Source organism: Mycobacterium sp. UM_Kg27 (assembly GCF_000972905.1).
Classification (GTDB): domain Bacteria; phylum Actinomycetota; class Actinomycetes; order Mycobacteriales; family Mycobacteriaceae; genus Mycobacterium.
In genome coordinates this window covers 1-48,807 of the sequence record NZ_JRMM01000015.1, presented here as the reverse complement: position 1 = coordinate 48,807, position 48,807 = coordinate 1, and the positions used below count along the sequence as shown (strand labels likewise).

Here is a 48,807-nt window from a genome sequence, read left to right as displayed (position 1 = left end):
CAGATGTGTATAAGAGACAGGGAGCCGGATCTCAGGTCGACGACCAGCTCGGCTGCGGCGATCTCGGCCAGCACCGGTTCCAGCACCGGCCGCCAGCGTTTTGCCAATCCCGGTTGTCCCGGCAGCTTGGAGGAGGCCGAGAGGCGGTATGCCGGCACCGGATCCGTTGCCCGCAGCAGCCCGAACAAGGCGGAGCCGACGGCGAGGCGGGCGCCGGCCCGGGCGGCCGCGGCACCGCGCAGCGAGTCGACGTCCAGCGCCTCGTACAACACACCGGTGTAGCGGTTGATCGCCGGCGCGGTGGGAGCGGTACGCAGTGCGGCGTTGCGCTCGATCTCAGCATCCTGCGACGCCGACAGCCCCAGTGCGCCGCGGCTGGCCTCCCGATCAGCCGCCAAAGCCACCAGATCGTCGACCAGCTCCGTCCTCAGACCGGTCAGTTGTGGGCACGACAATGCATCCAGGCGCAGTGGTGGTCCGTCGCCGCCGGCGCGTTTGGTCTCCGACGGGGGCAGCAGCACGATCACAGCGCAGACGTTAACCGAGCCGTTCCACACACCAGCGCGGTGGCGAGCATCGCCGCACCGACGGTGTCGGTGGCGTAGTGGTAGCCGCAGGCCACCAACCCGAGCATGCCCAGCAGGCTTACCAGCGTGGCTGTGGTCAGGGCCCAGCCCCGAGCCAGTTTCGAACCGGCTACCACGACCATCATTCCCAGCACCGCGACCAGCAGCGCGGTATGGCCGCTGGGGTACTCCAGGTAGGGCCCGTTACGCCGGTCGAAGAGGTGCTTGAGCGCCATGGTGATGGCGGTGACGGCGAACGGGCAGGCCAGCACCGCGGCTGCCAGCGCCCACTGCCTGCGAGATACGGCCACCAGCAGGCAGGCCACGGTGACCGCCAGCACCAGCCAGCCGCTGGTGAAGATCAACAGCCACCGGGGTTGCGCGCCGATCAGGGTGCGGGCGGCGTCACCGAACCAGTTGTCGATCGGTGTCGAGCCGCGGCCCACCGCCCAACCAAGAACCAATGTCGCCAGCACACCGACCAGCGGCCACCAGCGCAGGAAGGTGGCGAGGCCTCGACCTATCTCAGGCCGACTTCTTGAACAACGGCAGCAGCATCTGGCGGCGCTGGTCGTTGCCGTCGGCGAGAGCGTGCAGGGCCTGGTCCACCGAGCGCGACGTGGGGAACATAGCGTCCTCGTCGAAGTCGCCGAGAAGTTCGTGCACCGACGAGCTCTCGATAAGGGTCCACTCCACGCCTGCGGCACGGCAGTCACCGTCGAGGACGCACAGCAACCAGATTCCGGCGGCGGCGAACGACGTGACCCCGCTCAGGTCGAGCAGCAGCGGTTCCTTGGCAAGGACGAAGCGCCGGGCATGTTCGCTGAGCTGGTCCACGTTGGTGGCATCGATCCGGCCCCGGATGGCGACCACCGTCGCGAGGTGACGGTAGTGCGCCCGAATCTGCGCCCCGCCGCACTCGATGACCGGGTTGATCCGAGCAGTGCCTCGTGTGGTGATCTCGATTGCCATGCCAGCCCCCGCCTTCCATGTCGATCGCTGTCGGCAGCTGTGCCAACCTCGATGTTTCCCGACGTTATGCGGCGAAGTTAAGGCCTCTTGGGCGTCCGATTAACGCTTTGGTGAGATATCGAACGGCTCGGTCGCTCCGGTGAACGCGCTGATCCGGCCGTCGCGGTCGCGGGCATCGCCGTCATAGCGAAGCCGGTATCGCCCGGCAGCGGTGTTTTCCGGAATCGCCCAGGTCACGGTGATGGTCGATCCGCGCCGGCCGGCGCGTCGCCAGCGGAACATCGTCGACCAGTCGCTGTCGTCGGCCACGGTGCGCCACTGGCCACCGGTTTGGTGCTCCACCCGCACATAGGTGCCGCCGCGGTGCAGGTCATTGTTCGGGTACGCGCCGGCGAACACCGCCGACACCGTGGCGCCCGGCTGGTACGCCGGCAGGGGGGCTTGTAAGACATCGCCGAACTGCTGGCCGCCGACCGGCGCATCCGGCTTCGCCCGGCGCCGCGAGCGTCGCCGACGGGACGGCTCAGCGGGACGCGTGCCCGGGGGCGCCGGCCGTCGATCGCGCATCGCGGAGGCCAGCTCAGCCACCACCTGCTGCAGTGCCGGCAGCTCCCAGCGGCCGAACAGGGTGCTGCCACCCTCGTAGCGCTGTTCGTCGTATTCCTCCGGCGTCGTCACGTAGTGCAGGTAGCCGTTGCTGTAGCCGGCCACCAGCACATCGCGCAGTTCGGCCCCGACGATCTGCGCCACCGTGCGGCGCAACCGCAGGCCCGCCACGATGGTCACTTCGGCCGGAATGCCGATCAGGTACAGCTGCCCGATGCGCAGCAGCTGCACCGGGCCGCCCTCGGGCATCAGCATCGACAGCGCCTTGTTCAGCCGGATGCCGGGACCCACCGCTCCCTTGGGCGCCTGCGCGTCACGCAGGCGCGGGGAGAGCCGGTACACCGTATTGGCGATCAAACTGTCGAATAACCGGTTGCGGCCCTGCTTGAACACCGGGTATGCCGGACCGAAACCTTCGTCGGTGCCGGCCAGGCAGGAGGCACCCGCGATTGCGGGGCCGGTGCGATGGGCCCGGCCGTCGCCGGTGAACTCGGGCCGCACCTCGAAATCGGTCAGGTCGACGTAGGTGGCGCGGGCGTCGAGACCCCCGGTGACCTCGGTGCCGTGTCCCAGGGTCAGTTCGGTGGCCGCAACGGCTTGGCGGGATCCGATGATCCGGGTGTTCTCGAATTCGTCGTCGGTGGGTCCGCTGCCGGGCCGCTGCCCGATATTGGGTGACATGTCCCCGGAGTTGGTCTGGGCGAAGGCCGCGATGAAGTCCGGTGGCGTGGCGGCCAGGTAGTCGACACCGTGGTCCAGGCGCTCGCACTGATAGGCGGCGTAACCCTTGTTATCCCCGCTGATCAACGTGTTGCGGTTGGTCATGGACGTGCCGTGGGTGGCGAACCAGTTCACCGCGCCGACCAGCCGGCCGTCGCGTTCGATGCGCAGCAAGGTGGTCTGCGGGTCGATCTTGTCGGGGAAGTGGGCGCGCTCGGCTTCGGGGTTGCGGGCGAACGACGACGGGGAACGGTTGCTGCTGGCGTCGTGCAACCGGCCCACGGCAAGGCTCAGGCTGGCGGGAGCCAGGTCGGCATGCGCTCTATCGACGGCTTCGCAGATCCCGTCGACGATCGCGTTGAACGTCTGGTGCCGGAACCCGTTGGTGTTGGAGTTGTAGAGCCGGTGGTCGGAGTAGCCACCGGGGCCGCAATGGGTGTGCGTCGCCGTCAACATCACGTTGTGGAACGTGTACAGCTCGCCATAGGTGGCGGCCAGGCGTCCGAGCACCTCATGGTGCACGCTTTCCAGCAGCAGCGGTATCTCGCAGACCACCAGCAGCAGCCGGGTTCCGGTGGCCGGATCGGCGATGACGAATGCCCGCGCGCGCAGCCGGTTGTGCAGTCCATCGGTCTGCTGTTTGGCCACGCCGTAGCCGAGCATTCCGCACTCGGCCGGCTCGCCGGTGATGTCGGCGATTCCGCGCCCAACCTGATAGTCGTCTGGCATCGCTACAGTATTCACAACGGCCCCGTCGGTATCGCCGCCGACGTGCCCGGCTGGTTACTTCACCGGGGACAGGCCCGCTGCTAGTCTTCGATGGCTGCCGGCAACCGGGTTGCGGCTGTCGATCGCCGTGGCGTCGCGGCGGGCCCGCACCCGAGGCAGCCGTGACATGCGATGCCCACCGGCGAAAGAGTGTTGTGCGCAGCGGAGAGATCAAGGCCCTGACCGGGCTTCGCATCATCGCCGCAGTATGGGTGGTGCTGTTTCATTTCCGGCCCCTGTTGCGACTGGCGTCCCCGGAGCTCAGCGATGCGCTCGCCCCGGTGCTCGACCGAGGCGCCCAGGGTGTCGATCTGTTCTTCATCCTCAGCGGTTTTGTGCTGACCTGGAACTACCTGGAGCGCATGGGGGAGACGTTCTCCCTGCGTGCCACGGTGCACTTTCTGTGGTTGCGTCTGGCCCGGGTCTGGCCGATCTACCTGGTCACCATGCACCTGGCGCTGCTGTGGGTGATCTTCACGTTGCATGTCGGGCACGTCCCGACCGAGGACCTGAGCCGGATCACCGCGATCAGCTATGTGCGGCAGGTCCTGCTGGTGCAGTTGTGGTTCGAGCCGTTCTTCGACGGGTCGAGTTGGGACGGGCCGGCCTGGTCGATCAGTGCCGAGTGGCTGGCCTACCTGTTGTTCGGGGTGCTGGTGCTGGCGGTCTATCGGATCATGCGGGTGACCTCGGCGCGCGGGCTGGCGGTGCTGGCGATCATCGCCTCACTCCCGCCGCTGCTGCTGTTGCTGGCGACCGGTCAGTTCTACAGCCCATGGAGCTGGCTGCCGCGCATCGTCATGCAGTTCACCGCGGGCGCACTGGCCTGCGCCGCGGTCCGCAAGATCAGTCCCGCCGACTCGGCCCGTCGCGCCGCAGGGTATTGCGCCGCGCTGCTCATCGCCGCGATGATCGGTGTCCTCTACTACTTCGACAGCCATCCGATCTCGGGGCTCTACGACAGCGGCGGCCTGGTCGATGTGCTGTTCGTGCCGTTGGTGATGGCCCTGGCGATCGGTATCGGCAGCCTTCCCGCGCTGCTGTCCACCCGCGTGATGGTCTATGGCGGGCAGATCTCGTTCTGCCTGTACATGGTCCACGAGCTGGTGCACACGTCCTGGAATTGGGCGGCCAAGCAGTTCGAGATCGTGCTCGAGGAGGGGGCGACCGCGGCCAAGTGGACGGTGTGCGGCCTCGTGGTGGCGGCGACCCTGCTGTCAATGTTGCTGTTCCACGCTGTTGAAGAGCCCGGGCGGCACTGGATGCGCAAGATGATCGGCGCCCGGCCCGACTCGGCCCAGGTGACGCCGACCGAAGATCCTTTGGCGGTCGAACCGGCAGAGCCGGACAACTCGGATCCTGCCAACCATTCGACCGCCTCGGACGACGGTGTCCTCAACGAACCCAAGGTCGCGGTTCCGGCTAGTCTTCGCTGAAGTTGATTGGGGGGAGGTAGCCGTGAGTCGGGTGATGACGTTCGCCGTCGTGATGGTGGCCGGGGTCGTCGCGGTGGTCGCGGGAACCGGTTACTTGGCGCGCGAGCACGAATCGCCGCGCCACTACGAGACGGTGCCGCTGAGTTCCTCGCCTAATCGGATCGCGGTGATCGGTGACTCCTACACCGCCGGCTACGAGGACACCGGCCGCGGCGCGGCGAACTGGACCGAGCGGGCCTGGCAGAACCTGGCCGGACGCGGTGTCTACGTCAGCGCCGACGTGGCGGCCGAGGGCGGTGCGGGTTACGGGGTGCGAGGCAACCGTGGCGGCCTGTTCGGCGACCTGACCCGCCGCGTGGTGCAGCCCGATGACGCCCTGGTGGTGTTCTTCGGTTCGCGCAACGACCAGGACGTCGAGCCGGGCGAACTGGGCCGACTGATCGCCGACACCCTGGGCTTGGCCCGCCGTACCGCGCCGGGGGCGCGGATGCTGGTGGTCGGCCCGCCATGGCCCACCGCCGATGTCCCGGGCAGCGTGTGGCGGATCCGCGATGTCCTCAGCATCCAGGCGCGCGTCGTCGGCGCCGAGTTCGTCGACCCGCTCGCGGAGCGGTGGTTCGTCGGCCTGCCCGACCTCATCGGACCGGACGGGGTACACCCCACCGACGCCGGTCACGCCTACATGGCAGACAAGATCGCACCGCTGATCGCGGGACAGCTTCCCAAACGGACTTAGCGCAAAACCGGACGAAACCGGGCTAGCCTCAGCAGTATTGGCGCATGGACACCATGCGCGTACTGATCACCGGTGGAACCGGATTCGTTGGCGGCTGGACCGCCAAAGCGATCGCCGATGCCGGGCACCGGCCGCGGTTTCTGGTCCGCAACCCGGCGGGCCTGCACAGCAGCGTGGAGCGGCTGGGTGTCGATGTGTCCGACTACGTCGTCGGTGACATCACCGACGCGGAGTCGGTGCGCGAGGCTCTGCGCGGCTGCGACGCGGTTGTGCACGCCGCCGCGGTGGTGGCCACCGATCCACGCCAGACGGAGCAGATGCTGGCCACCAACTCGGCCGGCGCCCATAACGTGCTCGGGACAGCGGTTGAACTGGGCCTGGACCCGATCATTCACGTCTCCAGCTTCACCGCGCTGTTTCATCCGGGCCTGACGACGTTGCGTGCGGACCTGCCGGTGGCCGGCGGCGCCGACGGCTACGGCCGGTCGAAAGCCCGGGAAGATCTCTACGCGCGCGGGCTGCAGGACGCCGGCGCCCCCGTCAACATCACCTATCCGGGCATGGTGCTGGGGCCTCCAGTCGGAGACCGGCTCGGGGAGGCCGGCGAAGGAGTACGGACGGCGCTGCAAATGCATGTCATTCCCGGGCGTGGCAGTGCGTGGCTGGTGATCGACGTTCGCGACCTCGCGGCAATGCACCTGGCGCTGCTGGAGCCGGGCCGTGGCCCACGCCGCTACATGGCCGGTGGTCGGCGGGTACCACCGGGAGAGTTGGCGAGCCTGCTGCAAGAGCTGTCGGGTTCGCCCATGCTCGCGCTGCCGGTACCGGATATCGCCCTGCGGTGGGCGGGCCGCGTCCTGGATCAGGTCGAGCGCGCGCTTCCGATCTCGACTCCGTTCACCGAGGCCGGGATGCAGTACTACACCCAGATGCCCGAATCCGATGACACTCCCGCCGAGCGCGACCTCGGCATCGTGTTCCGGACCCCCCGGGAAACGCTGGCCGACACCATTGCCGGCATCCGCGGCTAGCCGCCCACCCGGCCCGCTCCGGCCAGGAGTTTGTTGAGGATCGGTGCAGCAGTCGCGACATAATGGCAGCGTGACTGACGCCGGCGCCGGGGCACGGTTGGTGGTGATCGTCGTCTTCGACGAGGTGACGATGCTCGATGTCGCAGGGGCAGCCGAAGTATTCGTCGAAGCCACGCGGTTCGGCGCGAACTACGTGGTCAAGATCGCCTCGGTGGACGGCCGTGACGTGACGAGCTCGATCGGTGCACGGCTGGGTGTCACCGACAGCCTTGCCGCCATCGAGTCCGCCGACACCGTCTTGGTCGCCGGCGGCGACTATCTGCCCCGGCAGCCCATCGATCCCGCACTTGTTGAGGCCGTCAGGTCGCTGGCCGGCCGCACACGGCGGCTGGCGTCCATCTGCACCGGGTCGTTCATCCTGGCGCAGGCCGGCATGCTCAGCGGCCGTCGTGCCACCACGCACTGGCACGACGCCCGGTTGCTCGCGCGGGCATTCCCCGACATCTCGGTCGAGCCGGACGCCATCTTCATCCGGGACGGCGACGTCTACACCTCGGCCGGCGTGTCAGCCGGTATCGATCTTGCGCTGGCGCTGGTCGAAATGGATCACGGCAGCAAGCTGGTTCGCGAGGTCGCGCGATGGCTGGTGGTCTATCTGAAACGCGCAGGCGGACAGTCGCAATTCTCGGCGCTGGTCGAGGCCGATCCGCCTCCGGAGTCTGCGCTGCGCAAGGTCACCGATGCGATCGCGGCTGACCCGGCCGCCGACCACAGCGTGACCGCTCTCGCCCGGCGCGCCGCCTTGAGCAGCCGTCAACTGACGAGGCTGTTTCAGGCCGAGCTCGGGACCACCCCGGCACGTTACGTCGAAACGGTACGTATCGATGCCGCCCGTGCCGCGCTCGATGCCGGCCACAGCGTCACCGAGTCCGCGCATCGAGCAGGTTTCGGCAGTCCCGAAACTCTGCGTCGGGTATTCACCGACCACTTAGGTGTGTCGCCGAAGGCCTACCGGGATCGGTTCCGCACGACGGTCCGTTGAGGCCGTTGCCACGGTTCTACACCGCCGGAAACCGCCTGCTCAGCTTCGCCAGGGTCAGCATTTCGCGACCCTTGTCGTCCAGGTAGGGGATACCGATCCCATACTCTGCCCACCGGGCTGCGATTCGGGCCTCCAGTTCGGGAGCAAGCCGGTCGGTCGGCGGGAACCGGCGCCCACCCCACACTTCCCGGGGCTCGATCTCCCAGCTGCGGGTGGCGTCGACGAGCACCCGGGTCCATTCGCCCGCGCCGTACTTGTTGGCGTCGTTGCGTTCCGGTGGAGTCGACGGATCCAAGGAGGACCCGAATCCTGGTCCGAAGAACGCGATATCGCCCAGACCGGCATTGACCCGGTATGACATGGCCCAGTCCAGCGCCACCGGGTCATGCAGATCGATGTCCTCCTCGACGACCACGACGTTCTTGTGGAACCACACCGCACCGCCGGTTCCCCACAACGCGGCGGCGATCTGTTGCGGATGGCCCCGGTAGCGCTTTTGGATCTGCACCAGGGTGTTCTGACCGTTAGTGACCTCTGTCATCCATAGGTCGGTGATGCCGCCGATCCCGATGTCGTCGAGCGCGTTCCAGGTGATTGCCGATCGTGCGAAGTTGAGGATGCTGTCCTCGTTCAGCATTCCGGGCCGGATGCCCTCGAGGGTTCCGCGTAGCAGCGGATCGTTGCGGTGAGTGATGCGGGTGACCCGCAAGACCGGTGCGGGTGCGGCATCGCCGATGAAGCCCGGGTACTCGGCGAACGGTCCCTCCATGGCGAAGTTCGCCGGGTCGGGATCGATATACCCTTCGACCACGATCTCCGCCGATGCCGGTACGTGCAGGGGAACCGACTCGCAGGCGACCAGATCGACCGGGCGACCGAGTAAGGCGCCCATCATGTCCCATTCGCAGATGCTCTTCGGGAACGGGCTGCCGGCGCAGAACGGCAGCACGTCATGCCAACCGTAGACGACGGCAACCGGCATCGGCTCGGGCTTGTACTCCGCCATATGGCCGCCCCAACCCTGGCTCGGCACCAGGAGTTTGGCGATCTTGTCGCGGTCGATGATCATGCCCCGGTACAGGCCGATGTTGTCGCGGCCCGTGACCTTGTCTTGGGTGACCACACCGCAGTAGGTGTCGATGTAGCGGCCACCGTCTTCGCCATGCCACTTCGGTACCGGGAGCTCATTCAGATCTATGGCGGCTCCCTCAACGATGTTCTCCTTGACTGGACCCGTCTGAACCACGCGCGGTGGAATGGGGTTCTTGAAGGCATCTCGAAGATGCGCCACGATCTGCGAATCACTGGTGCCCTCGGGCAGCCCCAACATCAGCAGGATCTGGCGCCGGCTGCCGAGCGCCGACGTCACGAGCTTGGTGCATCGGGTGTTGTTGTGTCCGATGATGTTTTCGAACAGCAACGCGGGCCCGCCCAGGGAGAGGTTGGCACGGGTGATCGCTCCGATCTCCTCGTTCCAGTCGACCGGAGCGGTGATGCGACGTAATTGGTCCGCAGCCTCCAGGGTGGCGAGCCAGCTGCGCATATCCGGACCGCTATCGCCCGGTGCAGCGATGTCGGTTCGACTGGGAAGCCCTGTGGCGGATGTCATTTCGCTCTCCTCACTATCGTCAGCCGAGCTGCCGCCTCGTCGGATTCACCGCTCGCAGCGTCGCCGTTCGCGGTCGGGTGCGGTCCGTCCTTCCAGCGGTTTATCAGCGAGTGTTCTATTCCGAGCTGATCGATGACGCGACCGACCACGTAGTCGGTCACCTCGTCGACGGAGCTGGGCCGGCTGTAATAGGCGACGGTCGGCGGGAAGATCACCGCGCCCGAACGCGCCAGGTAATGCATGTTCTCCAGGTGAATCTCGCTCAGTGGCGCTTCCCGCGCGACCAGAACCAGCTTGCGTCGCTCCTTGAGCGTGACATCGGCGGCACGGGTGATCAGGTTGTCGCTGAAGCCGATTCGGATGGCGCTCAATGTCTTCATGCTGCACGGGCACACGACCATGCCGTCGGTGCGGAAGGACCCGCTGGAAATGGCTGCCGCCAGATCCCTGGCGCTGTAGCTGTGGGTCGCCAGTGCGCGGACCTCGGCCACGGTGGCATCGGTCTCGATTTTGATCGTCGCGCGTGCCCACTCGCTGAGGATCAGGTGCGTCTCCACCCCCAACTCGCCCAGCGTTTCCAGAAGTCGGATGCCCAAGGCGGCGCCGGTTGCTCCGGTCAGAGCGACTACTAGGCGCATCGCTGTCCTCCTCCCACTCGATCGCCCGGCCCCAACGCGGCGGGGAACCACCTGGGCGAACTGCCGCCAGTCTGGTGCGGTCGCCAAGCTGTCGCGACGGCCAAATCCGCCGTGAATCCCACAGATTCAGCCACGTGTTCCGAGCCGACGTTTGTCTGAATCTGTGGGATCTGCGGCAGATCAGCCACGGCTGGTTCACCTGCTCACCACCCAGAATGGATGGCGAGTGGCGAGCGGAGAGGAACCCCGATGCCTGAGACCAGACGGCGAATGTTGATCACCGGTGCATCCCGGGGCATCGGGCGGGCAGTGGCCGACCGCCTGGCGGCCACCGGCGTCGAACCGATCGGTATCGCCCGCACGGCACCCCGCGACTTCTCGGGAGCGTTCTATTCGGTAGACCTGGCTGACCGCTCGGCCACCGCGAGCGCCCTGGAGACGATCCTCGCCGACGGCACGGTCGATGCGGTCGTGAACAACGTGGGCTTCGCGCGCTTCGGCCGGATCGGCTCGGTGGACCTCGATCACCTGTTTGAGACCTACGACCTGAATGTTCGCAGTGCCGTACAGGTGGTTCAGGCGGTGTTGCCCGGCATGCTCGACCGCGGCTGGGGCCGCATCGTCAATGTCACCAGCCTGACCACGCGGGGCACTCCGGAACGTACGCCGTATGCGGCGGCCAAGGCGGCGCTGGAAACCTGTACGCGGATATGGGCGCGGGAAATCGCCCAGACCGGAATCACGGTGAACGCGGTGGCGCCCGGCCCCACGGAGACCGAGATGTACCGCGAGCGCAGCCCGGTCGGGTCAGAGCGGGAAAGTGCACTCCTGCAGAACATTCCGATGCGTCGCGTCGGAAAGCCGGCCGAGATCGCCCATGCGATCTGCTTTTTTGTTGGACGAAGACGCCGGATACATCACCGGGCAGACCATCGGAGTAGACGGCGGCGGAAGTCTCGCCGGATAAGCACCTGTCGTGAAATGAAAGGAACCAGATCAATGACCAGAGCAGTTGACACCATCGCCGGCGTTGCGATTCCCGACACTGCGCTGGTGCGGGAGACCACCGAGTACATCCGCGACGTCGAAAGCGACCTGCTGTTTCATCATTCCCGCCGGGTTTTCCTCTTTGGGGCGCTGCACGGCCGCCTACGCGGTCTGACACCCGACTTGGAACTGCTGTACGTGGGGGCGATGTTTCACGATTTGGGCTTGACCGAGCGCTATCGCGATTCGCAACTGCGCTTCGAGGTGGACAGTGCCAACGCCGCCCGCGGCTTCCTGCTGGAGCGCGGCATCGACGAGTCCGATGCTCGCAAAGTCTGGTTGGGTATCGCGTTGCACACCACCCCGGGTGTGCCCGAGTTTTTGGATCCAGAGATCGCACTGGTCACCGCCGGCGTCGAAACCGATGTGCTCGGCATCGGCCGCGCCGAGCTGCCGGCGCATCTGCGCGACGCGGTGACCGATGCGCACCCGCGGCCGGACTTCAAACGCCGGATCCTGCAGGCCTTCACCGAAGGTGTCCGGCACCGCCCGGACAGCACTTTCGGCACGGTGAACGCCGACTTGCTCGCGCACTTCGACCCGTCTTTCGTCCGCGGCGATTTCGTGGAGACCATCCTGGGCAACGGTTGGCCGGAGTAGTGCGGGCAACCGCATTACCGAGGGGCGGGCGCTAGCCCTTTTTGCTGATCAACTTGCCCAGTGCCGCCCGGTCGGATGCCAGCAGCTCGTCGATGCGTGGCTGGTTCACATCCGCGACGATGATCTCGCCGACCTCCTGATTGACGCTGCTGAAGATGCCGTGCTCCTTCATCTTCTCGGTCTGATACAGGTTGTCCTGAGTGGGCGTGACGTAGTGCACCGCCGCAGCCTTGAACCGGTGAATCAGCCACACGTGCGTCAGATCCATCAACCGCTTCTGGCGCAGCTTCTCGGAGAAGGTGTTCTGGTCGCGGACCGTCAAGATGCTACGACCGTGCCGGTCCTTGATCGGGTCGACGATCACGTTGGCGAGCTTCTCTTCGCCCTCGCCGTAGATACCCAGTTCCAGCACATCGGATCCGGGACGGGTGGGGCGCAGGTGAACACGCAGCTTCTCGCCGAGCTGATAGTGCTCGGCCCACAGCGCCAGCCAATCCTCCAGCAGCTTCTTGGGCACCTCGGTCTGCACCAAATGCTGATGCTGGGTGGACCCGGCGCCCATCGCCTTGGTGGTGGCGGTACGGCCCGACGACGCGGCCAGCGCGGCATCGCTGCGCGGCCCGCCGACCAGGGTCTGCGGTGTGCGGTAGGGCGACTCCACCAGTCGCATCTTGCGCTGCAGGCGGGCCAGCGCCAGCATGCCGTCCTGCAACAGGGTGGCCGCGAACTCCTCGGAGGCCACCCCGTCGACCTGGTGGCCGCCGTAGGTGATGAAGTTGAAGACGAAGCCCATCTTGCCGAGCTCGGCGGGGAAGGCCCGCATCTGCTCGTCCGTCATGCCGGTGGTGTCCCAGTTGAACGAGGGGGACAGGTTGTAGGCCAGCATCTGGTCGGGGTATTGGGCGTGGATCGCCTCGGCGAATTCGCGGGCGTCGGCGAGGTCGGCGGTCTTGGTCTCCATCCACAACAGGTCGGCGAAGGGGGCGGCGGCCAGCGACTTGGCGATCGCGTAGGGAATGCCGCCGCGCACCTGGAAGTAACCTTCGGGAGTCTTGGCCCGTTCGCAGTCCCAGCCGGGGTCGGCGTTGAGCTCCGCGGCCCGCTGCCGGGCGGTGTAAAGCGGTGCCCGGGCGGCGAATTCCCGCCACTGCGCCGCGCTCATCTCTTTGGGCTCGCCTTCACGCTCAGCGAACTCGAGCATCTCGGCGACGGCGTCGCCGAACGTCATCAACCCGGCGTCGTTCTGCCACGCTTCGACGAACTTCGATTCGATGTCGTCGAAGAGGCCGTCCACCGAGGTGCGCCCATCACCGCGCCACCCTTCGGCGGCCGTGGTGATCAACGCCGTGATGCCGTTACGTTCCAGCCAGGCGTCCGCGGCGGCGTACTCGCCCTCGGGCAGGGCGTAGAGCAGGTGACCGTTGATCTCGGTGATGCCGGAGTTGTAGAACTGCCGCGTCATCGCCAGGAAACAGGACTTGTAGGACGGGATCGTCAGGTTCGTGGTGCCCAGGATGAACGGCTGATCACGTTCGTCGGCCCGGCTCTCGACCAGGTTCGCCGCCTCCGCGTCGGTGCGCGCGACGATGATGCCGGGCACGCCCATCAGGTCCAACTGGAATCGGGCGGTGTTCAGCCGCTTGATCTGCTCGTCAGACGGCACCAGCACTTTGCCGCCCTGGTGGCCGCACTTCTTGGTGCCGGGACGCTGATCCTCGATGTGGTAACCCGGGACACCGGCCTCGACGAAGCGCCGGATCAGGTTGCGCACGTGCGGATCACCGCCGTGCCCGGTGTCGGCGTCGGCAATGATGAACGGCCGGTAGTCCACGGCCGGAGTGGCGGCGCGCTGCTCGTCGGTCATTTTCAGGCGCAGGTACTGTTGGTTGCGGTCGGCGGTGAGCAGGGCACGTACCAGTCCGGCCGCCTCGTCGGGAACCTGACTGAGGGGGTAGCTGGCCAGGTCTGGACCCGGGTCTTCGGTGATGGAGCCCTTCGCCGAGGTGGCCCAGCCGCCGAGGTAGATGCCCTCGATGCCGACTCGCTTCATCACCACGGCCTGGCCGGGCGAGTAGGGGCCGAAGGTGGTGATGCTCTTCTTCGCGGCGAACAGCTCACGTAACCGCGCGTAGAACGCGGTCGCTGCTTCGCGCGCCACTATGTAGTCGGAGGGGATGGTGCCGCGTTGTTCGACGACTTGTCGGGCGCTGTAGAGACGGGTGATGCCTTCGAATCGGGGGCTGTCGAAGTATTTCTGCACCGCTGCGACGTCGGCGTCGACATCGCGTTCGACCGGTGTGCTCGCCGTCGGGTTCGTCTCGATCGTCGTCATGGAAATTCGCTCCCTTTCACCCGATTAGACGCGGCGGTCCCAGCTTCGCCTTTCCTTCGTTGAGGCTTGCTGAACCACCGGTTGATGCGCGTGCTTCCTCCTCGTATTGTGCCGCCGCACGCTGAGCGATAGTTCGGTTTTGTCTACATCTTCAGCACTGCGCCGCTGATGCCGCTGAACTCGCCCGAAGGCAGCGGATCAGACGGCCGAAGTGGCTAAACTCAGGGTTCATGACGTACCGGTCGGACCGGTGGGCAGAACACTGGGAGCAGGCGCCGCGGCCCGCGGTGGTCGGCCGCTGGGCGGCCCGTCGGATGAGCCGGCGCTTCGCCGGGGTGGGCGTCCGCATTCCGCCCGCTCGGCTTCGTCAGATGGCGGTCGGCGCGCCGCTGGCGTCCGCGGAATCGGTCGACTACGCGTTCGCGCTCGCTGCCACCGAGATCAAGCACGAGCTGCGACTGGCCCGGGCGCGGCGCAACCGGCGACGCCTGATGAACGCGCTCATCGTGGCCGGCCTGATGATCGCTTCACTGAATCTGCTGATCTGCATGGGCTACCTGTTCATCAGCCTGGCGCTGCGCGAACCCGCTATGTGACCCATCACCGCACCAACTCCATTGTGGTGGAGTTCCTTTGACGTCCAAGCGCTTCGCCGAACGACTCGGAGACTTAGACTGCGGGCATGACGCGGTCGCAGCGCTCGACGGCCCCTAAGGGACTGGTTCAGATCGAGGAGTGCCTGGACTCCGATGGCGGCATCGTGCTCCCTCCGGGCGACACTTTGATCTCGCTGATCGACCGCAATATCGCCAACGTGGGCGACGCGGTGGCGTTCCGCTACCTCGACTACGCCGGTCCGGTGGAGGGCCAGGAGCTGGAGCTGACCTGGACGCAACTCGGCGAGCGACTGCGCGCCATCGGTGCCCGCCTGCAAGATCGCACGGTTCCCGGCGACCGGGTGGCGATCCTGGCGCCGCAGGGACTCGATTACGTCACCGGGTTCTATGCGGCCGTCAAATGCGGAACCGTCGCGGTGCCGCTGTTCGCTCCCGAACTTCCCGGGCACGCCGAGCGGCTCGACACCGCCTTGCGCGACTCCGCTCCGACGGTGGTGCTGACCACGACCGCGGTGCGCGCGGTGGTCGAGCAGTTCCTGGGCCGGTTGCCACGGTCGTTGCGGCCCGGCGTCGTGGTGATCGACGAGATCCCCAACTCGGCCGGGGAGGCTTTCCTAGACGTCGACATCGACGTCGACGGGGTGTCACACCTGCAGTACACCTCGGGCACCACGCGGCCACCGATCGGTGTGCAGGTAACGCACCGCTCGGTGGGCACCAACCTGCTGCAGATGATCTTGTCGATCGACATGCTGGACCGAAACACGCACGGCCTCAGCTGGTTACCGCTCTATCACGACATGGGGCTGTCGATGATCGGATTTCCGGCGGTCTACGGGGGACACTCCACGCTGATCTCGCCGACGGCATTCATCCGCCGGCCGCAGCGCTGGATCCAGGCGCTGTCGGACGCTTCGCGGCGCGGCCGGGTGGTCACCGCTGCACCGAACTTCGCCTATGAGCTGACCGCGGCGCGGGGCCTGCCGGCGCCGGGCGCCGACATCGACCTGTCGAACGTCGTGATGATCATCGGATCCGAACCGGTGAACATGGCGGCGATCACCACGTTCAACGAGGCGTTCGCGCCCTACGGGTTGCCGGCCACGGCCATCAAGCCGTCCTACGGGATCGCCGAGGCCACCCTGTTCGTGGCCACCATCGCTCCCGATGCGGAGCCGAGCGTGCTGTACCTGGACCGCGATCACCTCGGTGCCGGCCGCGCGGTGCCGGTGGCCGCCGATGCCCCGGGCGCGGTGGCCCAGGTGTCGTGCGGGCAGGTGGCCCGCAGTCTGTCGGCGGTGATCGTCGACGCCGAGGCCGGTGCCGAATTGCCGGACGCCCAGATCGGCGAGATCTGGCTGCATGGCGGCAACGTGACCGCCGGCTACTGGGGCCGGCCCGAGGAGACCCGGCACACATTCGGCGCCCGCCTGCGGTCTCGGCTGGACCGCGGCAGCCACGCCGGGGCGACCCCGGCCGACGGCAGGTGGCTGCGCACCGGTGACCTGGGCTTCTATTTCGACGGTGAGCTCTACGTGACCGGCCGCACGGTGGATCTGATGACTTTTGCAGGTCGCGGTCACTATCCGCAGGACATCGAGGCCACGGTGGCGGCGGCCTCCCCGATGGTTCGTGACGGTTATGCGGTCGCGTTCGCGGTGCCGGCCGAGACCGCCGACCAGTTGGTGATCGTCGCCGAGCGCGCGACCGGCACCGGCCGCAAGGATCCCGCGCCGGCGATCGCGGCCATCCGCGCGGAGGTGCAGCGCGTGCACGGGGTGAGCGCCGCCGAGGTTCGTTTCGTCCCTGCCGGGGCCATCCCACGCACCACCAGCGGCAAGCTTGGCCGCACCGCGTGCCGCGAACAGTATGTGGCGGGCACGCTCGGTGTGCACTGAAACCGCAGTGTGGGGACCGGCGTCTTGGTTGGGTGCCGGCGGCTCGGCCACCCAGTACGACTTTCGGCCTACGGTGATCCCACGGTCACCGGCAGCGGGGTAGTAGCCGAATCGGTTTCGACGGGCGCGGGCCGGGTCGGCGCCGACCGCGCCCGCCGGATGTTTTGCGGCCACCAGAACCATGGGCCCAGCAGCGCCGCGATCGAGGGCGTCAAGAACGAGCGCACGATCAGGGTGTCGAACAGCAGGCCGAGCCCGATCGTACTGCCGGCCTGACCGATCGAATACAGGTCGCTGGCCGCCATCGACATCATCGTGAAGGCGAACACCAGGCCCGCGGCGGTGACCACCGAGCCGGTGCCGCCGATCGAGCGAATGATCCCGGTCTTGATCCCCGCGCCGATCTCCTCCTGGAACCGGGAGACCAGCAACAAATTGTAGTCCGAGCCGACCGCCAGCAGGATGATCACCCCGAACACCGGGGCGATCCAGTTCAACGGGAGTCCCAGGATGTGCTGCCAGACCACCACGGTCAGGCCGAATGCCGCGCTCAGCGACAGCAGCACCGTCCCGACGATCACCGCGGAGGCCACCAGTGCCCGGGTGATCAGCAGCATCACGATGAAGATCAGCGTCACCGCCGCCGCGCCGACGATCAGGATGTCGTAGGTCGAGCCGACCTGGATGTCCTTGTACACCGCCGCGGTTCCGGTGAGGTAGAACTTGGCGCCGGTCAGCGGCGTGCCCTTCACCGCGTCGTGCGCGGCGGCCAGCATCGGTTCGACGAAGGCGATGCCCTTCGGCGTGGCCGGGTCGGCGTCGTAGGTGACGATGAACCGCGCCGCCTTACCGTCGGGGGACAGGAACAGCTTGAGGCCCTTCTGGAAATCGGCATTGTCGAAGGCCTCCGGCGGCAGATAGAAGTAGTCGTCGGACTTGGAGGCGTCGAAGGCCCGGCCCATCTCGGTGGCCGTGTCGGTCATCCGCGACATCTGGTTCACCAGGCCGGCGAAGCTCGAATGCATGGTGAGCAGGCTGCCCTGCATGGATTTCGCCACCGCGATCATCGGGTCGAACTGCCCGACCATCTGCGGCATCACCGTGTTCACCTCGGCCATGTCGGCCAGCAGCGGCCGCATGTCCTCGCTGAACTTGTCCATGCCGTCGTAGGCGTCGAAGACCGAGCGGATCGCGTCGCACGCGGGAATGTTCAGGCAGTGCTGCTCCCAATAGAAGTAGTTGCGGATCGGGCGCACGACATCGTCGAAGTCTGCGATGTGGTCCCGGATCTCGTCGACCGTCGCGGTCACCGTCGCCATGTCGACGCTCATCTTGTCGGTGGCGCTGCTCATCTGGTTGACCAGGTCGCGCAGCCGCACCATGGAGTCGACGGTGGCGCCCAGGTCGTCGCTCATCCTGACCATGTCGGACAGCCGGTCGTTCATGAACTGCAGGTTCTCCTGGACCGGGACGGCCTGCATGCTGATCTGGAACGGTATCGAGGTGTGGTCGATCGGGCTGCCAAGTGGCCGCGTGATGCTTTGCACGCGTTCCACTCCGCGGGTCGCAAAGATGTTCTTGGCGATCCGGTCCAAGATGATCATGTCAGCAGGATTGCGCAGGTCGTGGTCGCTTTCGACCATCAGGACATCGGGGTTCATCCGGGCCGCGCTGAAATGACGTTCGGCGGCGTCGTAGCCGACATTCGCGGGCAGGCTTGCGGGGATGTAGTAACGGTCGTTGAAGCTGATCTTCATGCCGGGGACCGCCAGCATGCCGGCCAGGGTGACCAACAGCGCCGCCACGAAAACCGCACCGGGCCAACGAACATTGGCGGTTCCGATCCGTCGCCAGCCACGGCCCTCGGCCCGCCTGGGCTCGAGCAGGCCATGCCGGGTGGCGATCGCGACGATGGCCGGGGCCACGGTGAGCGCACCGGCGATGACCACCAGCAGGCCCAGCGCCGAGGGGACACCCAGGGCTTTGAAGTAGGACAGCCGGGCGAAATGCAGACACAGTGACGCGCCGGCGATCGTCAGTCCCGAGCCCAAGATGACATGCCAGGTACCGCGAAACATCGTGTACCAGGCGGTCTCGGGGTCTTCGCCGGCATTGCGGGCTTCGTGGTAGCGCCCGATCAGGAAGATCGCATAATCGGTGCCGGCCGCGATCGCCAGCGACGACAGCATCGCAACCACGAACGTCGAAAAGCCTAGTAGGCCATGGTGTCCGAGCAACGCGACCAGGCCGCGTGCGCTGCCCATTTCGAAGCCCACCATCACCAGTGCGAGTGCCACGGTGGCGGCGGAACGGTAGACGATGGCCAGCATGACGATGATGACCACACCGGTCACGGCCATCATCTTGAGCATGCTCTTGTCGGCTGCTTCGGTCATATCAGTGGTCAGTGCCGCTTGTCCCGTGACGTAGGCCTTGACCCCGGCCGGTGCGGGCACCGAGGCGACGATCGCGCGGACCGCGGCCACCGATTGGTTGCCCAACGTGCTGCCCTGATCGCCCGCGGTGTTGATCTGCGCGTAGGCGGCTTTGCCGTCGGTGCTTTGCACGCCCGCGGCGGTGATCGGGTCGCCCCACAGGTCCGCGATGTGCTGGACATGCTCGTGATCGGCGGCCAGTTTGGCGATCACGGTGTCGTAGTAGTGGTGCGCCTCGGGGCCCAGCTCGGTCTCGCCCTCGAGCACCAGCATGACCATGGCGTCGGCGTCGAATTCGTCGAACGTGGCGCCGATGTGCTTGGCGGCGATCATCGACGGCGCGTCCTGCGGCGACATGGTCACCGCGTTCTCGCGGGCCACCGACTCGATCGGCGGAACCAGCACGTTGAGCCCCACGGTCAACAGCAGCCAGAAGATCACCAACGGCCAGGCCAGCCGGCGAACCGCCCGCATATACCCCGGGCGAAGGGTGCCGTGGCCGCTCATGCGCCTTTGACCAGACAGAACACCTGGGCGTGATGCCCGGTGGCCACCTGCTCGTCTTTGACGGCGCCGTTGACCGTGATCCGGCAGCCGATCGCCTCGCCGTCGCCTTGAGCGACCAGGTTGCCGATGACCGACGGACTCGTGGTGGTGATGGTGTGGCTCCAGGGCAGGCCGCTGAACGTCGCCTGCGCGGGCTGGACTTCCCGGTCCAGGTAACTCACCGAACCCGCGACGGTGCCGGCGCCGAAAACCTCATAACGGACTTGCTTTTCGTTGATCGAGTTGATCACCTGCGAGCCGCTGCCGTCCCAGCGGAAGATCTCGTCGGCGCCGAAGACGCTGCGCAGGTTCACGACCGCAAGCGCTCCGACGATCGCCGCCGACGCGACCACGGCCGGCACCCAGGCTCGGCTGACAAACGCGCGCATGCCCATCACCTCTCGATTCCCTGCACTGGCAACTCTTCGTGAATACTATACCCCGTAGGGTATACGAATATTCCTGAAGTACCCGAGGGGGTATGGGGAAGGTGGTCAGTTCACGGCGTGCCGCGCCTGCGCGGCGACGGCTTCGCCGAGCCACCGACGCAGGAAACGGCGCAGCTCGTCGGGGGATCGATCTGGGTCGTTGGGCGCCACGACGAACGAGAGCATGATCCGCAGGGTGAACTCCACGAGTTCGCGCAGCGCGGCTTGGTCGTAGCCGTACTGCTTCCAGTCGACGTCGAACCGCTCGATCATTCGCATCCCGAAGACGCGGGCCTCCTCGGAGGCCATCTCCCGGTTGTGTGCCGAAGACGACGACAACATGGCGCCCAGGTGCGGGGAGCGGGCCACCGCATCCAGGGTGTAGACGGCGCCTTCGGTCAGCGCGTCGGCGGGGTCGCCGATGCCGTGCACGTGGTCGGTGAGCCGGTCGAGGAAGTCATCGACGGATGCGATGGCCACCGCGCGCATCAATGCATCGGCGGTGGGGAAGTAGCGATACACCGTCTGGCGGATCACCCCGAGTGAGGCGGCGACGTCGGCCAGCGACACCGCCGAACCGGTCTTGGCGACCAGCTCAACGGCCGCGGCGATGATCCGTCCTCCGGCTTCCTCGTCGGTGTGCGGCGGGTTGCCGCCCCAGCCGCGGCGGCGTGCCATCAGTGACCTGCTTGACAAGCTTGGGGCATCGAACAATCATACGCGAAGACGTCCAGTTGTATGTTTTGAGTTTGAGGTGGCGATGACCGACCTGATCGTGCGCAAACTGCGGTTCGCGTTCGCCGAGTACCCCGTCCCGTTCTTGTGGAACGAAGCGAACCCGGCGTTCTCGTCGATGGCCAACGCTGTCTCGCTGCTGGCGATCGGCTTCGAGAAGATGATCGGCGGCATGATCGCCGAGGCGATGCCACTGATCACCGACCCCGTTGTCGCCGAAGAGGCCGACGCGTTCGTGCGCCAGGAGGGTCAGCACTCGATGGCCCACCGCGGCCATGCCAAGGCGCTGGTCAGGGCCTACCCGGGACTCAAGGAAACCGTCGACGAATGCAACGCCATGTTCGACAAGATGGCCGCCGAGAAATCACTGGACTACCGGCTGGCCTACACCGCCGACCTCGAGGCCACCTTCACGCCGGTCTTCAAGCTGATGCTCGACCACGACAACACCCTCTTCGCTCCGGGCGACGACCGGGTGGCGTCACTGTTCTTGTGGCACTTCGTGGAGGAGGTCGAGCACCGCAGCTCTGCGCTGATCATCTACGACCACGTCATCAACGACCCCTGGTACCGGATGCGGATGGCGCCGTCGATCTTCAAACACGTGATGAGTGTGATCAAGGTGGCGTGCGAGGGCTTCAATCGCCACGTTCCCTTGGAAGACCGCAAGGTTGACGCGCTGTCACTGTTCAGCACCTACCGCGCCAAGCAGGCCTGGCGGCGGCGGGTTCCGTTCGGCTGGCCCGCGAAGGAGGGCCCGGTCGCCGATGCCTTCAAACATCTGCCGAAGCGCGAAATGGTCACCGCCGTAACCGGTATCATCCGCAGCCAGCTGCCCAATCACAAACCGGCTCACGAAAAGATCCCGGTCCTGGCCAACGAGTGGTTCGCCCGTTATGACGACGGCTACGACGTGACCAAGTGGTACACCGCTGAGGAGAAGAGCGCCTGATGCCCGACTTGTGTACCCCGACATTCGAGCGCCTCGCCGAGTCGCTGGGCTTCTCCTGCGGTGAGGCCGGCGGATTGCTGGAATTCCGCAACCCCTTGCAGCTGGAGAATTGGACGCTGCCGGTTCTGGAGATCACCGTGATCACCGGGGCCGTGCTGGCGCTGATCTACGCAATCATCCGGTACCGCCGCGGCGATGCCACCAACTTGGCGCTGTGGTTCGGGGCGATCGCCTACCTGCTGATCATCGAACCGCCGCTGTATTTCCCGGGCGCGTTCGGCATCGCCGATCATGTCGACACGATGTTCGCGCACAACCTGTTCACCGTCGAGTTCATGTGGGGCCGGCTCCCGCTGTACATCGTCGCGATCTATCCGATGATGGCCACCATCTCTTTCGAGATCGTCCGGATCCTGGGCGTGTTCCGCCGCTACGGAACGATCGTCGGGGCCATCTGCGTGGGCTTCGTCCACCACGCGTTCTACGAGATCTTCGACCACCTCGGCCCGCAGCTGCGCTGGTGGGAATGGTCGGTGGACAACCCGCTGAACCAACCCATGTTCACCTCGGTGCCGATGGGCAGCGTCGTGGTGTTCGCGGCGCTCTGGCCGGCCTCGCTGGCCTTCTGTGTCCAACTGCTGGTCGGTCGCCAGGTCGATCACGGCCGGAGATTCGCCTGCCTGCAGGTGTTGTGGCGAACGATCGTCATCGGCGTCCTGGCCTCGCTCGGTACCGGCATCCTGCCGCTGCCGGCGACCCTGCTTGGTGCCGCTACCGGCGGCAGGCTGATCGGGATCGCTTACGCCGTAGAGCTTCTCGTCATCGCCGCGGTGGCCATTCCGGTGTTGATCATTCAGTGGCGGCGCTTGCGGCTGAATTCTTCTGCCGCCGGCCGCTACGACAACCCGCTGATGGTCCGCTACGCCGCGGCGTATCTGTCCGTCATGACGGTGCTGTGGTTGACGGCCCTGCCGGCCTACCTGGATGCCTCGGGCGGGGTGACCGCTAACGGCGACCCGGTGGGATGCCTGTGGTACGTGGTGCTGTGTTTCGTGGTGGCCTCCTTGAGCGTGGTGGCCGCAGCGACCGTCCCGCCGGTCCTGGAGCCGCACCAGGAGCCCGAGCCGGTGGCCGCCGGGCGCTGAGCTCGGCGACTGCGGCCCGCCGTGGACGCTGATTGACGCGCTTGGCAGACTGTTGCCATGGCGCAGATCACGTTAAAGGGAAACCAGATCAACACCGTAGGCGAGTTGCCGGCCGTCGGTTCGGCAGCACCGGCGTTCAGCTTGACCGGAACCGACCTTAGCGTGGTGGACAGCGGGCAGTTCGCCGGCAAGCCGGTCCTGCTGAACATCTTCCCGTCGGTCGACACCCCGGTCTGTGCGACCAGCGTGCGGACCTTCAACGAGCGGGCGGCCGCCGGTGGGGCCGTACTGTGCGTCTCCAACGACCTGCCGTTCGCCCTGAAGCGGTTCTGCGGTGCCGAGGGCATCGAGAACGTCACCAGTGCCTCGGGCTTCCGGGACAGCTTCGGTGCCGACTACGGGATCACCATCGCCGATGGCCCACTGGCCGGCCTGCTGGGCCGGGCGATCGTGGTGATCGGCGCAGACGGCAACGTCGCCTACACCGAACTGGTGCCGGAGATCGGCCAGGAGCCGAACTACGACGCGGCGCTGGCCGCGCTGACCGGGGCCTGAGCCCCGCCCGGCGGTTCAGCGAGCCTCGACGGAGAAGAGGCGAAGCTGGGACCGCCGCATGGACCCAGCCGCTCGGGAGGTCAGCGGCCCCGCCACTGCGGCGGCCGCTGCTCCCGCCAGGCCTGTAGTCCCTCGGCCACGTCGTCGGTCGCTGCGGCGACCTTGCGCATCGTTTCGCCGAACCGCACGGCGTCGATCCAGCTCATGTCGGTGCTGCGCCACGCCACTTCCTTGGTGGCTCGCTGGGCCAGGGGAGCGGCCTTGGTGAGGGTGCGTGCCCAAGCTCGGGCCGTCTCCTGCACAGCGCCGGGCTCGACGAGTTTCCACACCAGGCCGATGTCCTTGGCGCGTTGCGCGCTCATCGGCTCCCCGGTCAACAGCAGCTCCATCGCGTTGGCCCAGCCCACCCGCTGCGGCAGCCGGATCGCCCCGACGATGGTCGGCACGCCGAGGGTCACCTCCGGGAACCGGAAGACCGCATCGGTGCCGGCGATGATGAAGTCGCAGAACAACAGTCCGGTGAGGCCGTATCCCACGCACGGGCCGTGCACGGCGGCGATGGTCGGCTTGAAGAGTTCCATACCGGATTCGAACGAGTTGATCGTGGGCTTCTCCCAGAACGTGCCGGGAAAGGTGCCGACCGCGCCCGCCGAGTCCTTGAGATCGGCGCCGGCGCAGAACACGTCGCCTTCGGCGGTGAGAATCCCGACCCAGGCGTCCTCGTCGGCGCGAAACCGGTCCCAGGCGGCGTTGAGATCGGTGCGCATCGCCCCATTGATGGCATTGCGGGCCTCGGGCCGGTTCAGGGTGATGGTCGCGATGTGATCGTGGCACTCATAGGTGACCAGGGGCGTGGCGCGCATTTCTGCACCGTACCGTCGGAGGGGTGCGATGGATTGTCGACGCGATGAACGTGATCGGTGCGCGTCCGGACGGCTGGTGGAAAGACCGCCACGCCGCCATGGCCCGTCTGACCCGACAGCTGGAATCTTGGGCGCCGGCGCAAGACGGGCAGGTCACGGTGGTCTTCGAAAAGCCGCCGTCGCCGCCCATCGAATCGGACGTCATCACGATCGCAGCGGCGCCGCGACCCGGGGTCAACTCCGCCGACGATGAGATCGTGCGGCTGGTCCGGGCCGACGACCGACCGCAGGACATCACCGTGGCGACCTCCGATCTCGCCCTGGTGGAGCGAGTCACTTCGGCGGGCGCGGCCACCTTCCCGGCGGCACGTTTCCGCAGGCTCATCGAGGAGCGGTGATGCACCGCACCGGAGAAGCCGTGGCCAGCACCGGAATCCTGGTCGCCGCGATCCGGGCCAAAGAATCCGCGCGCGATGACGCGCTGTTCGCCGATCCGTTTGCGGACAAGCTGGCGGGGGAGGCCGGCCGTCGGATGCTGGAGGCAGCCATCGCCAACTCCGGTGACCAGTCGACCTGGCAGATTGTGGTCCGTACCCGCTTCTGGGATGAGGCCTTACTTCGTTCCGGACTCACTCAGGTGGTCATCCTGGCGGCCGGCATGGACGCCCGGGCATACCGGCTGGCCTGGCCAGCACACACCACCGTCTACGAAGTGGATCAGCCAGCGGTGATAGCGAGCAAAGCCGAGCTGCTGGCCGACGATGCACCGCGGTGCCGCCGGGTGCCGCTCGGTATCGATCTTGCCGAGGACTGGCCTGCCGCCCTGGAGGCCGCGGGCTTCGACGCGACCGCTCCCAGCGTCTGGCTCATCGAGGGGCTGCTGCAATACCTCGACGAGGCCGCGGTACGGGACCTGTTCGCCCGCGTCGACGCGTTGTCGGCACCCGGCTCGGTGCTGTTGTACGACGTGGTCGGCAAGTCGCTGCAGGAAGCGCCGTCGATGGCGCCGTTGCTGCAGTCCATGGCGCAGCAGGGCTCACCGTGGCTGTTCGGCACCGACGCTCCCGGAGAGCTCGCCGAACGACACGGTTGGTCGGCGGTGGTGACCGATGTGGCCGAGCCCGGCAATATGTGGAACCGCTGGTTTCCGTCGGTCACCGCAGGGGCTGGGCCGGACGCGCCGCGCGGCTACTTCGTGGAAGCGCAGCGCTAGCCGGCCGCGCTGGCCCCCGCGCGGCGTCCGGCGAACACACAGTCCGCGATGGACAACCCGCTGACGTAGGACTGCGAGGCAATGCCGATCGCGGTGCGGCCGGCGCTGTAGAGCCCCGGGATCGGATTGCCCACGGCATCGACCACCTCGCCGGTGTCCTCTGAGACCCGGACGCCACCGAGGGTGAGCATCGGGGTGGGGCGTAAGACGTTGGTCCGCACCGAGATATCCATCAGAGTGAAGGGCCCCTGATCGATGCGCCGGCAAAAATCGGCGGGTTTGCCGGCCGGGTCTTCGGAGCCGGAGTCGATCGCCTCGTTGTGCGCCGTGACGGTGGCCTGCAGGCCCTCGGCGTCGATGCCGGCGGCGCGAGCCACCTCGGCCAGCGTGGCGCCCCGCACCGCCGCACCGAAGATCAGCGCGGCGCCCTGCGCCCGCTGGAACCACAGCGTCTGGGTCAACAGTTGGCGGCGGGCCTCCGACATCAGGCGGGCGTCGGCCAGGATCCAGCCCTGACCGCCGTGGTTCTTCACCATCGCCTGTCCGACCGCGGCGCCGTAGCGGGACTCGTCGATCACCCGCCGGCCGTCGGCGTCGACGATGATCGCGGAGATGAAGGCGCTCGGGGGTGTGATGAATTTCCACACCGAGACGTTGTCCATCCGGTCGGTCACCGCGCCGACGCTCTGGGCCAGCGCGATACCGCTGCCGTCATCGCCGCTGGTGCCCAGGGGCAGGCCGCCGTCGAACTCCGGCGCGTAGCGCTTGCGCCACTCGGTGTTGGCGATGAAACCGCCGGCGCAGAGGATCACCCCGCGGCGCGCGATGATCTCGACGGTCTGGCCGTAGCGCTGTGCCAGCTTGGCCAGTCGCCGGTCCATCGCCGCGCGTAGCGGCGGGTAGTAGACACCCGGTTTCGACGAGAGCGCCGCCAGGCGGGCGTAGCGGCGCTGGATCCGGCGGGGCGCCTGACCCATGGTGGTGGCCCGCACGCCGGTCACCCGGCCGGACGGATCTTGCAGCAGTTCGGTGACTTCTGTGTGCGGGCGGAAGTCCACACCGAGCTTGCGGGCCGCCTCGGCCAGTGGCGCATAGATCTTCTTGCCGGACGTGCCTTTTCCGTAGGCGCGGTGACCGCGCTGCACCGGCGGGGTGTGAGCGCGGAAGGCCCCGGCGTTCTCACTGCCCGAGTGGTACAGGTAGTAGCGGTTGTTCGGAAAGGACGTCTTGTAGGGACACAGGCCGGAGTTGAACGGCACCCCGCGAGCCCGCAGCCAGTCGATCATCTCCGGGCTGCCGTCGACGAAGCGCTTCAGCGTCTCCGGCCGGACCGCGTCGCCGACCTCCAGACGCAGGTAGTCCAGCATCTGTTCGGCGGTGTCGTGCACCCCGGCGTCCTTCTGGACCGATGTGCCGCCGCCGGCGTAGATGATCCCGCCGGAGATCGCGGTGGCACCGCCGCCGTTGGCACGGTCGACGGCGATGACCTCGGCGCCCAGTTCGCGGGCAGTGATCGCGGCAGCGGTACCGGCCGCGCCGTACCCGACGATGACGACGTCGGTCGTCACGCTGGTGCTGGTCATGCGCTCTCCCTTGATGACGTGAGCTGAACGGCCCTCAATCTAACAGTCGCTAGTCCCCGGCTTGCGGAGGTGACCAGCGGTGATCGGTTGGCCCACGTGCCAAAGCGAAACGTGTTCTAGGTGTCCGGGGACGCTCCGATCGGCCGCCCTGCACGGTTCGCGGCGGCGCACGGGAGAAGATGAACGGCATGGCTGTTCGGTTGCGGCGCCTGGCCGCCTCCCTGGTTGTCACGTTCGGCTGCGCGATGACGGCGGCGCTACCCGCCGGCGCGGCACCGGGGGTGGATCCGGCGGCGTTGGCCGCCGACCTGGTCGCGGCCGATCAGGCGTTGCGGAATACCTCGTCGCCCGAGCAGGTGCTGGCGGCCGCGGCCCGCCGCCAACAGGTCGCCTACCGTACCCTCGGTGCGCATCCGGACTGGGATGCGATCGCCCGGCCGCAGATCCCGCCGGCGCTGCTCGACGTCTACGACCGCAACATCGATGCCCGCCGGCAACTCATGGCGCTCACCGACCCGAAGCCCACCATGCCGCCCTGGCGGGTGGTCCCTCCGGTCCCGGCGAATGAATTGCTGGCCAGCTACCGGGCGGCCGAGGCCGCATCCGGGGTGCCGTGGAACTACCTGGCGGCGATCAACTTCGTCGAGACCGGCTTCGGCCGCATCAACGGGGTCAGCGATGACGCCGCCCAGGGGCCGATGCAGTTCCTGCCGTCGACGTTCGCGGCCTACGGCAACGGGGGAGACATCCACTCTCCGCGCGATGCCATCATGGCGGCCGGTCGTCTGTTGGCCGCCAACGGTTTTGCCACCAATCGGGACAAGGCGATCTGGAATTACAACCATTCCGACCACTACGTGCGGGCGGTCAACGACTACGCCGCGGTCATCGGCGGTGATCCGGCCGGGTTCGCCAGCTACTACCGCTGGGACACCTACTACCGGACCACCGCCGGTGATCTGCTGCTGCCGATCGGCTATGTCTCGACGTCGCGGATTCCGGTGGCGGAGTATCTGGCTGCGCACCCGCAGTGATCGCTCAGCGCTGTTGGGCCCGCCACTTGTCCAGTACCCGGCGATCCCGTTTGGTCGGCCGCCCGGCGCCGCGGTCCCGGGTGGCCATCGCGGTGGCGGAGGCCGGTGGGGGCGGCGGAGTCCGATCCAGGTAGCAGGTCACCGCGTCGGCCGCACCGACCCGCTTCTGAATCACCCGCAGCACCTCGACGATTCGGGTGCGATCGCCCACCAGAGCACTGACCACGTCGCCGGGTGAGACCGTGGTCGCCGGCTTGGCCGGGCGGTTGTTCACCCGCACATGTCCGCCGCGGCATGCGGCCGCGGCATCCGGCCGGGTCTTGGTGATCCGCACCGCCCTCAGCCACCGATCCACCCGGCTCGATTCCATGGCGTCCCGGGCTCAGCGTGAGGCGTTGAGGATCTTGATCGCGAAGACGAGCGTGTCGCTGGGAAGGATGCCGGCGGCAGGCTGGCCCTCGGGGTAGCCGTCGGCCGGCACCATCGCGACCGCCACGGTCGAGCCGATCTTCTGGCCCGCAATGGCCTTCTGGAATCCCGGGACCACGCGGTCCAATCCGAAGTCGACCGGTTTGCCTCGTTCGTAGCTGCTGTCGAACACCGACCCGTCACGTCCGTTGACGCCCATGTAGCAGACCGAGACCGTCGCGTGGTCACCGACGACGCGGCCGTCGCCGGCATGCAGCGTGTGCACCTCGGTCTGGGCCACCTTGAACGGCCCGGTCACGACGACGCTCGGTGCGGCCGAGTTCGTGGAGCCGGTCACCGCGACGCTGCCGGTGACACCTTTCAACGTCCAGTCCGCTGCCACGTCTTCAGCCGGTGGCGTGGAGGGGCAGGCGGTGACGGTTTCGCCGTTCGGGGGCAGGAACAGGTCGGTGACCGACGACGTCTTCGACGACGAGGTGCTGTCCGAGCCGCCGCAACCGACGAGCGCCGCCGCCACCGCGGCGACACCGGCGGCGAGTACGACGAAACGAGGCATATGCGAATTCACCTTGGCCACGCTACAGCCCGGCCTGGTGGCGTGGACCCGGCGGCGTTATCCGGCGATCTTCACCACGAGCTTGCCGACGTTCTTGCCGTCGAACAGCATGTTGATCGCGGTCGGCAACTGCTCGAAACCCTCGACGACGGTCTCCAGCGGGGTGAGCTTGCCGGCGGCGATCAGCTCGGAGATCTCGGCGTTGGCCTCCGGTGCCCGAAGGAAGTGATCGAGGACGATGAAGCCCTTGAGGGTGGCGCGCTGGATCAGCAGGTTGCCGAACGCGCGCGGTCCGGGCGGCGGATCGGTCTCGTTGTAACCCGAGATCAGCCCGCAGAGCGCGATCCGCGCGCCGACGTTCACCCGGGCGAAGATCGCATCCATGATGTCGCCGCCGACGTTCTCGAAGTCGACGTCGATGCCGTCGGGCGTCGCGGCGGCAAGCTGGCGGGCCCAGTCGTCGGCGCGGTAGTCCACCGCCGCGTCAAAACCGAGTTGATCGGTGAGCAGCGCGCATTTCTCCGGTCCGCCGGCGATTCCGACGACCCGGGCGCCGCCGGCTTTGGCGAGCTGACCGGCCACCGAACCGACCGCGCCGGCTGCCGCTGAGACGACGACGGTCTCACCGGGCTTCGGCTTGCCGATGTCGCGGATCCCGATCCACGCGGTGAGCCCGGTCATGCCGAGTGCGCCCAGGTAGGCGCTGGGGGAGACGCCGTCGGCAACCTCGACCGGGAACAACGGCATGGTGTCGGAGACGACCACGTACTCCTGCCAGCCGGTCAGGCCCTGAACGGTCTGGCCGACCGGATAATTCGGGTTGTTCGACGCGATGACGACGCCGAGGCCGGCGGCGCGCATGACCTCGCCGATGCCGACCGGCGGCAGGTACGACGGAGTGTCGTTGATCCACATCCGGTTGGTCGGGTCCAGCGAGATCCAGTTGACCCGCACCAGCGCCTCGCCGTCGCCGATCTCCGGCACCGCCTGCTCGCTGAGTTCGAAGGTGTCCGGGCCGATGCGGCCGGTTGGGCGTTCGCGGAGAAGGAAGCGGCGGTTGCGATCGGTCATGAGCGCACGCTACCGGATGCGGACGACCCTGGCAATGATTGCTAAAACAGTTGGGGGACAATGCAAGACAGATTCATATGTTGCCTGTGAACGTTCGCAGTCCCTGCACGTGGGCGGCGGGACCGGTCAGCTCGACGTCGGCTCGCGCCTGGCGCCCCGCCAACCAGCGAACCAGGTTTGCCGGCGTCCCCTGCACCAGCACCGCCTGGTGCGTCCGGGGGCCTACGTAGGCCAGAACGTCGCCAGCATCGGTGCTGGCTCTGATCGCCGTGCCGCCGGGCAGCTTTGCGTGCTGATAGCGCAGCAGTGGGGCAATGGCCTGTCGCAGTGTTTCCGGCGCCGGATGGTCGGCGCCGTTGGCGGCGGCCAGGTCATCGTGATGGGTCCAGTACTCGAACAGCGTGAGCGGCGCTACCCGTGATCCCAGCAGCAGGCGCGGCAGTGGGCGTCGCAGCCGGTCGATCAGCTCGGTGAAGCCGTAGCGGTGCTCACGGCGAATTGCGAACTCCACCAACCGCGGTGGCGCCGGAACCGCGATTCCGCGCGTCACCAGCGATCGCGCGATGAACGTCGAGAAGCCCCCCAGGCGTTCCTCGGCGGCCAGGTGGGCCGCAAGGTCTCGCGCGGTCCACGACCCGCACCCGGCGGGCGCCGAGGCCCCGGCGGCACTCAACGAGTTCGTGAGTGCCGCCCGTTCCGCCTCGATGTCCTCGGCGAGCGCCACCGCCGATCAGCCTGAGGCGCCCAGGATCTTGATCGCGAACACGAGGGTGTCGCCCTGCCGGATCCCGGCGCTGGGCTGGCCGTCGGGGTAGCCGTCGGCAGAGGTCATGGCCACCGCGACGGTGGATCCGACTGTTTGACCGGCGATCGCCTTCTGGAATCCGGGGATGACGCCGTCGAGCGGGAAGTCCACCGGAGCGCCGCGCTTGTAGCTGCTATCGAACACCGACCCGTCTCGTCCGTTGACGCCCATGTAGCAGACGGACACCTTGGCCGTGGCCGGGACCACCGGGCCGCTGCCGGCCTGCAAGGTGTGCACTTGGGTTGACGTCACGCTGAACGGCGCCGAGACGTCCACCCGGGGCGCGGCCGTTTCGGTCGACCCGGTGACTGCGACGCTGCCGGTGGCCCCGGTCAGCGTCCACTCCGGCGCGCCGCCGGCCGGTGCGGCGGTGGGGCAGGTGTCGGCGGCGGAGGCCGTCCCTGCCGCCGCGACGGGCAGGGCGATGGCCGCGAGACTGGCCGCAACAGCAACGAATGAGTGCATCCGAGTGGGTTTCACGCCCGCCACGTTACAGGCCGCGTCGGGCACGACCTGCGATCCGATGACAGGCGCAAAGTAGTCCCGTCAGCAGGGACTCGGCACGTAGTCTCACCCAGGTGCACATTGACGTCATGGCCCTGCCCCAGCCGTTGGCCAAGGCCGGCGACCTGGCCCGCAACACCCAAAAGGCGGGTTTTTCCGGTCTGCTGTTCACCGAAGCCGGTCGCACGGCGTATCTGAATGCCGCGATCGCATCTCAGTCCGCTCCTGGTCTTGAGCTGTCGACCGGTGTCGCGGTGGCCTTTCCCCGCAGTCCGTTCGTCACGGCGGCCACCGCGTGGGAGCTGCAGGAGGCGACCGGCGGCAACTTCCGGCTGGGCCTCGGCACCCAGGTGCGTACCCATGTGGTGCGGCGTTACGGCGCGGCGTTCGACCATCCCGGCCCACGGCTGCGCGACTACGTGCTGGCGGTCAAGGCGTGCTTCGCCGCCTTCCGAACCGGAAAGCTGGATCATCACGGAGACTTCTACGAGCTGGACTTCATCACCCCGCAGTGGAGTGCGGGGCCGATCGACGCACCCGACCCCAAGGTTGACGTCGCGGCGGTGAATCCGTGGATGCTGCGGATGGCCGGCGAAGTGGCTGACGGCGTGCACGTTCACCCGCTCAGCGAGCCCGGCTACCTGGCGCGTCACGTGGTGCCGAAGCTGGCCGAAGGCGCCGCGAAGGCCGGCCGCTCCCCGTCGGAGGTCGCCGTGATCGTGCCCGCGATGACGATCGTCGGCGACAGCGATGAAGAGCGGCACAAGGAGCGGGAACTGGTGCGGGCCAGTCTGAGCTTCTACGGGAGCACCCCGAATTACGCCTTCATCTGGGATGAGGCAGGGTTCGACGGCACCACCGCCCGGATCCGTGAGAAGCAGAAGGCCGGCGACTTCGCCGGGATGGCCGCGCAGATCAGCGACGAGCACCTTGCCGCGTTCGCCACCGAGTCGACGTGGGATGAGTTGGCAGACAAGCTGATCGGCAAGTACGGGGGAGTCGCGACGCGCCTGGTCCTGTACAACGCGCTCGGCGATCCGGGGCGTTTCGAGCGATACGGCGAGATCGCCCAGCGGATTTCGGCCGGGCCGCACACCCTTCAGGAGCGTTGAGAGGTAGTGCCGTGCTGATCGGGTTGGCCGCAGCGCTGTTGGCCTGTTTCGGCTATGGGGTTGCCTCGGTCCTGCAGGCCTATGGTGCACGTAGTTCTGCTGCAGGGGAGGGCGCCGTCGCCACCCCAGACGGTCGGCCGACGCTGCGCTCGACCGCCAACGCGGTGCTGACCACGGCGTTCATCGCCGGGATGGTCCTCGACGTCATCGGTTTCGTCGGCAACATCGTCGCGGCGCGGCTGATACCGCTGTTTCTGTCGCAGACCATCATCAGCGCCAATCTGGTCGTCACCGCGGTGCTCGGCATAGCCGTGCTCGGCGTTCGCCTCCGCCGCCGCGATTGGGTGGCGATCGCGACGGTGATTGTGTCACTGTGCGTCTTGGGGTTAAGCGCTGGTCAGGCCGGTACAGACACGTCGGGATCCGGGCTGCACTGGGCGCTGATGTTGCTGGCGATGCTGATCGCCGTGCTCGGGGTTGGTCTCATGCGCCTGCTGGGAGCCCGCGTCGCCATCGCCGCCGGATTGGTCGCCGGTGTCCTCTATGGCGTGATGGCCATCGCGGTGCGGGTGGTCGACGGCGTCGATCCGCTGAACTTGCCAGTGCTGCTGAAGGACCCGGCGTTCTGGGCGATCGCCATTGCCGGAGCCGGGGGCTTCTACCTGTTTACCGTTGCTTTGCAGCTGGGTTCGGTGAACGGCGCCGTTGCCGCTCTGGTCGTCGGCGAGACGGTGATGCCCGGCGTCGTCGGCGTGCTACTGCTCGGGGATACCGCACGAGCCGGGCTGGGCTGGCTGGTGGCGTTGGGGTTCTGCACCGCGGTCGCAGGTGCGGTGGCCGTCGCCATATTCGGTGCGGCCGCCCATGGGGAGGCGACCAATCCGGCCGAACGCCGTTAGGGCCTGGCGGTCTTCCAGGGCTGCTCGTTGCGCCGCTGCCGCTCTCGCTCGTTGGCTTGGTCCTTCACCCAGAAGTCCTCGAAACGTTCTCCGGGGTGCACGTTCGGCAGTCGATTCATCAGGTTGGACAGGCCGCGTGGGGGTCTCGCCGGCTCCCATTGGGGAACCACCACACTGAGCGCAGCAAGGCTCTTCAGCACGACGAATACCGTGAACAATGTCCCCGGGGCGTTCGTCGCGGCGATCCCGGCGAATCCGAGCAGCAGCGTCATATGCACGACCATGACGCGGCCCAGGCCGGCGTTGGCAGCGGTCTCGATATCCCGGAAGGACCAACGGCGCAGATCGACCAGATCGGTGAGGAATTCCATCGTCAGGAACAGCAACACCCCCAGGCATCCCCAGCCGACGCTGCGCCAATCCAGATCGATCATCGCGAGCTCGGGCGCACGGTTGTGAATCAGCAGCGCGAGGATGGCCGCCAGGAACACGCCATGGGCTGCGCAGAACACCAGGCTGATCAGGGCGAAGCCGCTCAAGAACGACGAATTGGACGGGCCGCCGGTTCCAGGGCCGCGGTAGCGGAAGTGCCCGTACTTGGGGTTCAGGCGTTGGTGCACAGCGATGCGGGCTATCACCAGCAGACACATTGTGACGTTCTCGAACCAGTACACGACCACGGTCGTTGCGCCCGACCAATGTTGGCCGAACCAGCCGAACGCCGGGACCGCGATGACGCCGAGGACGGCGAACAGATGCAAGGCCGAGAATTTAGAGCGCCGCCGTGAATGCTGCCCCGATTCAGGGCCCGACTCAGGCAGGGTCACGCCTCGACCGACCGACGCTGGCGAACCATTGCATGATCATGGTCGCTTCGAGCTCATCTGCGGGCGAGGTTCACAAACTTTCGGCTCGTGCTCGTGCGCCGTCCAGCACCGCTTCGATCTCGTCCCAGGTGCCACGGATGATCTCGGCCACCGGCAGAAGATCGATGATCCGGGACGACACCTGGCCGGTGTTGGCGACGCTGGCCTCCATGTCGCCGTCGAAGTACAGTTCGGTGATCTTTCCCAGCAGCCGTGAATCCGGTTCGTGTGCAGCGACTCTGGCGGCCAGCCCGGTACGCAGCACCCGCATGGTCGGATTTCCCGGAACGTCGAGCAGCACAGTGCCCGAATCGTTGGCGGCCACGATCGCGTCCTTGAAGTTCGCGTGCACCGCGGATTCGTGGCTGGCCAGCATCCGGGTGCCCATCTGCACGCCCTCGGCGCCGAGCACCAGCGCCGCCGCAGCCGAGCGCGCATCGCAGATGCCGCCGGCGGCGATGATCGGCAGGTCAACGTTTTCGGCGACCAGGGGGAGCAGCACCATGGTCGAGGCGCCCAGCAGTGACTTGAAGCCGCCGCCTTCGACGCCCTCGACCACCAGCGCGTCGACACCGGCGTCGGCGGCCTTGAGAGCGCCCTTGAGGGAGCCGACCACGTGGACCACCGTCATGCCGGCGTCGTGCAGCGGTTTGGTGAACAAGGCCGGGTCGCCGGCGGAGGTGAAGACGTGGCGCACGCCGGCTTCGGTCAGGGTCTCGACAATCGACAGGTCGCTCTTCCAGCCCTGGATCATGAGGTTGGCCGCCACCGGTTTGTCGGTGAGCTCACGCACCCGCTGTAGGTCGGCACGGCCTTCGGGGGTGAGGGTCTCGATCACACCGAGCCCGCCCGCCTCGGAGACCGCCGCGGCGAGTTCGGCGCGCGCGATGTAGGTCATCGGGGCCTGGACGACGGGGTAGGCAACCCCGAGCAGGGATTGGATGCGGTTGGCCACGGCCTATTCAAGCACCCGCGCCGGCCGCACCGTGGATCACCAGGAGCGTGCTATGAGGCCTCGGCCCGCGCGTTGGGAGCGCTGCCCTCCAGCAGGACCCGTGCGACGAGCTCGGGGTCGTCGGCCATGGGCACGTGACCGCAGCCGGGCAGTCGGATGTGGCGGGCCTGGGGCAGCCGCTTCTCGGCGATGCGCGCTTGGTAGGGCAGCAGGATCCGGTCACGTGCGGCCCATGCGACAGTCACCGGGATGTCGGCCGGGATCGCCCGGTCGAACACTTTGGCTGCCGGGAAGATCTTCTTCATGGCGGGAACGGCCCGCCGCATGCCGTTGAGGTCGCCCACGAATTCGTCGGCCGGGATCCGCTCGGGGTGGGCGGAGACCACCCCACCCATCATGTGCCTCGCGCGCGGCGAACGCGCGAGCCTCGGCACCACGGGTGCCAGCAGGCGGGCACTGGTCGTCAGGCAGGTGAAGACCAGCCGGATGTAGGCGAAGTCGAGGGCGTTGTGCCAGTAAGCCGCGGGGGACAACACCGTCGCACTCGAGACCAGGTTGTCTGCGGCGGCCTCCATCGCGATCCGGCCGCCCAGAGAGTTGCCGGCGATGTGCGGACGCTCGAGCCCCAGCTGATCCAAGAGCCCGACCAGTTCTTCGCGCAGGGTTCCCTGTACGTCGTCGTTGCGCACCACAAAGTCATGCGATTCGCCGTGGCCGGGCAGATCGAAGAGCACGACGGTGCGGTGATCGGTCAGGTGCTCCAGCACCGGATACCAGGCCTGCCTGCGGTGCGTGATCCCGTGGACCAGCACCAAGGGCTCACCGGTTCCATGGATCTCGTACTTCAACATGTCGGCTCCTTGTCGCGGACAGTGACTTCGCCCCTGGGCAACGGTAGCCCTGTTGGAGGTCCGGTGGGGACCGGGGACCGAATCCGTGACGACGCCGAGCGACGTCACGTGACGGTTTCAGTTGAGCAAAGGTCCTGCAGGCTACCGGCGGCGACAGGGACGACGACGCTCGTTCGGCTTTAGTGTTGGCTGCTATGGCCGTATTCCGCAGTCACGCGAAGCGCTGGTGCACAGTGCTTCACCTTGCCGTGGCGGCAGCGATGGTGGTCATCCTCGGATTCGCTACCACCGCCGTGGCTCATGCGGCCGCGGCCACCGCGACGTTGTCGGTGACGTCGACATGGCAGACCGGCTTCATCGCCCGATTCACCATCACCAATTGGAGTGCGGTGCCGATGACCGATTGGCGCCTTGAATTCGATCTACCGGGCAATGAATCGATCTCGCACGCGTGGAGCAGCACCGTTGGCCGATCCGGCACGCACTATGTGCTGGCTCCGGTGAATTGGAATCGGATCATCGCGCCGGGCGGATCCGCTACCGGTGGTTTCCGAGGCGTGCTGTCCGGGACGTACTCACCACCGGTGAATTGCATGCTCAACAGGCAGTTTCGCTGCACGTAGCGGACTGTGGACGCACTCGCGGCCGGTCTAGTTGTTGGTGGTTGGTGGGGGTTTGACAAGTCTCCGGAGACAACGGCAGTGGGTAATGCCGGTGGCGGTGGGCCTAGCGGCGATTCTTCGATCCGTTCAGTCGTGCTTCGCCTCGTAGCGCAGCAGGACCGTGCCACCGGGGAAGGTGCGGTTTTCCAGCAGCCGCAGCGAGACCCACGATGGCAGGCCCGGGAAGAACGGCGTCCCGCCGCCCACGGCGGTGGGGGCGATCACGATCCGGTACTCGTCCACCAGTCCGGCCTGCACGATCGGTGCGGCCAGCGTCGCGCCGGCCACTTCCAAGTTGCCGTCGGTTTGGGCCTTCAGCTTCGTCACCACCTCGACCGGGTCGCCGCGCTCCAGTCGGGAATTCCAGTCGACTGACTCCAGGGTCCGTGAGAACACGACCTTGGGCATGGCGCGCCAGATGTGGGCGAAGTCGACGATCAACGGTGGAGCGTCCGGGTCCTCGTCGGCGGTCGGCCAGTAGGCGGACATCAGTTCGTAGAGCCGCCGTCCGTAGAACGACAGCGCGGTTTCTCGCTCGAAGTCGTTCCAGTACTGGTGCAGTTCGTCGCTCGGTTCGCTCCAGTCGATGCTGCCGTGTGCGTCAGCGATGTAGCCGTCCACCGACACGGTGAAGCCGTAGATGAGTCTGCCCATGGGGATCAGTGTGCACCGGCGCGCTACTCGTGGCGACGCGCCGGAGCCGGCCAGCGGTTAGCCGGGAATGCTGCGCTGTAGCGGGTTGTTATGGCGAGGCGTTCGCATTCGCGAACGGATCTGCGCCGCGGAGGGGTTATGGCCTTTGAGCAGTCATCACATCGGGGGAGGATTCTCGTCATCGGGGCCGGCGAACTCGGCGGCAACGTTGTCACCGCACTGACCGACCGGACCGACGCGCCGGCGGTGACGGTACTGCTTCGGCCGTCGGACACAGCCCGGCATGCCCAGCTACGCGACGAGTTCTCGGCCCGCGGGGTCGGAATCGTTGAGGCCGACGTTGCGACGGCGTCGGCGGCTGAGCTGTCCACGGTGCTGGGACAGTTCCACACGGTGGTGAGCTGCATCGGTTTCGCGGCGGGAGCGGGGACCCAGCGCAAGATCACCGAGGCCGCGTTGGCGGCGCGGGTTCCGCGATACTTCCCGTGGCAGTTCGGCGCCGACTACGACGCCATCGGACGCGGCAGCCCCCAAGACCTGTTCGACGAGCAACTCGACGTGCGCGACATGCTGCGCGCCCAGAGCGCCACCGAATGGGTGATCGTGTCGACCGGCATGTTCACCAGCTTCCTGTTCGAACCCGATTTCGGAGTCGTCGACCTCACCACCAATACTATTAACGCGCTGGGCAATTGGGACACCGAAGTCACCGTCACCACTCCGGAGGACATCGGCGTACTCACCGCGGAGATCATCCAGGCCCGCCCGCGTATCGCGAACCAGGTCGTCTACGTCGCCGGCGACACGATCACCTACCGCGAACTCGCCGAGATCGTCGGACGGACTACGGGAGCCCCCGTGACCGGCAATGAATGGACCGTCGCGCAGCTACTGCACGACCGCGACCGAAACCCCGACGACGGGTTAGGGAAGTATCGTGCGGTGTTCGCTCAGGGCAAAGGCGTCGCGTGGCCGAAGGACGGTACGTTCAACGCCACCCGCGGTATCCCGACCACGACCACTGAGGAGTGGGCGCGCCAACACCTCATCGCGAAAGAGTAGAGCTGAAGATATCGCCTCATATCGCTTGGGCCAGGGGGAGAATTGCTGCATGTCGCTGGCGCTGTGGTTCATCGTTGCCCTCCTTGCCGTAGGGACGATCACCGGCGGGTTGCTATGCGGGTGTGGCTGCAGAGGCCGGTACCGCCAGAGGTGATCGAGGCCGCGCACCGTGACGAGGCTGAGGACGAGTAGCCGGGGATCAGGGCGGGACCGGCGCCGCCGAGCGGCGTGAGCCGCGGCCGCCAGTTTCACGCGATGCTGCTGAAAATCGCCGCGACCAGCCCGCCCAGGATGAGTATCCCAACCGTCACCGCGGAGTAGATCGTGCGGAGTCGTCGGTGTCGGCGGGCGCTGTCGATCGCCACGGCGATGCTGACGAGCATCAACGCTGCATAGACCGACAGTCCCACTGTCAGCGTCGCGGCTTCTGCGGCGCCGGCCAGAGTCACTTCGTGCATGCGGCGAGCCTACGGGGGGCAGGATCACCGCCCGAGAGACGGCAGGCCGTCTGCGTGCCTGCGGCTCGTTTACTCCAACGGTTCGGGCGTGAAGGTGACGTCGACACCGCACACGGTCATCGTCACCTGGCTTTCCATCACCATTACCTGCGCCGAGACCCGTCTATCGACCGTCTGAGCCACTTGCTGCACCGGCGCGTGCGGTATCTGCACCACCGACAAGTTCGGCAGGCCCGCCACCTTGGGGCCGACGGTGCGCCACCAGGTGGCCACGCCGGCGGCGAACGGGAACAGCAGCACCTGGTCTGCCTGGTTGGCTGCTTTGGCCAAAGCACGTTCGTCGGGCTGGCCGACGTTGATCCACTCCAGGATCCGGCCGGTGTAGTCGGTGAGCCGCAAGTCTGGTACGCCAGGGGTGGACAAGCCCGCCCCGAACGCCAACTCACCGTCGACGTCGCCGAGTCGGTGTGCGCGCAGCCCAAACGCCAACAACCGCACCACCATCCGCTCATCGGTCTCACTGGGATGACGGGCCACGGTCAGCGTGTGATCGGCGTAGTAACCGTGATCGACATCGGAGACGCCAAGTTCGACTTTGAATACCGTTGCAGAAAGGGCCACGCCCTAGTGTCCACCCAGCCGGGGGACCCTGAGTCGCGAGGCCGGTCTTGGTGCGCATAGCCGATTGCTATTGGATTGCACCGTATTCCTCATTCCTCCGCGGGCCGGTTCATCGACGGCGGGCGATAGGCGAGGGGCGGGTCTAGAAGCGATCTCTTGCGGTCCGGGGTCTGGAAATGCGAAGCGCTGGCTCTGCTATTTGCTGGCGGCGCCACCATGTGGTTGGCACCAGCCGTCTTGATCAGGCGATCGGCGGGGATTGGACGGGCAGCCTGCTCGTTCCGGAGTGAACCTTCTGTCGGTGGGGGGAGGCATAGTGTGGCCCTATGCCACGGGTCATTGAGTTCCGAGACGATGACGCCGGCTATCTCGCGTGGCTCGCTGCCCACCGCGATGGCTACGTAATCAATATCGCGCGCGGTCACAGTCCGACCCAAGCGCGCCTGCATCACGCCGGTTGTCGAACGATCAGTGGTCAGAACCCCCGCGGGGGACCGTGGACCGGACAGTACGTGAAAGTGTGCGCGGAAGATGTGGTCGAGCTAGACCGGTGGGCAATCGACACGCTAGAGCAGCCAATCTCGCCCTGTGGAATGTGTCGTCCGGCTGGCAGTCGCGGACAACCCGGCTCAACCAAACGTATCGAACATGCGGACGGCCGAGCAGACGACTCAGGTGATGATGAACCCGTTATCGGTAGTGCCCGGGGGGACCACCGGCGACCTGCTTCCACGAAACCGAGTGATCAGCCCGTGGCAGCATCGCGGCCCGCGGGGCACTCCCACATCCGTGGTCCAGCGGCGGACAGTCCGGTAGTCGAGGCTTGGGCCGACGACTATATCCGCTTCGAGCACCGTTCTGTCTGGCAAGAGGAGCTGCGGCAAGAGATTCAGCGTCGCTGCGGCCGGCTGGCTCCATCGGCGGGGCAGGTGTTGCATGCCGCGTTTTTTGGCCCCAAACTTCCCAACGCCGATGTTGAGAACCTCGCGCTCTACAACATTGACTCCTTCAAATCCGCAGGCCGCAACGGGATCCGCTTCGAACACGGCGCGGTGGTGCCGTCGGCTCCGGATAACGCTGAGTACGGGTTTGGATACCGGTATGCACTTACGTCAAAGTCGGACACGTTCGCTCACTGGCGGCTGGGACGAACGCTGGCGTCTTTCGACTGGATCGACCTAGGCGCATCCGTCGGCGAAACTCAGGATCACGCCAAGCTGGCACGCGTGTGGCTGGCTCTGGCACGAGCTCGCGAACAGATTGAGCCGAACGGCTTTGGAAGTGGGGTCGCGACGCCATTCGCCGTCAGAGTCAAGATCCGGCCAGCCGACGGGCGACAACCGGTGTGGGGTGGATTGTTGAAGGGCATCTTCGATGGGGTGATTAGCGCGTTCCAGGCACACACCGACATGGCTGTGCTGCCGGAGGTCACAGCCCGACTCGCGGCAATCCTTCAGGCTGACCGAACGGAGATCGAGAAGCACCTGCTTGAGAAGCGCTGGGCCGTCCTCGGTGCCGTGCCGCGGCTCGTCTCGCGGTACCGAAAGGGCGTTAAGTGGGACCCCGCGGACCACTGGTGCGTTGCTGGCGAGCTGATAGCCGCGCATCCGGATGGTCCTCGCTGGTCCGTAAAAGGTGATCTCATCGCGGTCGAACGTTAACTCGCACACGACACCCTGTGTAATACGGTCTCGCTCGGCGGGGGTTTCATCTGATGAACGTGGCGTACTTTACTGGTCACCCGCCATATTCGATTCCGCCGTATTCCTCCACTGGAGGTACCGCGCCAGCGGCTTGGCCAGTTGGTAGGCAGGGAGTCGTCATCTGCCAGCCGGGGGCGTCATTTCATTCCTCGGTCCTGCCCCAGTAACCGTGCGCGGAGATTACTAGGCAGAAAACGCGCCAGGTGCCGACAATCTGCTAGCATTGACAGCAATGCAAGCAATGGGCGAGGGGTGACTGATGGCGACCTTGACGATTCGTGATTTTGACGACGAGCTCAAAGCGGCGCTGCGTGTTCGCGCAGCAGAGCACGGCCGGTCGATGGAATCAGAGGTGCGCGAGATCTTGCGCACGGCATTGGAACGCCCTGTGGGCGGTCCTGGGATGGCAACGCGGATTCGGCAGCGTTTCTCGGGTACTGGGGGTGTGGAGCTTGACCTGCCCAGCCGGACCGAGCGTCCACGTGCTGCGGTCCTTGACGAATGATCGTCTTGGACACCAACGTCGTCTCGGAGCTCATGCGCGCGGCACCGGAACCTGGTGTCGCTAGTTGGGTCGACAGTTTGGATGCGTCCGACATATTGCTGACTGCCGTGACGGCGGCCGAACTGATGTACGGCGTCGCCCGATTGCCGAACGGGCGACGCAGACGGGAGCTTCGCGTAAAGGTCGACGGACTGCTGGCGGAGGATTTCCGGGACAGGATTTTGCCATTCGACGCGCTGGCTGCAACCCACTATGCGGAAATCGTTGCTGACCGGGAGCGTAGCGGGTTCCAGATCAGTATGGCCGATGGGCAGATCGCCGCAATTTGCCGCAACTGGAACGCCGGACTTGCGACGCGCAACGTCAGTGACTTCGTTGACACCGGCGTCGAACTCATCAATCCGTGGGACTTGGCAGCGCCGTAGCCGCTTGGCTCGCAAACCACGCACGCCGGCTGCGAAACGGTGTCAATGAAACATGCTGTAGCACAGCGGTTTAGCAGCGGCAGGCAGCATTTTTCTAGGAGACGGAAGTCAGTGATTTATCAGATGAACATAGCGTACTTTAATTGACATAATGTACGTTATCGGCGTTAGCGATACGGGGTGGGAAGGGGCCGAGTCCAGATCCGCATCGTCGTTTCCTTCGCCGTGTTTGTGGACTCGCCCCTGGATTGCCGCCATGGTCAACCACCGCCCGTCCCGGCGCGGTTGCCCGATGTGCAAACCCACACAAGCGTCGCGGCGATTGCTGCGCATCCACGGAGCCTGCGCAGGTGCGTCGCCGCCTCGGATGTGCTCGCCGCTATTCACGGCGCGGTGCCGGCCACGACTGACCCGGAGTCGCCCCTGCCTCACCCCTGTCGCACCGTGCCAATACGTCACAGTGACGAAATGATTGAGCATGGCCCGGAGCGCCCTATCGACGCGAAATCACTTCTCGGAGTGGCGAATCAGGCGTGAGGCGGGTTGCCGCAACCAAAAGTTTGCATCGTCCGCCCAGCCGCCGGTCCGCAATCAATTCTGCAAGTGGCGAATCAGCTGTGACCACACGCCGCGCAGCGATTCGACGACCTCCTCGGAGTCCTGCGGATGTAGCCCGTTGAAGTTCTTGGCCGGGATCGACAGTTCTATGTCGTCGGGCACCTTAGCGCCAGCGATAGCGAGCGTCTTTCGTGCGTCCGCGTGCGCCCAGGCCGCGCCGTAGCGACCCAGTGCGGTGCCGATCACTGCTGCGGGCTTGCCCAGCAATGCAGCCTCGCCGTAGGGGCGTGAGAGCCAATCGAACGCGTTCTTCAAGACGCCGGGCAAACCGCCGTTGTACTCGGGGGTGACCACCAACAGGGCGTCGGAGTGGGCCGCCTCTGCGCGAAGAGCCTCGACAGCTTCGTCGGCTGGCGCTACGTCGAGGTCTTCGTTGTAATGCGGCACCTCGCCCAGACGATCGAATAGAACCGGCTCGATCTGAGTGGGCGCAAGGTTGATGGCCGTCGCGGCCAGCTGACGATTAAGCGAACCGGATCGCAAACTGCCCACGAGAACAAGAATCCGGGCACTGGGTAGAGATTGGCTCATTGGTTGCAACACATCTCCGCGCTAGCGTTGGAGTGCCGCGGGTTGGGCGGCTCGTTGTGATCGTAGTCAGTAGCGCTGCGCTCCCAGCGGTGAGTTCGCCCATGACGGGCACCACCACTCGCTCTCCCCTCGTCCCCACACTTGCTGAAGCAGTACGTCACAGTGACGGAATGGGGTTCAGTGGAGGCCATTGGCGAATCCAGTTGCAGCAGTGGCCAATCGGCAACCATTGACCCATGACGGGCGGTTCGGCCGCGCACAACTGTAGGGACGGGTTCGGAGCCTCTGGACGAAGTCGTGCGGCCGAACCTGCGTAAGTGGCGGACTTTCGAGCGTGATGATTTCACGTCGCGTGGCGAACGACGCCGGGAACAGCTCGCAACGTACCTCGAGGGCCTTGAGCGCCATGTGTTGAGTTCGAGGAGCAACGGGACCGCCGTCTAGCCCGGACGCGCAACCTCGAGGCGAAAGCCGGCTAGACCTGCGGACTCAGATGTGAGCCATGGCGGCCATCGCCAGGGGCAGATGGCCGCCATGGCCGAGCGCTGCAGTTACCGCGGCGGTGGCGGCGTTACCGGCTGGCAGGCATTGGCCGCCGGGTTCCACCAGTTGCCCGGACCGCAGTTCGGGGGTGCGGTGGGCTGGCACGCGTTGGCACCCGGGTTCCACCAGTTGCCCGGACCGCAGTCAGGGGGCGTGGCGATGGCCACACCAGGTGACACTGCTGCCACGTAGGTCATGGGCGCTAGCGCAATGGCGACGGCGAACGCCATGCGGCGAACGAACACATTCATCGAATCCTCCCATCAGAAGCGTCCACTCGAAGCTGGACGTGATCATGGGACTACTACCCATTCAGGCGGTTTCACAATCACCGGTGCAAGGCATGCCCGAGAAGGCTAGCGAGCGATGGACGTCGTTGCCGGCGCAGAGCTGCTACCCGGAGCGCACCGCAGCTGGATGGCCGCCATTGTCGGGCGCGGCATCCACCAGGTCGTGGTGTACCCCGTAGCGCTGCCGCTGTTGGGCCATCAGCAGCGGGTAGTTGGCCAGCGCACGCCGGGTCCGCAGTTCGTTGACCCCGGGAATGCGCGCCAGCACCTGGTTGACCCCGCCGAAGGCCGGGCCGAGCACCCGCGGCAGGTATTTGAACGGCGTGTCCGCCACGCCCAGGCGGCTGGCGTTGGCATCACCGAGAAACGCCCGGGTCATACCGCTGATGATGTTGACACCCAACCGATGCTTCCAGGATCCCGCGAAGGGCAGCAGCTCGGCAATCTCACGCGCCAGGTAGTCGTGCGTCAGTGCGCGGACGAAGTCGCGATCTTCTTTGTCGGGTTCCACCGCGGTGAGCGCGTACAGCTCGGCGATCCGGATCTGATCGGCTTCGGTTGCCGGATTCAGTTCTTCCGCAACGCCGTTGAGCCGACCAACGTAACGCCAGAAGTGGTAGATGTCGTCGAGTTCTTCTCGCTTATAACGAACACCCAGTTGGTGCATTGCCGCCAGAGCGATTCGGCCGAACTCGACGATGGTGAACGCCATGTAGCTCTGTGGAATGGGGGCACCCCATGCAGCATTGTTCCAGTCGCCTTCGGCGAGCAGATGACGCCGGACGAACGCATGAATGATGCGGACCCGCAATGTCGTGGCCACGCCGGCACCGTGGCGCCGCAGCCCGCCGGGCGTCAGGATCTCCTCCAGCCATGCGCCGACTTCGATCGACCGCACGGCCGCCTGGCTGGTGTAGCGACCGGTCAGCACCAACGGCATGCCGGCGGCGGCGTTCATGGCGCCAGACGTTAACGAGGCCGCACCCAAAACGATGCCGTAGGACGCAGTGTGGCGCACGATATGGCCCGCAGCGCGATCCAGGCGGTCGTGGTCGAGCCAGTCGGGCTCGTGATCGATCTCGTCGAACAATGCCCGCAGCGACTCCGGTGGCGATTCGACCGCGTCGATGCCGTGCTGGAGCGCAGCCCGAAACATGGCCATCCCCGCCCCGCGGGGCAGCGTGGCGAAGTCGGCGACCACGGCATCGGCCAGCGGATCGGCGAGCTGTGTCCCGGCGATCCAGTCCCGGCCGGCCTGGCCGTATCGCGTAATGGCCAGGTCGGCATTGGGGACATTGGGCACATTTGCCATACCGCTATGGAAACATGAGAACAGCTCAGTTACTACTCACTTTTATTTGGGGGTGCCATGCCCGCACAGACACGGTCGCGGCCGCAGCAGCAGCGCGCCCGCGAGATGCGCAGCCGCCTGCTCGAGACCGCCCGTCAGCTGATCGCGCGCCGTGGTGTCGAAACGCTGACCACGCAGAGCATCGCGGACACGGCACACGTCAGTATCGGCACTGTCTACCGGTATTTTCCGGATCGCGCGGCGATCATCGCCGAGCTGGTGGATGCCGCCACCCGCGACATCTCGTTCCAGCTGGTCCGCACTGTTGGACAGGCGATCGACCTCGAGGTCGACGCGGCGGCATTGCTGATCGTCGACACGCTGACGACCGTCTATGAGCAGCACGCCCCGATTCTGCTGGCGGCGCTGACATCCTCATCTTTCGATCTGCCGCCCTACCTCAACCACACCGCGATGGACGAGATCGAGCGCAGCCTGTTGCCGCTGGGCAGCGTGATCCCGAGCCGGTCCCGTCCCGATCTCTCACCCGCGGAGTTGGACGACCTGGTGTTCGTGACCATGGGGGTGACGTCGAGCGCCTGCCTGCGAATCGCCTTGCAGCGGCCCGCGACCGCGGATCGCGAGGCGATGGTGCGGCTGACGGCGACCATGCTGGCGGCCGCACTCAAGGCGCCCGCGGCCGCCTGAGGAACTTTACAATTCTGCGTCAAACTGTCACGCTTGCGGCCGGACGTGGGGCGGGCGAATCCAACCGGAAGGTCCGCCACTCCCCGCGCATCGACGACAAGGAGTCAGCAGGTGGCAGGCACCGAATTCTCCGGCCGCACCATGGTGGTGTCCGGCGCAAGCCGCGGTATCGGGCTGGCCGTGGGACTGGGTGCGGCACGACTGGGCGCCAACGTGGTGCTGCTGGCCAAGACAGCCGAGCCGCATCCGCGCCTGCCCGGCACCGTGCACACCGCGGCAGCCGAGATCGAGAAAGCCGGCGGTAAGGCTCTGGCGGTGGTGGGCGACGTGCGCAGCGAGGAGGACGTGCAGCGCGCCGTCGACGCCGCGGTGGAAAGGTTCGGTGGCATCGACATCTGCGTCAACAACGCCAGCTCCATCGCGACTGAGCCGTCAGAACATTTGTCCGCCAAGAAGTTTGACCTCATGCACGACATCAACGTGCGCGGGACGTTCCTGCTGACCAAGGCGTGCCTGCCGTACCTACGCAAGTCCGCGGCGCCACACGTCCTGACGATCGCTCCCCCGATCAACTTGAACCCGTACTGGTTGGGCGTGCACCCGTCCTACACGCTGTCCAAATACGGCATGACGTTGTTGACGCTGGGCTGGGCCGCTGAGTATGCCGACACTGGAATCGCCTGCAACTGCCTGTGGCCCCAGACCTACATCGCGACCTCCGCGGTGGCCAACTCCCCCGATGGCGGCGAGCTACTGGAGAAGGCGCGCAGCCCGCAGATCATGGCCGACGCCGCCGTGGAGATTCTGCGGCGTCCGGCAGCCCAGGCCAGCGGCCAGTGCTACATCGACGCCGACGTGTTGGCGGAGGCCGGCGTGACGGACTTCTCCGGCTACGGGGGTGGCCCGGAGCCGCTGAGGGACTTCTTCCTCGACCGGTAACGCCGATTCCTCGACCGGTAACGCCGAGCTGGCATTGCCGCGCTGTCAGCGCAGGTAGACCTCGGCACCGCTGGGGTACCCGCCGCCGGTGGTGGTGACATGGACGTGGTCGTAGTGGCCGTAACCGCCGCGCTGGGCTCCGCCGCCGGGTGTGTAGTAGACGCCGCGCCAGATGGCGTCCTGCAGGCCGAACCGGCCGGCGTTCTCCATCACGTAGGCCACGATCGCATCGCCGAGCGCGATGCCCTCGGGGCTGCCCGGGTTGGGCACCATCACATCGAGCGCCAACCCGTTGGGGTGCCAACGCAGCGCATCGGCCCGCACCCCGCCGATCTGCATGATCTCGGGAAAGGCGTCGCTGATGCTGCGAGCGGCCTGGATCGTGCGGACCTGCAGTCCGCGCTCCGGGGCGACTCCCGCGGGCAGGAACCGTGGCACGGTGCGCGTCCGCGAGGCCACGGCGAACCGCGCCGGCGGGCCCGTCTCCGGGGTCGCTATCGGTGCGGCTACCAGCTGCAAACCGCCTGGTGAATTGTCTTCAGCAACCACCGCACTGGATTCTTTCGGCACCGCAGGATTGGCGCTACCTCCCACAGCAAAGAACAATGTAGCTGGTGCGAGGACTGCCGCCATCAATACCGAGGATCGTTTGCGCTGGCTGGCTAACTCGTGTCGGCCCACGGGGAGACACAATACGAGAAATTTGGCTAATAGTCACAAATTTATAAACCTCATAAATTCCTTATTGTTTTGCCCGTCACATCCGAATGGGCGACGGGCGCCACATTGTGTGCGATTCGCGCAGGTGAGCGCGGCCTCGCGCCGGCCTCCCCCGCCTGCAAAGGAAGACCACCTAAGCAGATGGGTCTACACTGCATCTCATGAAATCGACGACCCTCGCCGCAGCGGTCTTGGGCTTGGCCGTGAGCCTGGCGGCGCCCGCTCACGCCGACCCTGACACCGATTTCGCCCGGGAACTGCACACCTACGGCATCTACGGCCCGCGCGACTACAACGCCTGGCTGGGCAAGATCGTGTGCGAGCGGTTGGACAAGGGTGTCGACGGCGACGCGGCCAAGTCGGTTCGCTTCATCACCCCCAATTTGCAGAAGGGCACCAACCAGGCGCAGGCCTGGCAGTTCCTCGGCGCCTCGGTCAACACCTACTGCCCGGACAAGCGGCCGGTGCTGGAGCGCGCGGCCCAGCAAGGCTGATTGGGGGCCTACTCCCCCTGGCCCCGTCGGTAAAGCCGACCTAGGGTCGGTGATAACAGATCCGACCGGTGGGAGGGCTCGCACATGGCCGCAGACAGTACCCTCGACAGCTTCGGTACCCGGGGTCAGCTGAGCGTCGACGACACCACGTATCAGATTCGACGGCTCGATCGCATCGAGGGCTCGGAGCGACTTCCCTACAGTCTCAAGGTTCTACTCGAGAACCTGCTGCGCAACGAAGACGGCCGGCTGGTCACCGCCGAACAGGTCGAGGCAATGGCGGCCTGGGACCCTGGCGCCGCGCACGGCAGGGAGATCGCCTATACGCCGGCGCGGGTGTTGATGCAGGACTTCACCGGAGTGCCGTGTGTGGTCGACCTGGTCGCGATGCGCGACGCCTGTCTCTTATACACATCTGACGCTGCCGA

50 protein-coding genes and 3 pseudogenes are annotated in these 48,807 nt (G+C 66.5%); 27 read left to right on the top strand and 26 right to left on the bottom strand.

What is annotated here, in order from left to right; translation table 11 throughout:
- The 4 genes from yaaA to LI94_RS04560 all read right to left on the bottom strand — a co-directional run.
- Positions 1-527: peroxide stress protein YaaA (gene yaaA, locus LI94_RS04575; protein ID WP_046300425.1), on the bottom strand; the 527-nt coding region annotated here is incomplete at its 3' end.
- Entirely contained in the window at positions 524-1,012 is a 489-nt protein-coding gene (locus LI94_RS04570) for a phosphatase PAP2 family protein (protein ID WP_082105653.1), read from the bottom strand. The genes LI94_RS04570 and yaaA, both read right to left, overlap by 4 nt.
- Positions 1,013-1,091: 79 nt before the next feature.
- On the bottom strand, positions 1,092-1,538 hold the full coding sequence (locus tag LI94_RS04565; protein ID WP_024441329.1) for an STAS domain-containing protein: 447 nt from the start codon (positions 1,536-1,538) through the stop codon (positions 1,092-1,094).
- Positions 1,539-1,637: 99 nt separating this feature from the next.
- On the bottom strand, positions 1,638-3,593 hold the full coding sequence (locus tag LI94_RS04560; protein WP_046300424.1) for a neutral/alkaline ceramidase: 1,956 nt from the start codon (positions 3,591-3,593) through the stop codon (positions 1,638-1,640).
- A 194-nt stretch (positions 3,594-3,787) separates the two neighbouring features.
- Between LI94_RS04560 and LI94_RS04555 the strand changes: the two genes are divergently transcribed.
- From LI94_RS04555 to LI94_RS04540, 4 genes are all read left to right on the top strand, one after another.
- Positions 3,788-5,068 (top strand): acyltransferase, encoded by a 1,281-nt coding sequence (locus LI94_RS04555; protein ID WP_024441328.1) that lies wholly within the window; start codon positions 3,788-3,790, stop codon positions 5,066-5,068.
- 34 nt (positions 5,069-5,102) lie between these two features.
- Positions 5,103-5,804 carry a GDSL lipase gene (locus LI94_RS04550; protein WP_036457407.1) on the top strand — a complete coding sequence of 234 codons (702 nt, stop codon included), beginning with the start codon at positions 5,103-5,105 and terminating at the stop codon, positions 5,802-5,804.
- 53 nt (positions 5,805-5,857) lie between these two features.
- Positions 5,858-6,835, top strand: a complete 978-nt coding sequence (locus LI94_RS04545; protein WP_024441326.1) for an NAD-dependent epimerase/dehydratase family protein — start codon at positions 5,858-5,860, stop codon at positions 6,833-6,835.
- Between the two features lie 70 nt (positions 6,836-6,905).
- The gene (locus tag LI94_RS04540) at positions 6,906-7,877 is read left to right on the top strand and encodes a GlxA family transcriptional regulator (protein ID WP_024441325.1); all 972 of its coding nucleotides are present in this window, start codon (positions 6,906-6,908) and stop codon (positions 7,875-7,877) included.
- Positions 7,878-7,893: 16 nt separating this feature from the next.
- Here LI94_RS04540 and LI94_RS04535 read toward each other — a convergent pair whose 3' ends face one another.
- Together LI94_RS04535 and LI94_RS04530 are read right to left on the bottom strand one after the other, a co-directional pair.
- Positions 7,894-9,486, bottom strand: coding sequence for a UbiD family decarboxylase (locus LI94_RS04535; RefSeq protein ID WP_046300423.1), 1,593 nt, complete (start codon positions 9,484-9,486; stop codon positions 7,894-7,896).
- On the bottom strand, positions 9,483-10,124 hold the full coding sequence (locus LI94_RS04530) for a UbiX family flavin prenyltransferase (protein ID WP_046300422.1): 642 nt from the start codon (positions 10,122-10,124) through the stop codon (positions 9,483-9,485). The genes LI94_RS04535 and LI94_RS04530 overlap by 4 nt, the downstream gene beginning before the upstream one ends.
- A 249-nt stretch (positions 10,125-10,373) precedes the next feature.
- On the opposite strand from LI94_RS04530, the pseudogene LI94_RS04525 reads away from it, so the two are divergent.
- Positions 10,374-11,091, top strand: a pseudogene (locus LI94_RS04525) (SDR family oxidoreductase).
- Positions 11,092-11,123: 32 nt separating this feature from the next.
- Positions 11,124-11,771, top strand: coding sequence for an HD domain-containing protein (locus tag LI94_RS04520; protein WP_046300421.1), 648 nt, complete (start codon positions 11,124-11,126; stop codon positions 11,769-11,771).
- A gap of 31 nt (positions 11,772-11,802) precedes the next feature.
- On the opposite strand, the gene aceA is transcribed toward LI94_RS04520, so the two are convergent.
- Complete coding sequence (aceA, locus tag LI94_RS04515; RefSeq protein ID WP_046300420.1) at positions 11,803-14,103, bottom strand: isocitrate lyase ICL2; 2,301 nt, start codon at positions 14,101-14,103, stop codon at positions 11,803-11,805.
- A gap of 230 nt (positions 14,104-14,333) precedes the next feature.
- Here aceA and LI94_RS04510 point away from each other — a divergent pair, with 230 nt between their 5' ends.
- Positions 14,334-14,699, top strand: a complete 366-nt coding sequence (locus tag LI94_RS04510; RefSeq protein ID WP_024441319.1) for a hypothetical protein — start codon at positions 14,334-14,336, stop codon at positions 14,697-14,699.
- 86 nt (positions 14,700-14,785) lie between these two features.
- A complete protein-coding gene (locus LI94_RS04505) occupies positions 14,786-16,618 on the top strand; it encodes a fatty acyl-AMP ligase (RefSeq protein ID WP_046300419.1) in 1,833 nt (610 codons plus the stop codon).
- Positions 16,619-16,686: 68 nt separating this feature from the next.
- Here LI94_RS04505 and LI94_RS04500 read toward each other — a convergent pair whose 3' ends face one another.
- The 3 genes from LI94_RS04500 to LI94_RS04490 all read right to left on the bottom strand — a co-directional run bounded on the left by LI94_RS04500 (position 16,687) and on the right by LI94_RS04490 (position 20,705).
- A complete protein-coding gene (locus tag LI94_RS04500; protein WP_046300418.1) occupies positions 16,687-19,560 on the bottom strand; it encodes an MMPL family transporter in 2,874 nt (957 codons plus the stop codon).
- On the bottom strand, positions 19,557-19,988 hold the full coding sequence (locus LI94_RS04495) for an MmpS family transport accessory protein (RefSeq protein WP_024441316.1): 432 nt from the start codon (positions 19,986-19,988) through the stop codon (positions 19,557-19,559). Before LI94_RS04495 ends, LI94_RS04500 begins: the two co-directional genes overlap by 4 nt.
- A gap of 105 nt (positions 19,989-20,093) precedes the next feature.
- Positions 20,094-20,705 (bottom strand): TetR/AcrR family transcriptional regulator, encoded by a 612-nt coding sequence (locus LI94_RS04490; RefSeq protein ID WP_046300417.1) that lies wholly within the window; start codon positions 20,703-20,705, stop codon positions 20,094-20,096.
- A gap of 82 nt (positions 20,706-20,787) precedes the next feature.
- On the opposite strand from LI94_RS04490, the gene LI94_RS04485 reads away from it, so the two are divergent.
- The 3 genes from LI94_RS04485 to tpx are packed head-to-tail and all read left to right on the top strand — an operon-like array spanning position 20,788 to position 23,414.
- Complete coding sequence (locus LI94_RS04485) at positions 20,788-21,714, top strand: metal-dependent hydrolase (protein WP_024441314.1); 927 nt, start codon at positions 20,788-20,790, stop codon at positions 21,712-21,714.
- The gene (locus tag LI94_RS04480; RefSeq protein WP_024441313.1) at positions 21,714-22,859 is read left to right on the top strand and encodes a hypothetical protein; all 1,146 of its coding nucleotides are present in this window, start codon (positions 21,714-21,716) and stop codon (positions 22,857-22,859) included. Before LI94_RS04485 ends, LI94_RS04480 begins: the two co-directional genes overlap by 1 nt.
- Positions 22,860-22,916: 57 nt before the next feature.
- Complete coding sequence (tpx, locus tag LI94_RS04475) at positions 22,917-23,414, top strand: thiol peroxidase (RefSeq protein WP_024441312.1); 498 nt, start codon at positions 22,917-22,919, stop codon at positions 23,412-23,414.
- An 80-nt stretch (positions 23,415-23,494) separates the two neighbouring features.
- On the opposite strand, the gene LI94_RS04470 is transcribed toward tpx, so the two are convergent.
- Complete coding sequence (locus tag LI94_RS04470; protein WP_036457399.1) at positions 23,495-24,277, bottom strand: enoyl-CoA hydratase/isomerase family protein; 783 nt, start codon at positions 24,275-24,277, stop codon at positions 23,495-23,497.
- A 23-nt stretch (positions 24,278-24,300) separates the two neighbouring features.
- Between LI94_RS04470 and LI94_RS04465 the strand changes: the two genes are divergently transcribed.
- Together LI94_RS04465 and LI94_RS04460 are read left to right on the top strand one after the other, a co-directional pair.
- A complete protein-coding gene (locus tag LI94_RS04465) occupies positions 24,301-24,675 on the top strand; it encodes an NYN domain-containing protein (RefSeq protein WP_024441310.1) in 375 nt (124 codons plus the stop codon).
- On the top strand, positions 24,675-25,490 hold the full coding sequence (locus LI94_RS04460; protein ID WP_024441309.1) for an SAM-dependent methyltransferase: 816 nt from the start codon (positions 24,675-24,677) through the stop codon (positions 25,488-25,490). The genes LI94_RS04465 and LI94_RS04460 overlap by 1 nt, the downstream gene beginning before the upstream one ends.
- On the opposite strand, the gene LI94_RS04455 is transcribed toward LI94_RS04460, so the two are convergent.
- Complete coding sequence (locus LI94_RS04455) at positions 25,487-27,073, bottom strand: FAD-binding protein (RefSeq protein ID WP_024441308.1); 1,587 nt, start codon at positions 27,071-27,073, stop codon at positions 25,487-25,489. The two genes, LI94_RS04460 and LI94_RS04455, sit on opposite strands and share 4 nt — an antisense overlap.
- 245 nt (positions 27,074-27,318) lie before the next feature.
- On the opposite strand from LI94_RS04455, the gene LI94_RS04450 reads away from it, so the two are divergent.
- Positions 27,319-28,107 (top strand): lytic transglycosylase domain-containing protein, encoded by a 789-nt coding sequence (locus LI94_RS04450; protein WP_239651151.1) that lies wholly within the window; start codon positions 27,319-27,321, stop codon positions 28,105-28,107.
- A gap of 4 nt (positions 28,108-28,111) precedes the next feature.
- On the opposite strand, the gene LI94_RS04445 is transcribed toward LI94_RS04450, so the two are convergent.
- The 5 genes from LI94_RS04445 to LI94_RS04425 all read right to left on the bottom strand — a co-directional run bounded on the left by LI94_RS04445 (position 28,112) and on the right by LI94_RS04425 (position 31,433).
- On the bottom strand, positions 28,112-28,477 hold the full coding sequence (locus LI94_RS04445) for a S4 domain-containing protein (protein ID WP_046300416.1): 366 nt from the start codon (positions 28,475-28,477) through the stop codon (positions 28,112-28,114).
- Positions 28,478-28,489: 12 nt separating this feature from the next.
- Positions 28,490-29,092 (bottom strand): FKBP-type peptidyl-prolyl cis-trans isomerase, encoded by a 603-nt coding sequence (locus LI94_RS04440; RefSeq protein WP_046300415.1) that lies wholly within the window; start codon positions 29,090-29,092, stop codon positions 28,490-28,492.
- 57 nt (positions 29,093-29,149) lie between these two features.
- Entirely contained in the window at positions 29,150-30,163 is a 1,014-nt protein-coding gene (locus tag LI94_RS04435) for an NADP-dependent oxidoreductase (RefSeq protein WP_046300414.1), read from the bottom strand.
- Between the two features lie 73 nt (positions 30,164-30,236).
- Positions 30,237-30,887, bottom strand: a complete 651-nt coding sequence (locus LI94_RS04430; protein WP_024441303.1) for a maleylpyruvate isomerase family mycothiol-dependent enzyme — start codon at positions 30,885-30,887, stop codon at positions 30,237-30,239.
- A gap of 6 nt (positions 30,888-30,893) precedes the next feature.
- Positions 30,894-31,433 carry an FKBP-type peptidyl-prolyl cis-trans isomerase gene (locus tag LI94_RS04425; protein ID WP_036457426.1) on the bottom strand — a complete coding sequence of 180 codons (540 nt, stop codon included), beginning with the start codon at positions 31,431-31,433 and terminating at the stop codon, positions 30,894-30,896.
- 113 nt (positions 31,434-31,546) lie between these two features.
- Between LI94_RS04425 and LI94_RS04420 the strand changes: the two genes are divergently transcribed.
- On the top strand, positions 31,547-32,584 hold the full coding sequence (locus LI94_RS04420) for a TIGR03617 family F420-dependent LLM class oxidoreductase (RefSeq protein WP_024441301.1): 1,038 nt from the start codon (positions 31,547-31,549) through the stop codon (positions 32,582-32,584).
- An 11-nt stretch (positions 32,585-32,595) separates the two neighbouring features.
- The gene (locus LI94_RS04415) at positions 32,596-33,483 is read left to right on the top strand and encodes a hypothetical protein (RefSeq protein ID WP_046300413.1); all 888 of its coding nucleotides are present in this window, start codon (positions 32,596-32,598) and stop codon (positions 33,481-33,483) included.
- Here the strand turns inward: LI94_RS04415 and LI94_RS04410 are convergent.
- The 3 genes from LI94_RS04410 to LI94_RS04400 all read right to left on the bottom strand — a co-directional run bounded on the left by LI94_RS04410 (position 33,480) and on the right by LI94_RS04400 (position 36,155).
- On the bottom strand, positions 33,480-34,304 hold the full coding sequence (locus LI94_RS04410) for a DUF6498-containing protein (RefSeq protein WP_255351879.1): 825 nt from the start codon (positions 34,302-34,304) through the stop codon (positions 33,480-33,482). The two genes, LI94_RS04415 and LI94_RS04410, sit on opposite strands and share 4 nt — an antisense overlap.
- Before the next feature lie 76 nt (positions 34,305-34,380).
- Positions 34,381-35,304, bottom strand: coding sequence for a nitronate monooxygenase (locus LI94_RS04405; protein WP_024441299.1), 924 nt, complete (start codon positions 35,302-35,304; stop codon positions 34,381-34,383).
- A gap of 50 nt (positions 35,305-35,354) precedes the next feature.
- A complete protein-coding gene (locus LI94_RS04400) occupies positions 35,355-36,155 on the bottom strand; it encodes an alpha/beta hydrolase (protein ID WP_046300411.1) in 801 nt (266 codons plus the stop codon).
- A 194-nt stretch (positions 36,156-36,349) separates the two neighbouring features.
- Here LI94_RS04400 and LI94_RS04395 point away from each other — a divergent pair, with 194 nt between their 5' ends.
- Entirely contained in the window at positions 36,350-36,778 is a 429-nt protein-coding gene (locus tag LI94_RS04395) for a cellulose-binding domain-containing protein (RefSeq protein ID WP_046300410.1), read from the top strand.
- Between the two features lie 126 nt (positions 36,779-36,904).
- On the opposite strand, the gene LI94_RS04390 is transcribed toward LI94_RS04395, so the two are convergent.
- Positions 36,905-37,471, bottom strand: coding sequence for a dihydrofolate reductase family protein (locus LI94_RS04390; protein ID WP_024441296.1), 567 nt, complete (start codon positions 37,469-37,471; stop codon positions 36,905-36,907).
- A 138-nt stretch (positions 37,472-37,609) separates the two neighbouring features.
- Between LI94_RS04390 and LI94_RS04385 the strand changes: the two genes are divergently transcribed.
- Positions 37,610-38,533, top strand: coding sequence for an aromatic alcohol reductase (locus tag LI94_RS04385; RefSeq protein WP_046300409.1), 924 nt, complete (start codon positions 37,610-37,612; stop codon positions 38,531-38,533).
- 248 nt (positions 38,534-38,781) lie between these two features.
- On the opposite strand, the gene LI94_RS04380 is transcribed toward LI94_RS04385, so the two are convergent.
- Both LI94_RS04380 and LI94_RS04375 read right to left on the bottom strand, forming a co-directional pair.
- The gene (locus LI94_RS04380) at positions 38,782-38,991 is read right to left on the bottom strand and encodes a hypothetical protein (protein WP_046300408.1); all 210 of its coding nucleotides are present in this window, start codon (positions 38,989-38,991) and stop codon (positions 38,782-38,784) included.
- 69 nt (positions 38,992-39,060) lie between these two features.
- Positions 39,061-39,612, bottom strand: coding sequence for a YaeQ family protein (locus LI94_RS04375; RefSeq protein ID WP_046300407.1), 552 nt, complete (start codon positions 39,610-39,612; stop codon positions 39,061-39,063).
- A gap of 752 nt (positions 39,613-40,364) precedes the next feature.
- Between LI94_RS04375 and LI94_RS23015 the strand changes: the two genes are divergently transcribed.
- From LI94_RS23015 to LI94_RS04360, 3 genes are all read left to right on the top strand, one after another.
- Entirely contained in the window at positions 40,365-41,273 is a 909-nt protein-coding gene (locus LI94_RS23015) for a hypothetical protein (RefSeq protein WP_152664750.1), read from the top strand.
- A 301-nt stretch (positions 41,274-41,574) separates the two neighbouring features.
- Positions 41,575-41,820, top strand: a complete 246-nt coding sequence (locus LI94_RS04365; protein ID WP_046300405.1) for an Arc family DNA-binding protein — start codon at positions 41,575-41,577, stop codon at positions 41,818-41,820.
- Complete coding sequence (locus tag LI94_RS04360; RefSeq protein WP_024441291.1) at positions 41,817-42,245, top strand: type II toxin-antitoxin system VapC family toxin; 429 nt, start codon at positions 41,817-41,819, stop codon at positions 42,243-42,245. Before LI94_RS04365 ends, LI94_RS04360 begins: the two co-directional genes overlap by 4 nt.
- A gap of 591 nt (positions 42,246-42,836) precedes the next feature.
- Here LI94_RS04360 and LI94_RS04355 read toward each other — a convergent pair.
- Positions 42,837-43,406: an NAD(P)H-dependent oxidoreductase gene (locus LI94_RS04355; protein ID WP_343252044.1), complete on the bottom strand. Its 570-nt coding sequence runs from the start codon at positions 43,404-43,406 to the stop codon at positions 42,837-42,839.
- Between the two features lie 267 nt (positions 43,407-43,673).
- Here LI94_RS04355 and LI94_RS24370 point away from each other — a divergent pair.
- Positions 43,674-43,873 (top strand): annotated as a pseudogene (locus tag LI94_RS24370) (acyl-ACP desaturase); the annotation flags it as partial.
- A 16-nt stretch (positions 43,874-43,889) separates the two neighbouring features.
- Complete coding sequence (locus LI94_RS23665; RefSeq protein WP_164517967.1) at positions 43,890-44,129, top strand: hypothetical protein; 240 nt, start codon at positions 43,890-43,892, stop codon at positions 44,127-44,129.
- A 201-nt stretch (positions 44,130-44,330) separates the two neighbouring features.
- On the opposite strand, the gene LI94_RS04345 is transcribed toward LI94_RS23665, so the two are convergent.
- Positions 44,331-45,539 carry an oxygenase MpaB family protein gene (locus tag LI94_RS04345; protein ID WP_046300404.1) on the bottom strand — a complete coding sequence of 403 codons (1,209 nt, stop codon included), beginning with the start codon at positions 45,537-45,539 and terminating at the stop codon, positions 44,331-44,333.
- 57 nt (positions 45,540-45,596) lie between these two features.
- Between LI94_RS04345 and LI94_RS04340 the strand changes: the two genes are divergently transcribed.
- Together LI94_RS04340 and LI94_RS04335 are read left to right on the top strand one after the other, a co-directional pair.
- Positions 45,597-46,226: a TetR/AcrR family transcriptional regulator gene (locus LI94_RS04340; RefSeq protein WP_125079233.1), complete on the top strand. Its 630-nt coding sequence runs from the start codon at positions 45,597-45,599 to the stop codon at positions 46,224-46,226.
- A gap of 111 nt (positions 46,227-46,337) precedes the next feature.
- Entirely contained in the window at positions 46,338-47,165 is an 828-nt protein-coding gene (locus LI94_RS04335) for an NAD(P)-dependent oxidoreductase (RefSeq protein ID WP_082105652.1), read from the top strand.
- 45 nt (positions 47,166-47,210) lie between these two features.
- Here LI94_RS04335 and LI94_RS23660 read toward each other — a convergent pair whose 3' ends face one another.
- The gene (locus LI94_RS23660) at positions 47,211-47,846 is read right to left on the bottom strand and encodes a hypothetical protein (RefSeq protein ID WP_192830901.1); all 636 of its coding nucleotides are present in this window, start codon (positions 47,844-47,846) and stop codon (positions 47,211-47,213) included.
- A 200-nt stretch (positions 47,847-48,046) separates the two neighbouring features.
- Here LI94_RS23660 and LI94_RS04325 point away from each other — a divergent pair, with 200 nt between their 5' ends.
- The gene (locus tag LI94_RS04325) at positions 48,047-48,379 is read left to right on the top strand and encodes a DUF732 domain-containing protein (RefSeq protein WP_024441275.1); all 333 of its coding nucleotides are present in this window, start codon (positions 48,047-48,049) and stop codon (positions 48,377-48,379) included.
- An 84-nt stretch (positions 48,380-48,463) separates the two neighbouring features.
- Positions 48,464-48,807: pseudogene (gene acnA, locus LI94_RS04320) on the top strand (aconitate hydratase); the annotation flags it as partial.

Coding starts and splice junctions, on each gene's coding strand:
- LI94_RS04565 (WP_024441329.1), bottom strand. CDS start 1,538: ATGGCAATCGAGATCACCACACGAGGCACTGCTCGGATCAACCCGGTC.
- LI94_RS04560 (WP_046300424.1), bottom strand. CDS start 3,593: ATGCCAGACGACTATCAGGTTGGGCGCGGAATCGCCGACATCACCGGC.
- LI94_RS04550 (WP_036457407.1), top strand. CDS start 5,103: ATGACGTTCGCCGTCGTGATGGTGGCCGGGGTCGTCGCGGTGGTCGCG.
- LI94_RS04545 (WP_024441326.1), top strand. CDS start 5,858: ATGCGCGTACTGATCACCGGTGGAACCGGATTCGTTGGCGGCTGGACC.
- LI94_RS04535 (WP_046300423.1), bottom strand. CDS start 9,486: ATGACATCCGCCACAGGGCTTCCCAGTCGAACCGACATCGCTGCACCG.
- LI94_RS04530 (WP_046300422.1), bottom strand. CDS start 10,124: ATGCGCCTAGTAGTCGCTCTGACCGGAGCAACCGGCGCCGCCTTGGGC.
- LI94_RS04520 (WP_046300421.1), top strand. CDS start 11,124: ATGACCAGAGCAGTTGACACCATCGCCGGCGTTGCGATTCCCGACACT.
- aceA (WP_046300420.1), bottom strand. CDS start 14,103: ATGACGACGATCGAGACGAACCCGACGGCGAGCACACCGGTCGAACGC.
- LI94_RS04510 (WP_024441319.1), top strand. CDS start 14,334: ATGACGTACCGGTCGGACCGGTGGGCAGAACACTGGGAGCAGGCGCCG.
- LI94_RS04505 (WP_046300419.1), top strand. CDS start 14,786: ATGACGCGGTCGCAGCGCTCGACGGCCCCTAAGGGACTGGTTCAGATC.
- LI94_RS04500 (WP_046300418.1), bottom strand. CDS start 19,560: ATGAGCGGCCACGGCACCCTTCGCCCGGGGTATATGCGGGCGGTTCGC.
- LI94_RS04495 (WP_024441316.1), bottom strand. CDS start 19,988: ATGCGCGCGTTTGTCAGCCGAGCCTGGGTGCCGGCCGTGGTCGCGTCG.
- LI94_RS04490 (WP_046300417.1), bottom strand. CDS start 20,705: ATGGCACGCCGCCGCGGCTGGGGCGGCAACCCGCCGCACACCGACGAG.
- LI94_RS04485 (WP_024441314.1), top strand. CDS start 20,788: ATGACCGACCTGATCGTGCGCAAACTGCGGTTCGCGTTCGCCGAGTAC.
- LI94_RS04480 (WP_024441313.1), top strand. CDS start 21,714: ATGCCCGACTTGTGTACCCCGACATTCGAGCGCCTCGCCGAGTCGCTG.
- tpx (WP_024441312.1), top strand. CDS start 22,917: ATGGCGCAGATCACGTTAAAGGGAAACCAGATCAACACCGTAGGCGAG.
- LI94_RS04470 (WP_036457399.1), bottom strand. CDS start 24,277: ATGCGCGCCACGCCCCTGGTCACCTATGAGTGCCACGATCACATCGCG.
- LI94_RS04460 (WP_024441309.1), top strand. CDS start 24,675: ATGCACCGCACCGGAGAAGCCGTGGCCAGCACCGGAATCCTGGTCGCC.
- LI94_RS04455 (WP_024441308.1), bottom strand. CDS start 27,073: ATGACCAGCACCAGCGTGACGACCGACGTCGTCATCGTCGGGTACGGC.
- LI94_RS04450 (WP_239651151.1), top strand. CDS start 27,319: ATGACGGCGGCGCTACCCGCCGGCGCGGCACCGGGGGTGGATCCGGCG.
- LI94_RS04445 (WP_046300416.1), bottom strand. CDS start 28,477: ATGGAATCGAGCCGGGTGGATCGGTGGCTGAGGGCGGTGCGGATCACC.
- LI94_RS04440 (WP_046300415.1), bottom strand. CDS start 29,092: ATGCCTCGTTTCGTCGTACTCGCCGCCGGTGTCGCCGCGGTGGCGGCG.
- LI94_RS04435 (WP_046300414.1), bottom strand. CDS start 30,163: ATGACCGATCGCAACCGCCGCTTCCTTCTCCGCGAACGCCCAACCGGC.
- LI94_RS04425 (WP_036457426.1), bottom strand. CDS start 31,433: ATGCACTCATTCGTTGCTGTTGCGGCCAGTCTCGCGGCCATCGCCCTG.
- LI94_RS04400 (WP_046300411.1), bottom strand. CDS start 36,155: ATGTTGAAGTACGAGATCCATGGAACCGGTGAGCCCTTGGTGCTGGTC.
- LI94_RS04395 (WP_046300410.1), top strand. CDS start 36,350: ATGGCCGTATTCCGCAGTCACGCGAAGCGCTGGTGCACAGTGCTTCAC.
- LI94_RS04390 (WP_024441296.1), bottom strand. CDS start 37,471: ATGGGCAGACTCATCTACGGCTTCACCGTGTCGGTGGACGGCTACATC.
- LI94_RS04385 (WP_046300409.1), top strand. CDS start 37,610: ATGGCCTTTGAGCAGTCATCACATCGGGGGAGGATTCTCGTCATCGGG.
- LI94_RS04380 (WP_046300408.1), bottom strand. CDS start 38,991: ATGCACGAAGTGACTCTGGCCGGCGCCGCAGAAGCCGCGACGCTGACA.
- LI94_RS04365 (WP_046300405.1), top strand. CDS start 41,575: ATGGCGACCTTGACGATTCGTGATTTTGACGACGAGCTCAAAGCGGCG.
- LI94_RS04360 (WP_024441291.1), top strand. CDS start 41,817: ATGATCGTCTTGGACACCAACGTCGTCTCGGAGCTCATGCGCGCGGCA.
- LI94_RS04345 (WP_046300404.1), bottom strand. CDS start 45,539: ATGGCAAATGTGCCCAATGTCCCCAATGCCGACCTGGCCATTACGCGA.
- LI94_RS04340 (WP_125079233.1), top strand. CDS start 45,597: ATGCCCGCACAGACACGGTCGCGGCCGCAGCAGCAGCGCGCCCGCGAG.
- LI94_RS04325 (WP_024441275.1), top strand. CDS start 48,047: ATGAAATCGACGACCCTCGCCGCAGCGGTCTTGGGCTTGGCCGTGAGC.